At 49.2% G+C, this 57,671-nt stretch carries 51 protein-coding genes, 1 pseudogene and 2 riboswitches (2 of these 54 cut by a window edge); of the genes and pseudogenes, 9 read left to right on the top strand and 43 right to left on the bottom strand.

The window, feature by feature from the left end:
* The 4 genes from gatB to ligA form a co-directional block, all read right to left on the bottom strand.
* Window positions 1-394 carry the start of an Asp-tRNA(Asn)/Glu-tRNA(Gln) amidotransferase subunit GatB gene (gene gatB, locus BUA14_RS23650; protein ID WP_072774829.1) on the bottom strand. 1,061 nt of this gene lie to the left of the window's left edge, so only the first 394 of its 1,455 coding nucleotides appear in the window; it begins with the start codon at window positions 392-394; its stop codon lies beyond the left edge, outside the window.
* Complete coding sequence (gene gatA / locus BUA14_RS23645) at window positions 394-1,869, bottom strand: Asp-tRNA(Asn)/Glu-tRNA(Gln) amidotransferase subunit GatA (protein ID WP_072774828.1); 1,476 nt, start codon at window positions 1,867-1,869, stop codon at window positions 394-396. Before gatA ends, gatB begins: the two co-directional genes overlap by 1 nt.
* A gap of 33 nt (window positions 1,870-1,902) precedes the next feature.
* A complete protein-coding gene (gene gatC, locus BUA14_RS23640) occupies window positions 1,903-2,187 on the bottom strand; it encodes an Asp-tRNA(Asn)/Glu-tRNA(Gln) amidotransferase subunit GatC (RefSeq protein WP_072774827.1) in 285 nt (94 codons plus the stop codon).
* A 117-nt stretch (window positions 2,188-2,304) separates the two neighbouring features.
* Window positions 2,305-4,284, bottom strand: coding sequence for an NAD-dependent DNA ligase LigA (ligA, locus tag BUA14_RS23635; protein ID WP_072774826.1), 1,980 nt, complete (start codon window positions 4,282-4,284; stop codon window positions 2,305-2,307).
* A 159-nt stretch (window positions 4,285-4,443) separates the two neighbouring features.
* Here ligA and BUA14_RS28620 point away from each other — a divergent pair.
* Window positions 4,444-4,666 (top strand): annotated as a pseudogene (locus BUA14_RS28620) (hypothetical protein).
* Between the two features lie 33 nt (window positions 4,667-4,699).
* Here BUA14_RS28620 and BUA14_RS23625 read toward each other — a convergent pair.
* From BUA14_RS23625 to BUA14_RS23585, 9 genes are all read right to left on the bottom strand, one after another.
* A complete protein-coding gene (locus BUA14_RS23625; protein WP_072774825.1) occupies window positions 4,700-6,334 on the bottom strand; it encodes a putative manganese-dependent inorganic diphosphatase in 1,635 nt (544 codons plus the stop codon).
* A gap of 73 nt (window positions 6,335-6,407) precedes the next feature.
* The gene (gene pcrA, locus BUA14_RS23620) at window positions 6,408-8,675 is read right to left on the bottom strand and encodes a DNA helicase PcrA (protein WP_072774824.1); all 2,268 of its coding nucleotides are present in this window, start codon (window positions 8,673-8,675) and stop codon (window positions 6,408-6,410) included.
* 236 nt (window positions 8,676-8,911) lie between these two features.
* Entirely contained in the window at window positions 8,912-9,808 is an 897-nt protein-coding gene (locus BUA14_RS23615) for a rhodanese-like domain-containing protein (protein ID WP_072774823.1), read from the bottom strand.
* A 46-nt stretch (window positions 9,809-9,854) separates the two neighbouring features.
* Complete coding sequence (locus tag BUA14_RS23610) at window positions 9,855-10,523, bottom strand: TorD/DmsD family molecular chaperone (RefSeq protein WP_072774822.1); 669 nt, start codon at window positions 10,521-10,523, stop codon at window positions 9,855-9,857.
* A 20-nt stretch (window positions 10,524-10,543) separates the two neighbouring features.
* A complete protein-coding gene (gene nrfD / locus BUA14_RS23605) occupies window positions 10,544-11,689 on the bottom strand; it encodes an NrfD/PsrC family molybdoenzyme membrane anchor subunit (protein WP_072774821.1) in 1,146 nt (381 codons plus the stop codon).
* Between the two features lie 12 nt (window positions 11,690-11,701).
* Window positions 11,702-12,250, bottom strand: a complete 549-nt coding sequence (locus tag BUA14_RS23600) for a 4Fe-4S dicluster domain-containing protein (protein ID WP_072774820.1) — start codon at window positions 12,248-12,250, stop codon at window positions 11,702-11,704.
* The gene (gene srrA, locus BUA14_RS23595) at window positions 12,250-14,448 is read right to left on the bottom strand and encodes a respiratory selenite reductase catalytic subunit SrrA (protein ID WP_072774819.1); all 2,199 of its coding nucleotides are present in this window, start codon (window positions 14,446-14,448) and stop codon (window positions 12,250-12,252) included. The genes BUA14_RS23600 and srrA overlap by 1 nt, the downstream gene beginning before the upstream one ends.
* 26 nt (window positions 14,449-14,474) lie before the next feature.
* The gene (locus BUA14_RS23590) at window positions 14,475-15,533 is read right to left on the bottom strand and encodes a rhodanese-like domain-containing protein (protein ID WP_072774818.1); all 1,059 of its coding nucleotides are present in this window, start codon (window positions 15,531-15,533) and stop codon (window positions 14,475-14,477) included.
* 365 nt (window positions 15,534-15,898) lie between these two features.
* Entirely contained in the window at window positions 15,899-16,582 is a 684-nt protein-coding gene (locus BUA14_RS23585; RefSeq protein ID WP_072774817.1) for a Crp/Fnr family transcriptional regulator, read from the bottom strand.
* A gap of 215 nt (window positions 16,583-16,797) precedes the next feature.
* Between BUA14_RS23585 and BUA14_RS23580 the strand changes: the two genes are divergently transcribed.
* A complete protein-coding gene (locus tag BUA14_RS23580; protein WP_072774816.1) occupies window positions 16,798-17,082 on the top strand; it encodes an ArsR/SmtB family transcription factor in 285 nt (94 codons plus the stop codon).
* A gap of 18 nt (window positions 17,083-17,100) precedes the next feature.
* Window positions 17,101-18,846: an FAD-dependent oxidoreductase gene (locus BUA14_RS23575; protein WP_072774815.1), complete on the top strand. Its 1,746-nt coding sequence runs from the start codon at window positions 17,101-17,103 to the stop codon at window positions 18,844-18,846.
* A 147-nt stretch (window positions 18,847-18,993) separates the two neighbouring features.
* Here the strand turns inward: BUA14_RS23575 and BUA14_RS23570 are convergent, their stop codons facing one another.
* The 17 genes from BUA14_RS23570 to BUA14_RS23485 form a co-directional block, all read right to left on the bottom strand.
* The gene (locus tag BUA14_RS23570; protein WP_242954746.1) at window positions 18,994-20,016 is read right to left on the bottom strand and encodes an FAD:protein FMN transferase; all 1,023 of its coding nucleotides are present in this window, start codon (window positions 20,014-20,016) and stop codon (window positions 18,994-18,996) included.
* A 224-nt stretch (window positions 20,017-20,240) separates the two neighbouring features.
* A complete protein-coding gene (locus BUA14_RS23565) occupies window positions 20,241-21,488 on the bottom strand; it encodes a hypothetical protein (RefSeq protein ID WP_072774813.1) in 1,248 nt (415 codons plus the stop codon).
* Between the two features lie 427 nt (window positions 21,489-21,915).
* On the bottom strand, window positions 21,916-22,722 hold the full coding sequence (locus tag BUA14_RS23560) for an energy-coupling factor transporter transmembrane component T (RefSeq protein WP_072774812.1): 807 nt from the start codon (window positions 22,720-22,722) through the stop codon (window positions 21,916-21,918).
* Window positions 22,723-22,799: 77 nt separating this feature from the next.
* Window positions 22,800-23,435: a Gx transporter family protein gene (locus tag BUA14_RS23555; RefSeq protein ID WP_072774811.1), complete on the bottom strand. Its 636-nt coding sequence runs from the start codon at window positions 23,433-23,435 to the stop codon at window positions 22,800-22,802.
* Window positions 23,422-23,811 carry a NusG domain II-containing protein gene (locus BUA14_RS23550; RefSeq protein WP_011461457.1) on the bottom strand — a complete coding sequence of 130 codons (390 nt, stop codon included), beginning with the start codon at window positions 23,809-23,811 and terminating at the stop codon, window positions 23,422-23,424. The genes BUA14_RS23555 and BUA14_RS23550 overlap by 14 nt, the downstream gene beginning before the upstream one ends.
* 38 nt (window positions 23,812-23,849) lie before the next feature.
* Complete coding sequence (locus BUA14_RS23545; protein WP_178371792.1) at window positions 23,850-24,992, bottom strand: FAD:protein FMN transferase; 1,143 nt, start codon at window positions 24,990-24,992, stop codon at window positions 23,850-23,852.
* 281 nt (window positions 24,993-25,273) lie between these two features.
* Window positions 25,274-25,954, bottom strand: a complete 681-nt coding sequence (gene hisIE / locus BUA14_RS23540; protein ID WP_072774810.1) for a bifunctional phosphoribosyl-AMP cyclohydrolase/phosphoribosyl-ATP diphosphatase HisIE — start codon at window positions 25,952-25,954, stop codon at window positions 25,274-25,276.
* A 737-nt stretch (window positions 25,955-26,691) separates the two neighbouring features.
* A complete protein-coding gene (gene hisF / locus BUA14_RS23530; protein WP_072774808.1) occupies window positions 26,692-27,453 on the bottom strand; it encodes an imidazole glycerol phosphate synthase subunit HisF in 762 nt (253 codons plus the stop codon).
* A gap of 21 nt (window positions 27,454-27,474) precedes the next feature.
* A complete protein-coding gene (gene hisA, locus BUA14_RS23525) occupies window positions 27,475-28,221 on the bottom strand; it encodes a 1-(5-phosphoribosyl)-5-[(5-phosphoribosylamino)methylideneamino]imidazole-4-carboxamide isomerase (protein ID WP_072774807.1) in 747 nt (248 codons plus the stop codon).
* Window positions 28,193-28,828: an imidazole glycerol phosphate synthase subunit HisH gene (gene hisH / locus BUA14_RS23520; RefSeq protein WP_072774806.1), complete on the bottom strand. Its 636-nt coding sequence runs from the start codon at window positions 28,826-28,828 to the stop codon at window positions 28,193-28,195. Before hisH ends, hisA begins: the two co-directional genes overlap by 29 nt.
* 16 nt (window positions 28,829-28,844) lie before the next feature.
* Window positions 28,845-29,435 (bottom strand): imidazoleglycerol-phosphate dehydratase HisB, encoded by a 591-nt coding sequence (gene hisB, locus BUA14_RS23515; protein WP_282433392.1) that lies wholly within the window; start codon window positions 29,433-29,435, stop codon window positions 28,845-28,847.
* A gap of 49 nt (window positions 29,436-29,484) precedes the next feature.
* Window positions 29,485-30,567 carry a histidinol-phosphate transaminase gene (gene hisC / locus BUA14_RS23510; RefSeq protein ID WP_072774804.1) on the bottom strand — a complete coding sequence of 361 codons (1,083 nt, stop codon included), beginning with the start codon at window positions 30,565-30,567 and terminating at the stop codon, window positions 29,485-29,487.
* On the bottom strand, window positions 30,561-31,841 hold the full coding sequence (hisD, locus tag BUA14_RS23505) for a histidinol dehydrogenase (RefSeq protein ID WP_072774803.1): 1,281 nt from the start codon (window positions 31,839-31,841) through the stop codon (window positions 30,561-30,563). The genes hisC and hisD overlap by 7 nt, the downstream gene beginning before the upstream one ends.
* Before the next feature lie 35 nt (window positions 31,842-31,876).
* Window positions 31,877-32,548 (bottom strand): ATP phosphoribosyltransferase, encoded by a 672-nt coding sequence (gene hisG, locus BUA14_RS23500; protein WP_072774802.1) that lies wholly within the window; start codon window positions 32,546-32,548, stop codon window positions 31,877-31,879.
* 226 nt (window positions 32,549-32,774) lie between these two features.
* On the bottom strand, window positions 32,775-32,939 hold the full coding sequence (locus BUA14_RS28190; RefSeq protein WP_178371791.1) for a hypothetical protein: 165 nt from the start codon (window positions 32,937-32,939) through the stop codon (window positions 32,775-32,777).
* A 557-nt stretch (window positions 32,940-33,496) separates the two neighbouring features.
* Window positions 33,497-34,648: an ATP phosphoribosyltransferase regulatory subunit gene (gene hisZ, locus BUA14_RS23490; protein WP_072774801.1), complete on the bottom strand. Its 1,152-nt coding sequence runs from the start codon at window positions 34,646-34,648 to the stop codon at window positions 33,497-33,499.
* 1 nt (window position 34,649) lies between these two features.
* Window positions 34,650-34,991: a YerC/YecD family TrpR-related protein gene (locus tag BUA14_RS23485; RefSeq protein WP_072774800.1), complete on the bottom strand. Its 342-nt coding sequence runs from the start codon at window positions 34,989-34,991 to the stop codon at window positions 34,650-34,652.
* Between the two features lie 253 nt (window positions 34,992-35,244).
* A riboswitch (SAM riboswitch) is annotated at window positions 35,245-35,345 on the top strand.
* A 92-nt stretch (window positions 35,346-35,437) separates the two neighbouring features.
* Here BUA14_RS23485 and BUA14_RS23480 point away from each other — a divergent pair.
* From BUA14_RS23480 to BUA14_RS23470, 3 genes are all read left to right on the top strand, one after another.
* Window positions 35,438-36,460 carry a methionine ABC transporter ATP-binding protein gene (locus BUA14_RS23480; RefSeq protein ID WP_072774799.1) on the top strand — a complete coding sequence of 341 codons (1,023 nt, stop codon included), beginning with the start codon at window positions 35,438-35,440 and terminating at the stop codon, window positions 36,458-36,460.
* On the top strand, window positions 36,453-37,130 hold the full coding sequence (locus BUA14_RS23475) for a methionine ABC transporter permease (protein WP_072774798.1): 678 nt from the start codon (window positions 36,453-36,455) through the stop codon (window positions 37,128-37,130). The genes BUA14_RS23480 and BUA14_RS23475 overlap by 8 nt, the downstream gene beginning before the upstream one ends.
* A 166-nt stretch (window positions 37,131-37,296) precedes the next feature.
* Complete coding sequence (locus tag BUA14_RS23470) at window positions 37,297-38,142, top strand: MetQ/NlpA family ABC transporter substrate-binding protein (protein WP_072774797.1); 846 nt, start codon at window positions 37,297-37,299, stop codon at window positions 38,140-38,142.
* Window positions 38,143-38,343: 201 nt separating this feature from the next.
* Here the strand turns inward: BUA14_RS23470 and BUA14_RS23465 are convergent, their stop codons facing one another.
* The gene (locus BUA14_RS23465) at window positions 38,344-38,760 is read right to left on the bottom strand and encodes a kinetochore Spc7 family protein (RefSeq protein ID WP_242954744.1); all 417 of its coding nucleotides are present in this window, start codon (window positions 38,758-38,760) and stop codon (window positions 38,344-38,346) included.
* 279 nt (window positions 38,761-39,039) lie between these two features.
* Between BUA14_RS23465 and BUA14_RS23460 the strand changes: the two genes are divergently transcribed.
* Window positions 39,040-39,741, top strand: coding sequence for a hypothetical protein (locus BUA14_RS23460; RefSeq protein WP_072774796.1), 702 nt, complete (start codon window positions 39,040-39,042; stop codon window positions 39,739-39,741).
* Here the strand turns inward: BUA14_RS23460 and BUA14_RS23455 are convergent.
* The 11 genes from BUA14_RS23455 to BUA14_RS23395 form a co-directional block, all read right to left on the bottom strand.
* Entirely contained in the window at window positions 39,736-41,091 is a 1,356-nt protein-coding gene (locus BUA14_RS23455; protein ID WP_072774795.1) for an MFS transporter, read from the bottom strand. The two genes, BUA14_RS23460 and BUA14_RS23455, sit on opposite strands and share 6 nt — an antisense overlap.
* A 147-nt stretch (window positions 41,092-41,238) precedes the next feature.
* On the bottom strand, window positions 41,239-41,793 hold the full coding sequence (locus BUA14_RS23450) for a manganese catalase family protein (RefSeq protein WP_072774794.1): 555 nt from the start codon (window positions 41,791-41,793) through the stop codon (window positions 41,239-41,241).
* A 79-nt stretch (window positions 41,794-41,872) separates the two neighbouring features.
* Window positions 41,873-43,132, bottom strand: coding sequence for a phosphoribosylamine--glycine ligase (purD, locus tag BUA14_RS23445; RefSeq protein ID WP_072774793.1), 1,260 nt, complete (start codon window positions 43,130-43,132; stop codon window positions 41,873-41,875).
* A 676-nt stretch (window positions 43,133-43,808) separates the two neighbouring features.
* The gene (purH, locus tag BUA14_RS23430) at window positions 43,809-45,365 is read right to left on the bottom strand and encodes a bifunctional phosphoribosylaminoimidazolecarboxamide formyltransferase/IMP cyclohydrolase (protein WP_072774792.1); all 1,557 of its coding nucleotides are present in this window, start codon (window positions 45,363-45,365) and stop codon (window positions 43,809-43,811) included.
* A gap of 52 nt (window positions 45,366-45,417) precedes the next feature.
* Entirely contained in the window at window positions 45,418-46,017 is a 600-nt protein-coding gene (gene purN / locus BUA14_RS23425) for a phosphoribosylglycinamide formyltransferase (RefSeq protein ID WP_072774791.1), read from the bottom strand.
* On the bottom strand, window positions 46,017-47,036 hold the full coding sequence (gene purM, locus BUA14_RS23420; RefSeq protein WP_072774790.1) for a phosphoribosylformylglycinamidine cyclo-ligase: 1,020 nt from the start codon (window positions 47,034-47,036) through the stop codon (window positions 46,017-46,019). Before purM ends, purN begins: the two co-directional genes overlap by 1 nt.
* Window positions 47,037-47,077: 41 nt before the next feature.
* The gene (gene purF / locus BUA14_RS23415; RefSeq protein ID WP_072774789.1) at window positions 47,078-48,496 is read right to left on the bottom strand and encodes an amidophosphoribosyltransferase; all 1,419 of its coding nucleotides are present in this window, start codon (window positions 48,494-48,496) and stop codon (window positions 47,078-47,080) included.
* 18 nt (window positions 48,497-48,514) lie between these two features.
* Window positions 48,515-49,231: a phosphoribosylaminoimidazolesuccinocarboxamide synthase gene (gene purC, locus BUA14_RS23410; protein ID WP_072774788.1), complete on the bottom strand. Its 717-nt coding sequence runs from the start codon at window positions 49,229-49,231 to the stop codon at window positions 48,515-48,517.
* Window positions 49,232-49,330: 99 nt separating this feature from the next.
* Window positions 49,331-50,626 (bottom strand): adenylosuccinate lyase, encoded by a 1,296-nt coding sequence (purB, locus tag BUA14_RS23405; RefSeq protein ID WP_072774787.1) that lies wholly within the window; start codon window positions 50,624-50,626, stop codon window positions 49,331-49,333.
* Between the two features lie 43 nt (window positions 50,627-50,669).
* Entirely contained in the window at window positions 50,670-51,164 is a 495-nt protein-coding gene (gene purE / locus BUA14_RS23400; protein ID WP_072774786.1) for a 5-(carboxyamino)imidazole ribonucleotide mutase, read from the bottom strand.
* A 50-nt stretch (window positions 51,165-51,214) separates the two neighbouring features.
* The gene (locus BUA14_RS23395; RefSeq protein WP_072774785.1) at window positions 51,215-55,069 is read right to left on the bottom strand and encodes a phosphoribosylformylglycinamidine synthase subunit PurQ; all 3,855 of its coding nucleotides are present in this window, start codon (window positions 55,067-55,069) and stop codon (window positions 51,215-51,217) included.
* Between the two features lie 88 nt (window positions 55,070-55,157).
* On the opposite strand from BUA14_RS23395, the gene BUA14_RS28805 reads away from it, so the two are divergent.
* Both BUA14_RS28805 and BUA14_RS23390 read left to right on the top strand, forming a co-directional pair.
* Window positions 55,158-55,292, top strand: a complete 135-nt coding sequence (locus BUA14_RS28805) for a hypothetical protein (RefSeq protein WP_282433391.1) — start codon at window positions 55,158-55,160, stop codon at window positions 55,290-55,292.
* 80 nt (window positions 55,293-55,372) lie between these two features.
* Window positions 55,373-55,474: riboswitch (purine riboswitch) on the bottom strand.
* A gap of 303 nt (window positions 55,475-55,777) precedes the next feature.
* Entirely contained in the window at window positions 55,778-57,217 is a 1,440-nt protein-coding gene (locus BUA14_RS23390) for a YncE family protein (RefSeq protein WP_242954743.1), read from the top strand.
* Between the two features lie 50 nt (window positions 57,218-57,267).
* Here the strand turns inward: BUA14_RS23390 and BUA14_RS23385 are convergent, their stop codons facing one another.
* On the bottom strand, window positions 57,268-57,671 hold the 3' portion of the coding sequence (locus BUA14_RS23385; protein WP_072774784.1) for a glycosyltransferase family 2 protein. Its footprint extends 400 nt past the window's final position; only the last 404 of its 804 coding nucleotides appear in the window; its start codon lies beyond the right edge, outside the window; the stop codon is at window positions 57,268-57,270.

The following is a 57,671-nucleotide window of genomic DNA, read 5'->3' as shown; positions in this document are numbered from 1 at the left end:
CTGCATCATCTTCCATATGAGCCCGGGTTATGCCGACCCGCTTCTTTTCCCCGTCCACCGCAAATTCCAACCAGCCGTTTTTGCAGATGGGCAGATCATACTGGGATGTCTGAAAGTTCTTAGGGGCATCCGGATAAAAATAATTCTTGCGATCAAATTTAGAGAAGTCGGCAATGTCGCAATTTAATGCCAGGCCCGCTTTGATGGCCAGATTGACCACTTCACGGTTGAGAACCGGCAATACTCCGGGCAGTCCCAGGCAAACCGGGCAGACATGGGTATTCTGCTCTCCCCCAAACTCAGTGGAGCAATTGCAGAAAATCTTGGTCTTGGTGGCCAATTCCACATGGACTTCCACACCGCAGACCATTTCATAATGTTCAAAAACGCTCATTACCGCGCACCTCCTTTGCCTAGACCCGGTTTCATAGTATGGAAGGCGGTATTTTTCTCAAAGGCGTAGGCCGCTTTATAGAGGGTTCCTTCAGCAAAATGTTTCCCCATCAGCTGCATGCCCACGGGCAGTCCGTCCGCAAAGCCGGCCGGAATGGATATGGCAGGGATACCGGCCAGGTTAATGGGAACCGTGCAGACATCAGACAGATACATGGTCAGGGGATCTCCGGATTTCTCCCCGATGCGGAAAGCGGTGGTGGGGGTTGTCGGGGAAAGGAGCACATCAAATTTTGCCAAAGCCTCTTCAAAGTCCCGAACGATTAAGGTCCTCACCTTTTGGGCTTTCAAATAATAGGCATCATAATAGCCGGCACTTAAGGCATAGGTGCCCAGCATGATCCGGCGTTTAACCTCTGGGCCGAAACCTTCCGCCCGGGTTTGGCAGAACATCCCGATCACATCTTCAGCCCCTTCGGCCCGCTGGCCATAGCGAACCCCATCATAACGGGCCAGGTTGGAGCTGGCTTCTGCCGTGGCAATCAAATAATAAGCTGGCATAGCATATTCCGTGTGGGGCAGGGAGCATTCTTCAACGATCGCTCCCAGACTTTCATAAGTACGCAGGGCTTCTTGAATAACCCCTTCCACCTGGGGAGCCAGCCCTTGTCCAAAGTACTCCTTGGGTACGCCGATGCGTAAGCCCCGGATATCCTCGCTTAAGAATTGAGTATAATCCGGTTTCTCAAAGACGGCCGAAGTGGAATCCTTCCCATCATGTCCGGCGATAGCGTTAAGGATCAGCGCATTATCTCTTACAGTTTTCGTCACCGGCCCGATTTGATCCAGGGAAGAGGCATAGGCGATCAGCCCATAACGGGACACGGCACCATAGGTAGGCTTTAGACCCACCACACCGCAGAAAGCTGCCGGCTGGCGAATCGAGCCCCCTGTATCGGAACCTAAGGCATACACCGCTTGGTCGGCGGCCACCGCAGCTACAGAACCTCCGGAAGATCCTCCCGGTACCCGTTCCGGATCCCAGGGATTGCGAGTGTTGAAAAATCCTGAGTTCTCCGTAGAAGAGCCCATGGCGAATTCATCCATATTGAGCTTGCCTAACAGAACGGCGCCTGAGTCATGCAACTTCTCCGCCACTGTAGCTTGATAAGGGGGAATGAAATTCTCGAGAATTTTAGAGGAACAGGTTGTGCGAATTCCTTCTGTGCAAAGATTATCTTTCAGGGCCATGGGAATCCCCTCTAAAATCCCCAGCTTCTCTCCCCGCCCTAATTTTTCATCCACAGCCTTGGCCTGGGCAAGGGCTTCTTGCTTGGTAACTGTAATAAAGGCTCTGATATCGGGATCTACGGCTTCAATTCTATCCAAAAACCCTTGGGTGAGCTCTGTAGCACTGAGCTTCTTGCTCTCCAATAACTCATGCAGCTCACCAATGGTCAGCGCAGTCATCTCCATGAAGTTCTTTTCTCCTTTCAGATATAAACAACCTTAAACAATCCGCGGTACTTTAAAGAAACCATCCTGGGCATCAGGTGCATTAGCCAGCACCTTTTCCCGGGCCATGGAGGGCTTAACCTGATCTTCCCGCAGCACATTATGTAAGGGCACTGCATGGGCTGTGGGTTTTATATCGTCCGTATTCAGCTTTTCCAGCATGGCGGCATAGTCCAGAATGGAGTTTAACTGTTCTGTATTGGTCACCAATTCTTCTTCCGTCAATGCCAAGCGGGCCAGAAAGGCCACATGTTCTACTTCTTCGCGAGAGATTTTCACTTCATTCACCATCCCCTGTACAAAATAACGGTTAGAGTTTAATACTATAGCCTCAGAATGTATATTACAACAATTTTATGGGTAAATATACATTTTTCTGGAACAAAAATCAAGTTTTTAGGGCAACAGCTCAGCAAATTCCTCTTCGCTTAAAACCGGGATCCCCAGTTCTCTGGCCTTGACCAGCTTGGAACCGGCCTTCTCCCCGGCGACCACAAAGGCGGTTTTCTTGCTGACACCGCTGGCAGCCTTGCCTCCGAACTCTTCGATCATGGTCTCTACATAGTGGCGATCCCAGCGCTCTAAAGATCCCGTCACCACAATGCTTTTCCCCGCAAAAATCTGAGGCTTGGCAGAATGCTGCGCCCTCATCGCTACTCCTGCCTGGCGCAGTTTATTCAGGAAGTGGTGAGTGCTTTCCTGCTGGAAGAACTGAGCGATACTTTGGGCCATAGCGGGACCAACATCCGGAATCTCCTGCAATTCCTCTACCTGAGCTTTCTCCAGGTCTTCCATGGTTCCGTATTTTTGGGCTAAGATCTTACCGGCCTTTTCTCCCACATGCCGAATTCCCAGACCGAAGATGAGGGAAGCCAATCCCCGTTCTTTGCTGTCTTCGATGGCTTTGAGCAGATTCTCGGCAGACTTTTTGCCCAGCCGTTCTAATGGAACCAGAGCATCATATTCCAAAGAATAAAGATCGGCGGCATCCTTAATCAGTCCGGCTTCCAAAAGCTGATAAATAACCGCCGGTCCCAGTCCATCAATATTCATGGCATTCCGGGACACAAAATGAATAATGGCTTCCCGCTGCCGGGCCGGACAGGTGATGCTTGTACAGCGGTGGGCTGCTTCCCCTTCTTCCCGGATGACCGGACTTTGGCACTCAGGACAGAGCTCGGGCATCTCAAAGATCCGCTCCCCACCTGTCCGCTTCTCCGGCAGGGTTTTCACCACTTCAGGGATGACATCTCCAGCCTTTTGGATCAAAACATGATCCCCGATGCGAACATCCTTGGTGCGGATATTATCCAGGTTATGAAGAGTAGCCCGGCCCACTGTGGAGCCGGCCACAAAGACCGGAGTCAAATAGGCCGTAGGAGTCAGCACTCCTGTCCGCCCTACCCGAATCACAATGTCCTCCACAACAGTTTCCACCTGCTCCGCAGGAAATTTATAAGCGATGGCCCAACGAGGACTTTTGGCTGTAAAGCCCAGTTCCCGCTGCTGAGCGATATCATTGACCTTGATCACCAGTCCGTCAATATCATAAGGATAGTTATGGCGTTTCTCCACCATTTCCCCGCAATAAGCAATAACCTCTTCAATGGCGGAAAAGACCCTATATTCAGGGTTAACCGAGAACCCCTGCTCCTTAAGATAATCCAATACGGCAGTCTGGGAAGCCAGCTCTCCCCCTTCAGGAGTCAGGACTTGATAAGCAAAATACCCTAATTTGCGCTGGGCCGTGATCTTGGAGTCAAGCTGGCGCAAAGAACCGGCCGCCGCATTTCGGGGGTTGGCAAAGAGAGGCTGTCCAGCCTCCTCCCGTTCCTGATTCAGGCGCAAAAAGGAACCCTTAGGCATATAACCCTCTCCCCGCACATCCAGGCGGGCGGCCTGCTTACGCAGCCGCAAGGGAATAGCGGATATGGTCTTCAGATTAGCTGTAATTTCTTCACCCACTTCACCGTCGCCGCGAGTAGCGCCGCGAACCAGAGCACCATCTTCATAAGTTAAAGCAACGGTTAAGCCATCGATCTTAAGCTCCACCACATACTCCACTTCAGCAACCAAAGCGCGGACCCGGCGGTCAAACTCCAGAAGTTCCCCGGCATCAAAAGCATTATCCAAACTAAGGAGGGCTTCAGCATGACGAACTTTAGGGAATTCCTTGGCGATATAGCCGCCGACCCGTTGGGACGGGGAATCGGGAGTCAGGAATTCCGGGTGTTCTTTCTCCAGGCGAATCAACTCCTGAAGAAGTGCGTCATACTCTGCATCACTTAAGGTCGGCTGGTCCAAGCCATAATATTGATAATTGGCTTCCTCGATTTGTTCACGTAAGGCCTCGATTCTTTGTGACACATCGGACATAAATATATTCCCTCCTTGCATTGACTAAAAATATCCAGGTCGGGGCAAAGCCCCGCCCGCTTAGACCCATAAAGCAGCCCAAGGATTTTGCTTTACAATAGGGAGCGGATTTAAGCGAGCGGAAACAAAACTTCGCGAAAAGCACGCAGCGGAGTCGGGTTGGAAACAGGACGTTTCCAACCGCCCATTGAGCAGGAGCGATTTGGGCGGCGTCCCGACGGAGCGGAGGGCTTTGAGCGTTAGTTTTGTCCGCGCAGCTTATGGAGCGACCGGTGTAAAGCAAAATCCTGGAGAATTAGCTTGCGGCCCTTTTAAGCATTCAGCTTTGTATTGTACAGGAGAGGCGCTGCGGGTTACCCTCACAACGCCATCTATAGTCTAACCCGTTAAGGGAACTCAATTCTCCGGGAGCTATTTATTGAAGAAAATATCTCGACAAGGGGGGAACCACTTGCTTCTTCCGGGACAGCACCCCAGGGAGGAAGATGCTTTCCTTGTCCAGAGGTTTATCAAAAGCCTTGGCTATTTCTTCAGGCTTAGCGCCGCTGATGAACAATTCCGTGTTTTCCTCCAAGAGGTCGGTCACCATCAGCATCAGGTAATTCATAGCCCGCTGACCGCGAATCTCTTCCAGCCTTTGAGATAATTCGACCCGCAATTGATCCAGACCTTCCAGCCCCATGACACTGAATTGACCGATGCCAACCCGGAGCTCTCCCATCGTAAATTCTTTGAGATCTTCTTCGATCAACTCATCCACTTGCCGCTCCCCAAGATTGGAAGCCGCCTTGAACATTTGCACTCCAAATTCCTTGGGATCTACTCCGGCGATGCTGGCCAGGTAAGTAGCATTCTCTCTATCGATCTCGGTGCAAGTGGGAGATTTAAAAATTACAGTATCTGACAAAATAGCTCCCAGCATGATTCCCGCTATAGCTTTTTCTGGAACAACATCCCAATCCCGATAGCATTTGGCCACGATGGTGCAGGTGGAGCCCACAGGCTCATTGCGGAAGAGAATCGGTTCTCCGGTTTGGATTCCTCCTACCCGATGGTGATCGACCACCTCAAGAATCTGGGCTTGATCCGTCCCCACAACGGCTTGGCCAAATTCATTGTGATCCACGAGAATCACTTGTTTCCGGCTCAGGCTCAGAAGATGATAGCGGCTGATCAAGCCGACGACCTTGCCTTGCTCATCCAAGACAGGATAATTGCGGAAACGGGTTTCCAACATCTTCTCTTTGACTTCGGAGATCAGATCATCTTCATTAAAAGAGACGATGCCCTCTGTCTTCATGGCATTTTGCACCGGGGCGGTCATGGGCAGCAGCCGGGCCGCCGTAAAAGTATCATAGGGTACGGAGATGACCACACAATTCTGCTGATGGGCTAAGTCTTCCAGCTCCGGCGCTAAGGTCGCACCGCCCGTAAGAATCAAGGCCGATACCCCTTGGCGGAGAACGCTTTCCTGGGCGGTCTGCCGATCTCCCATCAAGACAATATTGCCATTGCCTACATAAGCTTCCAGAGTCTCATGGCGCATGGCTCCCACATAGACATTCCCTTTAAGATCCTGCTCGGCACTGCCTACCAATAAGCGTCCGTTCAGTGTTCTGATCACGTTTTCCACCGGGATATGCAGGGATTCCAACTCATGATCCGCCATGCTCTCAATATAAGAACCGGATAAATCACCTACTGTGATCATCCCGATCATTTGCTCGGTATGATCCACCACAGGAAGTGTCTTTTGTTTACTCTCCTTCATAATCTTCCAGGCTTCCAGAAGAGAGGTTCTTGGTTTAACCGTGGGAATAGGACCATTGAGCATATCCTTGACGCGAAGATGAAGATCCTTTAAGAGCTCCGGAGCTTCTACTCCGAAAGCATTTAAGACGAATTCTGTCTCACGGTTGATTTTTCCGGCCCGGTAAGGGATAACATGGTCCATGCCCAGACGCTGTTTTAAGCGGGCATAGGCAATGGCTGCACAAATAGAATCGGTATCCGGGTTTCTATGACCTACGACATGGATTTTTTTTGACACGTTGTTCTGTCCTTTCCCATAACGACATGAATATATCAGACTAAGGGTTCTCAATCAAACCAAGCATTCCCAATCAAAGTTTAACAAGCCTGGCATATTCCGCCATAAGCTTCTTGATCTCGCCCCCAAAGACCACGGAAAGTTCAGCCGAACTCCCCTCGCCTTTGATAGCCACAATCACACCTTTGCCAAATTTGGCATGTTCCACTTTTTCTCCCACTTTATAGTCCACCCCAGGGGCATCCTGTATGGGATTGCCAATGGTTCGCTCCCCGGTTCTCCAGGGTGATGGGCCTCCTGATGGAGTCGTTGCCGGCCTTGCCGCAGCTGAATGGGGCTTCTGAGCCCGGGTAGGTGGGGGATCAATAGGGTCCCGGTCCACCAGGACATGGGTGGGAATTTCCTGAAAGAACTCGGAAGGGCGGTTGTATTGGGTTCTTCCGTAAAGCATCCGCTGCTGGGCATAGGCCAGATAGAGACGCTCCCGGGCACGGGTTATGGCCACGTAGCAAAGTCTCCGCTCTTCCGCCAAAAGCACCGGATCAAGCATGGAGCGGCTGCTGGGGAAGATTCCTTCCTCCATCCCGCCCAGGAAAACCACCGGGAATTCCAGCCCTTTGGCACTGTGGATGGTCATCATCACCACAGCATCATCTGCCTGATCCAAGGAGTCGATCTGAGCTACTAAAGACACTTGCTCCAAAAAACCTGCCAGTCCTGGAACCAGGGCATCTTCAATCCCCTCCTGGATCACCGCAGTTTCGTAGTTATCCGCTTTTTCATCGTATTCGGCGGTCACGGATAAGAACTCGCGCAGGTTTTCCAGCCGGGCTTCCGCTTCCGGTGATTTATCACTAACCAGATTATCCCAATATCCGGTCCGTTTTAATACTTCTTCAACCAATTTGGTTACTGAGCTCTCCGCGGCGGCTAAGGCTCTAAGCTCTTGCATCAGGTGGGCGAAAGCCAGCAAAGGCTTCTTGGCCCGTGACTGCAGCTCAGGTATATAGTCGGCCTCCATGATCGCATCCAGAACAGGCATCTCCTGTTCATTGGCATAGTCGAGAATCTTTTCTAAAGTGCTCTCTCCCAAGCCCCGCTTGGGAACATTCAAAACACGGGAAAAGCTCACTTGATCCGCCGGGTTATGAAGGATGCGCAGATAAGCCAGAATATCCTTGATTTCCATCCGTTCATAGAACTTAAGTCCCGAAAAAATCCGGTAAGGGATTCCTTCCTTCATAAAGCGTTCTTCAATGACCCGGGATTGAGCATTGGTGCGGTAGAGTACGGCAAACTCATTGAATTTGCGACCTTCCACATTGAGCAGACGTTGAATGCGCTCACCCATATAACGGGCTTCATCATGCTCATTGTCCGCCACGTAATAGACAATAGGCTGCCCGTCCTCATTTTCCGTCCACAGGGATTTTTCTTTGCGCTCCGTATTGTTCTGAACCACTGAATTGGCGGCCTGCAGAATAGATTTGGTTGAACGGTAATTCTGCTCCAGCTTCAAAGTTTTGGCTTCGGGATAATCCCGTTCAAAATCCAGGATATTCTGCACATCGGCTCCACGAAACATGTAGATGGATTGGTCATCATCCCCTACCACACAGAGGTTGCGGTATTTCTTAGCCAGGAGATTGACCAAAGCGTATTGGGCATGGTTGGTATCCTGATACTCATCCACAAGAATGTAGCGGAATTTATCTTGATACTGGGACAATACCTCAGGATTCTCCCGGAACAGCCGGACCGTCAGCATGATGATGTCATCAAAATCCAGCGCATTATTGGCCAGGAGTTTCTTCTGATACAGTTCGTAGACCCGTTCTGCCTTTTGCTCAAAATAATCCTTGGCTCGGTGGGAAAAGTCCTCCGGTGTCAGCAGCTTATTCTTGGCATCACTGATCACCGATTCGATTGCCCGGGGTGCAAATTTTTTCTCATCCAGGTTCAGTTCCTTCATGCAGGATTTGATCAATGCCAGCTGATCCCCACTATCATAGATGACAAAACTCCGCGAATATCCGGGCAAATAGCCGATCTCGCTTCTTAAAATCCGCACACAAGCAGAGTGAAAGGTCGCTACCCAAAGCCCTCTCCCTTCACTGCCCACCAGGCTATAGACCCGGTCACGCATTTCCTGAGCTGCTTTATTGGTAAAGGTAATGGCCAGAATGTGCCAAGGCTCAATGCCTTGGGCGATTAAATGGGCTATACGATAGGTTAAAACCCGTGTTTTCCCGGATCCTGCCCCTGCTAATATTAATAGGGGACCCTCCCGATGCTCTACCGCTTGGCGCTGAACTGGGTTCAAATCCTCTAAACGATACATCTCACTCCACCTCACTATTCGACTTATTATTATATCATAGGATGGGGAGCTTGTTTAAGACTTTCCTTGAGATTTCCTTTCAGCTTACATGAAACAGGCCGCCGTAGTTGAACGGCGGCCTGTTTAAGCCATAAATGTTACATCGTCATCGTCCAGAGGGATGATAAAAATGATATCCCCATGAGCAACGCTGGCAAAATTATAATTTTCACCATGATAATTTTTATTTAGGTTAGTTATTCAAACTTATAGTTGCCGCTGGCATCAATCGTAATCTTATTGTCGAGGATTATTACATTAGTATAGCCTTCAGCCTTCAGATGAGCCTGAGCTACTTTCGCACGGGCACCTACTGCGCAATGAACCAGGACTAAAGCATCTTTATTAGGAATGGCTTCCTTCACTTTGGCGATGGTGGCGGCATGATCCACAGTGAATTGATCTCTGACACCGAAATTCAAAGCGCCTTCAATATGGCCGGCATCATATTCACTCTTGTCACGGGCATCGAGGACATAATAGTCTTTACCAATCGTTCCTTGCATTTTCGCTACCCAGGCATCAGGCTTAAGCTGCTCGGAGCTGGCAGTGATTTTCGCTGCACCAAAGTAGCCTTTGGCATCAAAGGCAGTCCATCCGTCAAGGGCAAAAGCATTGACATAGCCTTTGTCTAAGAAAGCTTGAAGATTCTTTTTTGCTCTTCCCCCGGATTTGCAATGGACGAGGACGACGGCGTCTTTAGCTACACCTTGCAGTTTTTCGTCGATAACATCAGTATTGCCGGTGCCAAGGGTGGTATTGGCATCGATGTTGATGGAGCCTTCCAAGGCTTTCTCCAGCTTGATTTCATCGGGAGTTCTTAAGTCTACGATGTAGTAATCCTTGTTAATGGTCCCTTTCATTTTGGCTGACCAATCATCCCAGCCTAAGGTGTTGGACTCTACGGTAGGAGCAGTTGCAGCCGGTTGTTCAGGTTGCGCCGGGGTTTCCGATTTAACAGGTTCCTGACTTGCCGGCGGTTGGGCAGGTGTAGTGGATGCGGGTGCAGAGCCGCAGCCGGTAACGAGACTGAGAACAAGCAGCAGAGAAATGACCAGTGTTAAGGCTTTTGATTGTTTTAGATGTTTTAACATTCTTTTTCCCCCTTTTTTTATTTAAACTGACTCGTAATGAGCCAATTTAATTCAGAAACTTGGCCGGCGCAATCATCTCCTGCAAAGGTACATGATTCTGATCCTGACTCAGGAAAGCTTGGAGAAGGCCTTCTAATTCAGCAAGAGCCGCCATGAAAAGGCGTCCATTGACGGGAAGAGCTTCAACAGCTCTATGCAAATCCGGCAGCCAGTCAAAATGGTCCCGGCAAAACTGCTTAGCCTCTTTTTCAAAACCTCCCCCCACCAAAAAGGCCAGCAATTCCAAAAGGATGATCAGGTGATCCGGCATCATCGTGTATTCAAGTGGGATTTCCAGACCAAAAGATTTAAGAATATGCTGAACATGGTGTGCGGAATCCCCCATCAGATACCCCTTTTGAGCTTTAAAGGACACCTGAAAGCTTTCATCCCCGGTCCAGGGCTTGTAGATCGATTCAATGGGAGGGGCAAAGGGCTTCTGGACTCCTAAAAAGCAGTGATTGTAAGCAGTCACCCACTCTCCATAGGTCAGAGCATCCTTCTTAAATTCGCTTTCTCGGGGTAACCCTGCTCCTTGACTTAGTTCTTTTACCTGCAGATCGACAAGCCCCGTGCGGACCGCTGCACAGAACTCCTCATCAGGGAAGGCAAAAAACTCTGCCAAAAGCTGCAGCAAATTCTGTAAGGCCTGCCGGGAGGCACAGGTGTTATTCATAGTTACACCTTCATTCCCGTTTAATAATGAGAATCCAGAGAAAGTTTGCTTTCGGCATAATCGAACACCAGGATAATCAAGCCTACAGCCCCCATAATTAGCGACCATTCACTCCAGGTCGGTGCATAAGCATTGAACACATGCACAGCCTTGGCCGCTGCATCGGTAATTTGCAAGGGCACCACTTGACCGGCGTAGACAAAGTCCAGTCTGGAAAAGAGCAGGCCAAGCATGGTCAGGATTCCGGCCCAGAAGGATAGCCCCGGTGATGAGAATTTAGATCGATAGAGAATCAGCAAGGGAGCCACAATTCCCACCAAGACTTCCATCAGCCAGAAAGGTACTGCCATTGGACCGGATATCAAGGCTTGAGCGGCCTGAGCCACTGCCTGGTTGCCGCTGCCCAGTGATGTCCCTACCTTGATGGCCTGGAAGAGTGCAAAGACAAGCAACCCACCGGCTAAGATCTGACTAAGTGTGCGGGCAAGGTCTTTTCCCTGAGCGTTTTGTGAGGAACCCAGGGATTCTTTCCCGGACAGATAATGAATGATGGTGAGCACGGCTGCACCGGAGACCACCGCCGAGACGACCATATACGCCGGATAATAATACCCGTCCCAAAAGCTGCGGGTGGTAGTGAAACCAAACACTCTGCCTAAATTGATGATGGCGGATAATTTAACAACCAAGGACACATAGGCAATCCCTGTAGCGGCCTTGTGATTGTCTTTCATGGTAAAAAAGAACTCACCGAACAGCAGCACCAGGTAGAACCCATAAAAGACTCCCATCCAAAGAATTGGGCTGGACAAATTAGGGGAAAGCAGGAGGTAAACCATCTTAAAGGGATTGGACAGCTCCACGGCCAGCACGATGAAAGCAGCAAGCAGCAGGAGTATGGAGGCCAGCAGAGCGCGCTTGGATAGAACTTCGAATTTCCTGATGCGGAAGACATGGCCTAAGGAACCCACCAGCCCTGTCCCGGTAGCAGCCACGGCAAAGAAGACATAGCCGGAAATCAAGGCTCCCCAGGGAACGTCCGGGCTGACGCCAAAGGCATGTTCCCCGCTGATCAGGTACTTATTGATGGATCCCGCCACGGCAAAGGCCAACAAAAGAAGAGACACATAGGTCCAAATACTTCGCCGATACTTTCTTTTTTCCATGGGCTCACCTCCTTAAATACGTTTACTCTTGGCATAGTAGATTCTCGGCTTGGTATGGAGATCAGCCCGAAGCTGGATAAGGTCTTGGTTCTTAAGCAGTTCATGAAGGGGGCTGCTGGGATCATCCAAATCACCAAAAACGCGCACATCATTCATACAAGTGGATACGCAGGCCGGTGTTCCCCCATTGACCACATACTCGGCACAAAAGCGGCATTTCTCCGGCACTCCGTGCTCATTGATGACCCGGGCATTATAAGGGCAGGCCACCATACAATATTTACAGCCAATGCACTTTTGGGCATCGATTAGAACAATTCCATCTTCTCTCTTATAGGTCGCTCCTGTTGGGCAAACCGTTTGACAAGGAGCGTCGTCGCAATGCTGACATTGAACGGGAGTAATCAGCCGCTGCACCTTGGGATATTTCCCTGTCTCCTGTTCGATAAGGCTGTTAAAATTCATGGTCGGCGCTAACCCCCACTGGGTCTGGCAGGCGATTCGGCACGCATTGCAGCCTGTGCATCGGTTGGGGTCAATGAACATTACATAGTCAGCCATCATTTCCCCCCCTTTGTAATGGTTACGATGCATTCCTGCCCCATGACATGACCTGTCTTCTTATCGATTCGGGCAGGAATAAAATCGTTATAATTCACACCTTGGCCGTAGCCAAGTTCCAGTTTTTCAGAGAACGTTCCATAGGTTGAGGGCAGCCAAACACATTCGGGATGAAGGCCTTCCGTTATATGGGCCTGTACCTGTTTGGAGGTTATGTCACTGGACACCGTAACCCAATCCCCCTCCTGGATACCTAACTCACCGGCTCGGGAACTGTTTATCCACATATAAGTGCCCTTTTTCTCTTCGGTAATGGCCATTAAATATGGGTTATTGGTGGTCATGATGTGGGAATGCCAGGGCTGCTTGCCATGAATCAAACGAAACTCGTTGACTCCCGCCGGCTCCACTAAAGGAGGCACCCAAGTGGGTACGCCCAGATAGCCTTCCTTTCTCCAGGCTCCTATGGAGAATTCTATTTTTCCGGTAAAGGTGCCAAAGGTTAGCCCTTTCTCTTTAGGCAGTACTGAGGGCATAAGCTCTATGCAGCCCTTTTCCCGCAGTTCATCCACACTGACTCCGATGGGGCCCAGAGCCACTTCCAATTCTTCCTCCACGGTATAGCCGTAGAGGTTTTCGATTCCATAAGCCTTGGTCAAGCCTTTCATAATATCCAACAGGTCAAGGCTTGAAGTGGTGCTCTCCAGAGCTTTAAACCGGGTAGCCACTTGAGTCGCCGGCCAATAGATATTGCCATTAATGACCTTGGGATGTTCCGTCCGTTCCAAATAGTGGTTCTCAGGCAAAATATAATGGGCGGCGTAGAGAGAAGTTTCATTCCAGTCATAGGGAATGCTCACCACTAAATCCGCATTTTTAATCTTCTTTTGGTATTCCGGTTCAGGAGCTGAGCGCAAAGGATTGTAGGAATAAAAGAACACCATTCTGGCTCTGCCTTTTTCAATCATGTCGGGAATTCTTTGCGGAATCCCCCGGGAAGGTTCCACTAAGGGGTATTCTCCTACCTCACCGGCTCCGTCGGCGCGGATTCCTTTAGCGGCGACAGGTCCGTAATAGGTGGCTTCGGGATGGCCAAAGGTTGTGCTGGCGGCTGGAAACAGTCCGCCGGCTTTCCAGAAGTTGCCCAGCAGAGCATTGATAATAATATTGAGCATCATGGTCTCATTGGAGTTCTGGTAATGGGCGGCTAATCCGTGATAGCCGGGATCCAGGAAGGCCTGGGGAGCACTTCCGGCCAATTCTCTGGCCACTTCACGAATCTTATCGGCGGCGATACCGCAGATCGTGGCTGCCTGATCGGCGTTGAAGTCCTTATTATGCATCCAGAATTCGTCAAAGCCATAAACATATTGCTCCATAAAGCTCTGATCATAGAGTTTTTCGGTAATTAATGTGTGGGCGATTCCTAAAAAGAAAGCTAAGTCTGTCCCAGGCCGAATAGGAATCCATTCGTCGGCGATAGTCGCCAATTCACAGAAGCGGGGATCCACAACGATGATTTTCGCCCCTTGGGCTTTGGCTTCCGTGATCCGTTTCATAGCGGCGGGAATAATTCCCCCGGCATAGTTTCTTCCTGCAAAGAGCATGGTTTTGGCTTGATCAAAGTCCGGATTAAACATACCGCCCACCATGTTCTGCCAGATGTTGGTTTTTGCTGAAAAGCAGGTAGCATAATGAGTTATATAGGTAGAAGAACCAATGATATCCATGAATTGCTGGGCATAGCTCTCCTTACCCCCATGGCAGGCCCAGACCATTTTATCGCCGCCATGCTCTTCGACGATGGCTTTCATCTTGGCCCCCACCTCTTGGAAAGCCTCCTCCCAGGTCATGGGTTGGAAATTGTTTTTGTCATCCACACGCTTCATAGGCTGAGTCACCCGTCCAGGGTTATACACATTCTGAGCAATTCCATGCCCCCGCGCACAGATATGGCCTCTGGATTTCATATGAATATCATTGCCTTCAATCTTCCACAACCTGCCGTTTTTCACATAAGCCCATACTCCACAGTAGCTGGAACAGCCATTGCAAAGGGATGGAACCCGTGTGACCTCTGCATGCTTAGCCTCTTCGGCAAAAGCTTGGAAATCCATCTTTAATGCTTGGGGCAGAGCAACGGCTGTCGTGGTCGCAGCAGCAAGTTTTAAGAACGACCGACGTGATATTGGCTGCATAACCTTCCCTCCTTGTCCGTAATTCATCAACCACAACCTGCCGCACCTGTACTCGGTGGGAGATAGTTCAACGGAGTTAATTGGTAATATTCCTTAACAAGGCTGTGCACCGGAACCGCTCCCGTGGCGGCCTCCTGAGCACTCCAATAGCTCATTCCATACTTCAGAGCCACACAATCATATCCCAAGGTGACCAGGCTCCGGGCCCCCTGGCTGGCATCCATACCGTCATAGCCGATCAAAACAATCCGTTGATCCGGTGAGTAGCTCTTAACCTTATCCGAATCGGCCAATTGGCCCAGCGGAATATTGACGGCTCCTTCAAGATGCCCCTGCTGGTAATGCTTCGGTTCACGAATGTCCACCAAAAGATAGTGGTCTGCAGACCCTTGCTGCAGCTCGCTGTCAAGTTCTTCCGCAGTAATGACTCCTTTATAATTCCGATCCAGATAGGTTCTGGTGGTGTGAGCGATATACTCCTGGGTTTTCCCCTCAGGGTACTTAATTTCCGGAAGGGTATTCTCTGCAAGGGTTACTGTTGTCATGTCTGTAACCAAGGTGTTATTGAGAGGTTGGGTAGGAAATGCCTCATAACCGGTAGGTGATGCTTCTTGTGTCCAGCTTTGCATGCCATAGAGAAGCGGTACCGTCTGATATCCCAATTGATTCCAGGTGGCTGCCGTTTGGGCCGCCAGATGGCCGTTATAGTCAATAACCACCATGGTTTTGTCTTTAGGCAAGCTCTCCAGCCTTTCCGGGCTAGAGGTTTGAGCGTAAGGTATGCTGACTGAACCTGGGATATTGCTGCTGACGAAATCCTGATTAGCTCTTATATCCACTAACAAGTAATGACCATTACCCTCCCGGACAATCTGATAAAGCTCCTCAGGCGTCATGGCGGCGACTTTATCCCCGGCAAGAAATTCATCCACAACTTGCCTGACGGATTCAAACTGCTCCACCAAGGGTGCTTCACTAGTGCCCGGTCCAACCACAGTCGCCGGACTTGTATTGGCACATCCTGCCAAAGCAAACGCAAGCAACGACACTCCCAGCAGAGTCTTGAATCGAATCCGATGTTTCATTGGCTCCCCCTCCTTTTTAATGTCTCGATAATTGTGATAATGTTCACATTCATAAAACGAGCAGTGCCTTGGTTCATTTTCTGCCGGGATACAGAGCAGCTGAGATACAGATTGTGCTCTATACTGGTCCATCCCTCTGCCCTTTGCTCAGATTATGTAACATTTATCACAACTCTCATCCTTATCCTAACATAACTTCCTTTACTTCATCTGTGACTAAAGTACACTTGTGAAGAAAATGTGAAAAGCATCCTTCCACAGGCTTATTGACAAGGCCACCTGGCAGCTGATCAAAAAAAGCGAAGAGCAAGCTATGCTATGCTTGCCTTCACTTTTTCTAAGCTTTATTAAAACTATGCCAGCTGCTATTGAATGAGCTTTTCTAATTCTTTAGGCTCCTTAATATCCAGGCGCCCCCGTGATAAGGTTAAAATACCCAGCCGCTCAAACCCTTTCAGTTCCCGGCTAATAACTTCCCGTGCTGTACCCAGCTCCCGGGCAAAGCCCTCATGGGTCATATAAACGGGAGAGCGGCCACTATTACTGCTGGAGAACAGGAGCTGAGCCAGCCGTTTTCTTACCGGCACAAAGGCAATACTGTCCACCACCTCGGTCGCCTCGAAAAGCCGATTGGATATATCGTTGATCACAAACCGATAAAAGGGTTCCGATTCGGCAAAAGACCGTGCGAAAAACCTGCGGGATACCCAAACGACCTTAACATCAGTCTCAGCTGTAACTGTGACCGTGTTGCCTTTAAAATCTCCTAACACACAGGCCGCCGACAGAGGACAAATCCGGCCCTTAAAGATATGATAAATGGTTACTTCCCGCCCGTCCTCCGAATTCATAGCCACCCTCAGCTCTCCGGATAAAAGTAAAGCCAAGCCGTGGCAATAGGAACCCTTTTCCGCAATGATGGTACCGGCAGGGACTTCTTGAATAGTTGAATGTTCCACCAAGGCCTCAATCTGCTTATAGGATAACTCTTGAGCAAAGCTGAAGGTTTCGATTAATTCCTCAACGATACCTTTAGTTTTACCTCCCATTTATCACCCTCCTCAATTTACTTGCACTTGCTGTTGCCTATTTCGACACTGAGCAAGGATTTCCTTTTCTATTTAGACCAGATCAATAGGAATGCGGGAAAACAACGCTCCAAAAAGCAATTGACAATGACTTGCTTTCATTATATCGTATTATATGAATATAATGATACTACAAAATTAAAAAAAGTCTTAGCATACAGAAGGGCGGTATCTCTTTGGATCATGGTTACGCAAAATACAATGAGGTCGCTGAATTGCTTAAAGTTTTAGCTCATCCGGTAAGACTTTGTATTGTGAGCAGGTTGCTGGAAATGGAGGAGTGCAATGTAACCACCATGCATACTTGTCTCAATACTCCTCAGTCCACCATATCCCAGCATTTACAGAAATTGCGTTCCGCCGGCATCGTGGAATACCGCAGAAATGGTCTGGAAATCTATTACAAAATAAAGAACAGAAGAATCACCCAACTTGTCAGCGATGTCCTTCAAGAAGTGTGAAAGAAAGGGTTGGCCAACATGAAGAAAAAGGTACTTATTGTCGGCGGAGTGGCCGGAGGAGCCTCTGCAGCGGCGCGGCTAAGACGTCTGGATGAAGATGCGGAAATCATCCTCTTTGAACGTGATGACTACATATCTTTTGCCAATTGCGGATTACCCTACTATATCGGTGGAGCGATTACGAAACGGGAGCGATTAATGGTTCAGACCCCGGAAGATATGCAGGCCCGCTTTAACATTGATGTGCGGATTCGCAGTGAAGTCATCCAGCTCGATGCCGATAACAAGAAAGTTCTCGTCAAAAGTCAGTCCAGAGGAACCTATGAAGAGAGTTACGATGCCATCATTCTTTCCCCCGGCGCTAAGGCTTTGTGGCCTAATATTCCCGGCATCGACAGCAAAAATATCCTCACTCTCCGCAATATCCCCGATACGGATGCTATCAAAGGCCTGGTGGATCAGAAAGGCGTGCAGAGCGCCATTATCATTGGCGGTGGTTTTGTAGGAGTTGAAATGGCTGAAAACCTCAGGGAACGGGGATTGAATGTAACTCTTGTCGAAGCCGCTCCCCATATCCTCGCCCCCTTTGATACAGATATGGTGGTTCTTGCCGAGAAAAAACTGGTGGCCAACGGAATTCGCCTTATCTTGAACGATGGCGTGAAGTCTTTTCAAGATCTGGATAACCAGGTTGAAGTGACTCTGGCCAGCAATACGAAGCTCCAGGGAGATCTGATCATCTTGGCCATCGGCGTCATCCCTGATACAGGATTCCTCAAAGAAAGCGGTTTAGAGCTGGGGCCCAAAGGTCATCTGATCGTTAATGAACATATGGAAACGAATCTTCCCCATGTCTATGCTGCAGGAGATGCTGTGGAGGTTCTGGACTATATAACCAAGACGAAAACGGCCATTCCTCTGGCCGGCCCGGCCAACAAGCAAGGCCGCATTGCAGCAGATAACATCGCCGGCTTAAATTCAACCTACAAGGGCACCCAGGGAACTTCCATCATCAAGATTTTTGAACTCACTGCCGCCAGTACCGGTGCTAATGAGAGAACACTGCAACGGGCAAATCTGCCTTATCATGTCATCCATATTCATCCTGTTTCTCATGCTTCCTATTATCCCAACGCTTATCCGCTGACCCTGAAGCTCATCTTCGGTGCCGATGGGAGGATTTTCGGTGCCCAGGGCATCGGCAGGGATGGCGTCGATAAGCGCATTGATGTTATCGCCACAGTCATCCGTCTTGGGGGTACCGTCGAGGACCTGACCGAGCTGGAGTTGGCCTATGCACCGCCCTTCTCCTCAGCCAAAGACCCTGTGAATATGGCCGGGTATGTGGCTCAGAATGTCTTAACCGGCCAAGCTCATATGCTGGTATGGGATGATCTGAACAAGATCGAGGAGGAGTATATCTTTGTTGATGTCCGGACTAAAATTGAATTTGCCAAGGGTCATGTGGAAGGAGCTATAAATATTCCCGTGGATGATCTTCGCCAACGTCTCCAGGAACTGGACCCCGCAAAGCTTATTGTTGTCTACTGCGAAGTGGGGTTAAGAGGCTACTTTGCCGAGCGGATTCTTACCCCAAGGGGCTATCGGGTCTTAAATCTTACCGGCGGCTATACCACTTACTCTGTCCAGGGCTTTGATCCCAATCAGGCCTTGGATGATTACAAAAAAGGACTCAACCCCTACCCCTGCTGCGCCGACGAAGACATAATCGACCCAGATACCCAAACGATCAAACATCAATAGTTCTATAGATCAAACACCAATAGTTCCATACAGTCAGACTTCCTTTAAAGAACAAGAGGGCTCTCCAATTATTGAGATGCCCTCTTGTTGTCATTTGATTCTTTATGACTAAACAACTTCATGACTGAACGATAGGAAATCAACCACCTATTTGGCCTCTGGGGAAGGTGTCGTCTGCAGATGATAATCAGGGTTGGTGATTTCAAAGTTGGAGCTGTTGATGCCTGACGTTACATATACCTTTTTATCGGCGGTGACGAATATCGCTTCCGTGTCAGGAATCTTTTCAATCATTTTCATCCCTTCCTCAAGGCCGAGCAGGAAGGTCCCGGTGGATAAGCCATCGGCATTCACAGATTCTTTCGTAATGATGGAAACACTGATCAACCCATTTTCGCCAGGATAGCCTGTGTCCGGATCAATCAGGTGATGATATACTTTGCCATCTTCTTCGAAGTACCGTTCATAGGTCCCGGATGAGACCAAGGTCTGGTCATTGAGCAGAACCACGCCCATGGATTTACCCCTGATTTCATAAGGATCCTGCAAGCCAAGCCGCCAAAGGGAGCCATCGGGTTTAGTATTCATCGCCACAATATTGCCGCCAAGATTAACAATAGCATGCTCGATCCCAGCCTCTTTGAGGATCTTTACCGCCTCATCGGCAGCATACCCTTTGGCGATAGCTCCTAAATCCACCACCATACCCTCTTGGTTCAGCTTAGCACTGGAATTGTCTTTATCGAGAATAAGATCATGATAATCCACCAAGGGCAATTTCTCATTTATTTCATCAATACCAGGAACCCGGGCATTATCCGAGCCGATATTCCAAAGCTTGACAATGGGACCGATAGTGATATCGAATTTTCCTTGAGAAAGCTCAGCGAAATATTTCGCTTTCTCTAAAACAAAAAATGTATCGGGGTTTATTTTCACAAACTCCTTGCCGGAAACTTTATTCAAGTGGATTATCTCACTATTCGGATAGTCATCATTAATCGTCATTCTTTGCTCAATATCGGTGAGACGATCAAAAACCCTCTGAAAGATCTCCTTATCTTTTATCTCATCGTAGATGGTAATCTTGGCCACTGTCCCCATCAAAAAAGTTGTTTCGACGACAGGTTCAAATTCTTTCACCTTGGTCTCTGCAGACAAGCATCCCACCAGGGAAAAGCTTAAACATACACAAATTAACATCACAAGCAACCGAGATTTGAAGGATGACGGTCTTAGATTTTGCATAGTAGAAGAAAACCTCCATCTTGGCGAGTAATCATCTTGTCCCAAGCTTTATTATAGTATGAAACAGTATTATTTTATAGAAGAAAGAAATGAAGAAGCAGCCGAAACCGCTTCTTCATGGTATTAGTATTCTTGCCTAAACCCTATTATTTGGCACCTTCGAGGGCCTTTTGAGCCAGTTTGAAGAACTCACCAACTGTTACGGATACTCCAGCGATATCATCGGAATGACCGGCATCATCCTTATAGTTGATCTTGGTCGGATCTTGGGTCTTTAAGAGATACTCTTCGGCTTTTTGAGCTTGCACAGCCCATTCACCTTGGTTTCCAGGAGCGAGTTTGTAATCGCCGCTAGTGGATTGAACGTCTTTATTCGGCTTGGTAGCATCTTCGGGGATACCATTCCAATCAACACCGACGATGGCTCCGTTTTTAACGACGATGCTGGTCATATACTTCCAGCCGCCTTTGAAAGCTTCTTCGGCAGCATAGTAGATGCCGTCTTTATAAGAACCTTGGGCAATGGGTCCTTTGTCTAAAGCAGCTTTAGCCAGATCAAAGAACTCAACAACATGAATGGATACACCGGCGATATCGTCGGTATGACCGGCATCATCTTTATAGGTGATCTTGGTAGGATCCTGGGTTTTTAAGAGATAAGCTTCAGCTTTTTTAGCTTGCTCATGCCATTCTGCCTGAGCCTTACCTTTTTCTACCAGACCATATTCTCCGTCAGCAGATAATGTATCCTTATCTTTGCCGCCTTTAACGTTTAAGCCGTTCCAATCAGCAGCCACGATGTTGCCGTTGATAACCGTCAGGCTAGCGAAATATTTCCAACCATCTTTACCATACATAGGAGTCTCGGCATAGTATGCGCCATCTTGATATTTACCTTTGCCTACAGGGCCGGCATCCAGAGCTTGCTTGGCTAAATCAAAAAACTCATTGACATGAATGGATACACCGGCTATATCATCCGTGTGCCCTTCATTATCTTTATAGGTAATCTTAGTCGGATCTTGGGTTTCAATCAGATAAGCCTCAGCTTTTTGAGCTTGCTCATGCCACTCAGCCTGAGCTTTTCCTTTGGCTACCAGACCGTATTGACCGGATGCCGAGAATGTATCCTTATCAGGTCCACCTTTTTCATTGGCACCATTCCAGTCGGCGGTAACAATTTTACCATCTTTCACTTCGATGGTGGCGGTATATTTCCAACCGCCATCAAAGTCGGATTGTGCAAAATAAATGCCATCTTTATACTTTGCCTCTTGTGCAGGAGCCGGATCTTTAACCGCAGTAGCCGGTGTGGTTTGACCACCTGAGCACCCACTTAAAACAAGAACAGTCCCTAAGGCAATAACTAACGCTAATGATTTAATCTTTTTCATTTCCTTCCTCCTCCTTGTGAAACTACCTTTATACACTTTTCAATAAAGAATTAAGTTATTTAGAACAGCCCCTCTCCCTGTCCTCCTTCCCTTAGTCTCTATGAAACAATTCTGAGAAAGCTCTTGTGGAGAAAATGAAGATTACCACAAGCTTGCACATTCAATAGATGCACTCGCAATAGATGTATCGACAACATATGTAATTGCAATATTTGTCATAACAAGCTTTTCTCAAGTAGACTTTATCAAAAAGAGGTTTTGCTGTCAATACATAAATTCCGAACTCTTTTAAATAATTATTAGATAAACAATTATCTGAAACATCAGCCGTCAGGAAACAATGAAAAACAGCGGGCCGGAATCCCTTGGGGACCCTTACCCACTGTTTTTCAATTACTTTTTAATTGTTTTTCAAGCTTTCACAGCTCTATAGTATTATGCCGTTTTCTATCAGCCAAATCATCACTGCCAACACCAGGAAGCTGGCCAAAGCTCCCCCATCCTTCAGCGAAAACTTAAAGCGATAATGATACAACTCTTCAGGGCTTACTTTGTCCACATACTCCTGAATCTTATCAATTTTATCGAAGGAATCAACGATAAGATTGACGATAACCTGGGAAATCCCTTTTACATTAATTTTAAACTTACGCTTTCCTTCTCCAACCACCGTACGCATCTTATCCCCCAGGCTCTTTTTCACTTCAGAGCCTGTATCTTTCAACTGGGCTACGATACACATGATGACTTTCAAATAGTCTTGAACCGGCAGCCCCAGCTTTTTTAACGGCAGGAAAAACTTATCCAGCATTCCTATAAAAGTCCTCATTGGGGTGGTATGAAAATACAGGATGCTGATATACCAAATCACAAAAATCTTGAAAAGCCTTAGAAAAACCGCTCCAAATCCTTGGAAAGCAAACATTGGGTTCTGGGAAAAGTGGAAAAAGACAGCATTCATCATCAGGCCAAAAAAATAGGGAATGAGTACGATAATCCCAAAGGAGGCTCCGCTGATCATTAAGGTTCGCAAATTAATCTTAAACATCCAGGCAACCATGATTAAATAAGCACTTAAAAGGCCAAAGCTTAACGAGCTTTGGAACCAAAAGGGCATAACCATCAGCAGAATCGCCAGGATTAACTTAATAAGTCCATCCATCCTGAAGCATTCTGCCTTATTTAACTCCTTATTTTCCTCATCAGAATTCATTATCGTTAAATCCTTCGCCATAAATCACTCAATCTCTTCTATATTTCAACTTGCTTCCCTTTGCCATAAAGCTCTATTCTATTCTTTTCTATTGTTTCCTATTCTTCCCCCTGCTCTATCATCCCGGTTTTATTCTCAGCACAGGGAAGGTCCTCGCCCTCATCCTTTTCACTCTTTAAAGCAATCTGTTCTTCCCCATTCACATCAGGTTCGGCAGCCTTGGCAAAAATGTCCTTTTTGCTCACTTCATTAATGGCCAATTCGCCTATGCTCCCGGTGATCAAGCCTGTAACCACCGCGGATATAAGAAGGATCGGCAAATAATAGAACACTACCACTTGACCAAGGATGAAGGATGCTACAGTGATCTGGGTCGTATTGTGAACGATCGCTCCGACAATGCTGACTCCCTTAATGCTGAAAAATCTGGAAAGTTTTTTGTAAAGCAGCCACATGACCAAGGCGCTTAAAAGACCTCCCGTCAAACTGAAGGCCAGCATCATCACGCCCCGGGTCAGTATAGCCACCACGAAGCACCGGACTACCACGATAAATAAGACATCCTTCAACCCTAAAAAAGCAATGGCAATCATGGTGATAATATTGCCCAGGCCCAGCTTAATCCCCGGCACGGGAATGGGCACAGGAATAAACGATTCCAGAAAAGATATGATAATCGCATTGGTAACTAAGATGATAATTATGGCAAAGCGCTTATTTCTATTCATATTCATCACCCTCAATGGTCACGATAGTTCCCGCAGGCAAGCAGGCCGCGAAATCACCGGGCTTGCTCAAAGATCCGGTTTTTACACAGATTTGATCGGGGCATTGGGATTCTAAAAATCTAATCTTGCCATTCTCTGCAACTATCGTCAAGGCAATGCCGCCTTCATAATGGAAATGCTGAGGCTCAGTGACTTTATCCAGATTGATCCTGGCCACTTCCTTGCCGTCCCGGGTAATCACAGCAATGCGTTCGTGTTCCCCATTCCCCCCACCTGGATTAAGCTGATTCCAGAGCCAAGGCACCGCCGCTCCAACTCCGATGATGAGCACAACCAGAATAATGAGCAAATCACCTTTTTTTCTTTTACCTTCTGCTTGCATAGTTCTCTCCAGTCCCCTATATCCGGCAATTAGTAGGTTCAATCTTTGACGAACTCGTACTCTTTGCTTTCGTCATAAAATTCAAAGCTGTCCTTTAACCCATCTGTGACATAGATCTTTTTATCTCTGGTGATAAAAACCGCTTCCACCCCGCCATAGTTTTCGAGCATCTCCCGGCCTTTTTCTAAACCGAGAATATATACTGCCGTATCCAGAGCATCAGCCAGCAAAGAGGAATCCGTCACCAAGGTGACGCTCATCAAATCCGATTGGGCCGGATAGCCTGTGTGAGGATTAAGAATATGGTGATAGCGCACCCCGTCTACTTCAAAATAACGCTGATCATCACCGGCCGTCACAACCGCTTTATCCGCTACAGAAATCATACCCACGATCTGATCCTCTTCACCGGCAGGGCGAGGGTTACGCACTCCTACCGTCCAGGAGCTGCCATCCGGCTTAGTCCCCAAGGTCACCACATTACCGCCGAGGTTGATAAAAGCTGAGGTGATGCCTTGCTGTTTATAGACTTCAAGTGCCGCATCTCCGGCGTACCCCTTGGCAATACCACCCAGGTCCACCATCTGGCCTGCTTGTTTAAGATAGGCTGTGTTGCCCTCAATAAGCAGATTTTTATAATTAACAAGAGGCAGCAGCTCTTTCAATTCTGTCTCAGAAGGAATCCGGGCATTGTCCGTACCAATCCCCCAGCTTTTCACGATGGGACCCACAGTCACGTCAAAGGCTCCGCCGCTGAGTTCGGCTACCTCCTGAGCTTCTTTCAAAACCAGCAAGGTCTCCGGTTGGAGTTCTACACTTTGCTTCCCAGCATAATCATTGAGTTTATTGACATCTCCCCCTGGAGCATTGAAGGTCAAAAGTGCTTCCAAACTCTTTATCTTCTCCAGTGCCGCATCAATCGCCGCCTGTCCATTATCGCCAAAGACTCTTTGCGATATTACCGTACCCATGGCAATATCCGTGCTTTCAAACTTCTTAACTTCTTCTTGTTGTACAGGTTTCCCATTGCATGCAGTTAGTAATCCCAGTGTTATCAAGGCAACTGCTACAAACGAAAGTTTTTTTCTTCCGCGCTTTTTCTTGTCAAACAACAACTCCAGCTCCTTTATCTCTAAACCCTCTTCATTGCTTATAGTGACCAGCCTAGTACTCTGTAACACCTAATTCCTCATTCCTCCGCCTTGTCCTGCGCAAATTTCCCTCGCCGGGCACGGCGAATTTTTAAGTGTTAGAGAGTACTAGAATTATCTTAACCCGATTTAGCTTAATTCTCTACAAATAATACCATACGAATCTTGAGATTAAAATAGCTTATCCTTTAATCACAGATCTTACACAACTGCTTTCTGATTACTCTATATCACGATGGTACGACACTACAAAAAAATCCCCGCAAGGGTACCTTCACGCTCCCCTTGACAAGGATTCTTTGTATGTCTGACTATTTTCTTCGTGATTGCAACTCCTGGGCAATAGCCTTTAAGCTTACCCCCCGTTCTTCCAACAGGACCAGAACATGATAAATGAGGTCTGAGACTTCGTAGCGAATTTCCTCAGCGGAGCTGTTTTTGGCGGCAATGATGGTCTCCGCGCATTCCTCTCCAACCTTTTTGAGGATCTTATCAAGCCCTTTGTCAAACAGATAGGCTGTATAAGCTCCTTCCGGACGTTCCATATTTCGTGAATGAATGACTTCCGCCAGCAGCTCCATGGTCCTGCCCAAGGGCATTGCCGGGACTTCTTCAGGTGCTCCCAAAGTTACATAGCCTTCTCCTTGGACTCCATAATGGAAGCAGGAGTAAAACCCTTCATGACAAGCCACACCCTTTTGCCTGACCGTCAACAGAATCGTGTCCCGATCACAATCAAAGCGGAGCTCCACAACTTCCTGGGTATGGCCTGAAGTTTCTCCTTTCAGCCACAGAGATTGACGGCTGCGGCTGTAATACCAGGCCCTTCCCTCCTGAAGAGTAAGCCTGAGCGCTTCTTCATTCATATAAGCCAGCATCAGAACCTCTCTCGTATCCACATCCTGCACGATGGCAGGTATTAAACCATCGGCATTCCAGCGTATCCCTTGGGGGAGCTGGGTCTGTAAGTCTTTAGGATTAGGTGTATTCATTAAATCTTCGCCTCTTTGCCTATGATTTAGTTTGATTTTGCTGTATGCATGGCGTTGTTGCAATTCCAGCAAGGGGAAAAGCTGTTTGGGTCGCGTAACTTTACGCACAACGGTCACTCCGTAGCTCCAGGGCTGGTTCACTCGCTTTCTTAACAGTCGAGCCAAACCCCGCTGCTTTCTGCATGTAAACCAGTGGCTCGCCTAAGTTAAGAAAGCCTCGTTCACCCCTGCCGCCCCTCCGCTAAAGCCGTTCCCTTTTGTACGTAAAGCTACGCCTTGCGGGTCCTTTTTTCTGCTACTTCTTGAGGTCCCAGGGCCTTTTATGAAGACTTTCCGGAGTTATCTTCAAGACCTTTCTTAGCCCTCGTAGCCTTTCTAAGAGCAGCCGACCATGCCGCTTAAGCGGCGTCGGTAAAGACGGAAAAAATAGCTCAGGTCAGGCGTTTACCCCATATTTCCTACAACGCTCCGCTGCTCAGACAAAAGCAGCCCAAGGATTTTGCTTTACAACAGGGAAGCGACTTTAAGCGAGCGGAAACAAAACTTCGCGAAAAGCACGCAGCGGAGCCGGGTTGGAAACAGGACGCTTCCAACCGCCTATTGAGCAGGAGCGATTTGGGCGGGAACCCGACGGAGCGGAGTGCTTTTTGCGTTAGTTTTGTCCGCGCAGCTTTTGGAGCGACCGGTGTAAAGCAAAATCCTGGAGACTCTCGCTTCCGAGCAGCCCAAGCACCCATCTAAGCCTTCCTCACCGGAATGCCCCGCTCCTCCAGATAAGCCTTGGCCTCCCCAATGCTGTATTCCCGGTAATGGAAAATCGAAGCGGCCAACACCGCATCCGCCTCTCCCAAGGTCAGCCCTTCCGCCAGATGTTCCAGGGTCCCTACCCCGCCGCTGGCAATGACCGGCAAAGAGACAGCTCTGCTTACAGCCCTGGTCAGCTCCAAATCATAGCCATTTTTCGTCCCGTCCCGATTCATGGATGTCAGCAGGATCTCACCGGCGCCTAAACGCTCCACTTCCTCGGCCCACTGCAAAACATCCTTCCCGGTGGGAGTCCGCCCGCCATGGATATAGACTTCCCAGGCTCCCGGACGGGTTTGCCGGGCATCGATAGCCATGACGATACATTGGCTGCCAAAAGCGTGAGCCCCTTCCTCGATCAGCCCGGGAGTCTGGACAGCCGACGTATTCAAAGATACTTTATCCGCCCCGGCCCTGAGCACCTTGCGAATATCTTCCACCGTTCGCAGTCCCCCGCCAATGGTAAAAGGAATAAACACTTGTTCCGCCGTTCTGCGCACCACATCGACCATGGTCTCCCGTCCTTCAGCTGATGCCGATATATCAAGAAAAACCAATTCGTCTGCCCCTTCTCGATCGTAGAGAGCCGCCAATTCCACCGGGTCTCCGGCATCGCGGAGATTGACGAAATTGGTTCCTTTGACCACACGTCCCTCATGAACATCCAGACAAGGTATAATCCGTTTTGCTAGCATCAATCTTCCTCCTTGCCGTCCTTATTTACCTTCCCCATGCTGACCAACAGCCCTAAGGGCCTCCGCCAGAGAGAAGGCACCGGTGTAAAGGGCCTTGCCCACGATAGCCCCCTCAATGGACACACCCCTATTCCCTTCATCCTGGAGCAGCCTGAGATCTTCCAGCCGGGAAACCCCGCCTGAGGCCACTACCTGCAGACCGCTTAGGCGGGCCAATTCAACGGTGCTTTGAATATTGGGACCTTGAAGCATACCGTCACGGGAAATATCCGTAAAGACCAGGTGCTTAACACCGGCCTCCTTCATACGCAAAGCCAAATCCAGAGCCTTGATCTCGGTCTTCTCCGCCCAGCCCTGCACCGCTACCAGGCCATCCTTAGCATCAATTCCTACCACAACGGCTTCCCCGAAACGCTGCACTGCCTTTGCCACCAGCTCAGGGTCGCGCACAGCCACTGTACCGAGGATAACCCTTTCGACCCCTAATTTCAGAAGCTCCTCTATTCTCTCCAGAGTTCGAATCCCTCCGCCAACCTGTACCCGCAGGCCGGAGGATTGAATAAGTTGAAGGATCACGGCATCATTAACCGGCTTGCCGGCAAAGGCACCGTCCAAATCCACCACATGGAGAGAATCCGCTCCTTGCTCCTTAAAATTCCGGGCTACTTCTACCGGCTGCTCCCCATATACAGTAGCATCTTCCATTCTTCCCTGAAGCAGGCGGACGGCTTTCCCCTCTTTAAGATCGATGGCTGGAAACAGTCGCATCCTCATTCACCCACTTTCCAAAGTTCTCCAATAGCTTAAGACCCCAAGGACTGGACTTCTCAGGGTGGAATTGCGCTCCCCAAACCGTATCTCTTCCAACCAAAGCGGGAAAAGGCACCCCATAGTCGCTCATTCCAACCAGAATCTCCTGTTCCTCACTGGCCACATAGTAGGAATGAACAAAATAAAAATAAGCTTCATCGGGAATCCCCTCAAGAAGCCGGCAAGGCTTTTCCTGGTGAAGGGTATTCCAGCCCATATGAGGAATCTTGCGGCCGGCCGGGAATCTGACCACTCTCCCGGGGAGCAATCCCAATCCCTTATGCTCACCATGCTCTTCCCCAACCTCAAAAAGCACTTGCATGCCGAGGCAAATCCCTAAGAAGGGTTTTCCTGAATGGGCGTAGTGGATTAAGGGCTGAATCCATCCTTTTTCTTCAAGAGCTGCCATAGCATCGGCGAATGCTCCCACTCCCGGTAAAATGATGCCCTTCACAGTCATCAGTTCATCGGGAGATTCCAGAACCTTCGCCGGATATCCCAATTTCCAGAGGGCTTTTTCCACACTGCGCAAATTTCCGCGGCCATAATCGACAATTCCTATCATAGCGAAAAAGACCTCCTTAAAGTACTCCCTTTGTCGACAAAACTCCCTGAAAACGAGGATTCTCGCGGAGCGCCAAGCCCAGGGCCCGGCCAAAACCTTTGAAGATTGCCTCCAGGATATGGTGGCGGTTCTTGCCGGACAATAATCGTATATGCAGGGTTATACCTGCCTGAACGGACACCGCCCGGAAAAACTCCTCCGCCATTTCCACAGGGAATCCTCCTACCATCCCCTCGGGACACTCCACATCCCAAACCAGATAGGGACGGTTGGAGAGATCCAAGGCAACCTGCACCAAGGCTTCATCCATGGGCAGTAGGGTATCGCCAACCCGCTCAATACCACGACGCTCCCCCAAGGCCTCCCTGATGGCCTGCCCGAAAACAAGACCACAGTCTTCGATGGTGTGATGAGGGTCCACCTGCAAATCCCCTTCAGCGGCTACTTCCAGGTCGAGATAACCAAACCGGGCCAAGGCCTCCAGCATATGATCAAAGAAGCCGATACCCGTATCGACCTGAGCTGTACCGGCTCCGTCAAGATTCAGCTTAACCCGAATCCTGGTCTCTTTGGTTTGACGTTCAATGTATGCTTCACGCATTTCCAAAACCTCACTTACAAGGTGTTATCCTATATTACTGGGATGACTGAATCATCTATTTCAGAATCTCTCCAAGTGCTTTGAGCAGTCTGTCATTATCTTCAGGCAAACCGGCGCTAAGCCGCAGAGCCTTGCCCACCAGCGGCAGATTCCCCATATTGCGGATCAGAAACCCCTTCCCCATCAATTCCTGATAGACACGGTCCGGGTCCTCAGGCTGAAAAAGAACAAAGTTAGCCCGGGTTGCAAAAACCTTTACCGAAGCAAAAGCGGTCAGAGCCTCAACGATCTTGGCCAGCTCAGCAATCAGAATCCGGCCTTGTTCAGCATACTCCTCCCCATAATTCAGAGCGATCGCTCCCGCCTTTTGGCTGAAGCTGTTCACATTGAAAGGCTGCCGGGCCCGGTTCAAGGCCCTGATGATGGAAGGCTGTCCCAGAAGGTAGCCCAGCCGGAGAGCAGCCATGGCAAACAGCTTGGAAAAGGTCTTCATCACTAAGAGATTGGGGCAGTAGGGAATCTGATCCACGACACTCTCCCCGGAAAATTCTCCGTAGGCTTCATCCACAATGACGATCTTGCCCGATTCGGCCACGATTCGCAGCATCTCTTCCCGAGGGAACAGGGTTCCCGTGGGATTATTGGGATTGCAGAGGACAATCATATGAACCTGAGGCTGAGCCGCCGCCTCAAGTATCCCTGCCACATCCAGGCGGAAGTCCCTGCCGGTTTCGGTAGGGAGAAGCGGAACTTCCAGAACCTTCGTGCCGGTCACCCTGGCCGCAGCTTCATACATACTGAAGGTGGGCGAGTGAATAACCACGGCCCCCCCCTCTCCGCCAAAAGTCGTCATGAGCAGCTGGATCAGCTCATCAGAGCCGTTTCCTGTTAAAATTCCCTCAGCGGGCACTCCTGTATAGCAGGAAAGGGCTTCCTTGAGTTCCTGAGCCCCTCCGTCAGGATAACGGTTAAAGGCAATGTCTGAACCCAATAATTGCTCAATCATTCCTGGGGGCCAAGGCAGAGGATTTTCATTGGCATCCAAGCGTACACAGTCCGGGATGGACTTGCTTTCATAGGCCTTTAGGGTTCGTATGGATGGACGCATCCACCCTTCAAGATTCATTTTATCTACCATAACTTTCTTGCCTCCACAGCCCGGGCATGGGCTTCGAGTCCCTCTTTCCTGGCTAAATGAGCGATATGCCTGCCGTCCCGCTGCAAGGCTTTTTCCGAATAGCTGATCACACTAACTTTCTTCATAAAGGTATCCACATTTAAAGGAGAATAAAAGCGGGCGGTCCCTCCCGTAGGCAACACATGATTGGGGCCGGCAAAATAATCTCCTACAGGTTCCGGTGAGAAACGGCCCAGAAAGACAGCTCCGGCATTCCTTACCCGGCCCAGCCAGCTATAGGGTTCCTTAACCACCAGCTCAAAATGCTCGGGAGCTATCTGGTTGGCTAAATCCATTCCCTCAGCCAAATCCTTAACCAAAATCGCCGCCCCATAGGTCTCCCATGAAGCTCGGGCAATATCCTGCCGTGGCAGCAGCTTTAATTGCCGCTCCACTTCCGCCACCGTCTCCTCCAGCACCTTCCGATCAGGAGAGACTAGAATGGAGGAAGCTAAGGGATCATGCTCAGCCTGAGAAAGCAGATCGGCGGCAAGCTCTTCCGGTTGGGCGGACTCATCGGCTAAAATGAGTATCTCACTGGGGCCGGCCAGCATATCAATATCCACGGTGCCAAAGACCTGTTTTTTGGCCAGGGTGACGTAAATGTTCCCCGGTCCGGTGATTTTATCCACAGGAGAGATTTCCCCTGTACCAAAGGCTAAGGCGGCAATAGCCTGAGCCCCTCCTACTTTATAGATTTCCGTGACTCCGGCTTCCGCGGCAGCTACCAGAACTTCCGGCAGCAAGCTGCCATCCTTGCCTGGAGGACTGACCATCACGATCTCTTCGACCCCTGCTACCACGGCGGGGACTGCATTCATCAGCACTGAAGAAGGATAAGCGGCGGTTCCTCCCGGCACATAAATACCAACCCGTTTAAGGGGCAGCAGCAGCTGCCCCAGGATACTGCCGTCTTCTTTGGCATCCAGCCATGAGGTGCGCTTTTGCTTTTCATGATAGGAGGTGATCTTCTCCTTAGCAAGCCGCAGGGCTTCCAGAAATTCTTCATCCACCTGGGAGTAAGCCTTTGCCACTTCTTCTTCCTTGACGCGCAGCCCGGATGTACGGAGATCTACTCCGTCAAATTTTTCTGTCAGGGCATAGAGGGCCTCATCCCCTTCTTTCTTAATTTCAGAAAGAATCTCTGCTACTTTATGCTCCAGCAACTGATCATCACCATAGGATTTGCGCGTAAGCGTGGTCAAATCCAATTCCTCTAAGGTCTTTATCTCCATAGCTGTTCCCTCCATCTTAACGAACTCTCCCGAGCTTAAGGGGCTTTGCCAAGAAGCTGACGCAGCTTCTCAGTCAGCTCATTAATGCGTTCATGCTTCATCCGATAAGCAACCCGATTGGCAATCAATCTTGTCGTCGCTTCAAGAATGGGAGCAATCTCCACCAGCCTATTTTGCCGCAGTGTGGTTCCAGTGGACACGATATCCACGATCATTTCCGCCAGCCCCACCCGGGGAGCCAGCTCGATATTGCCGTGAAGCTTAATGGGCAGAACCTGCATCCCCTGCTCACGGAAAAAGTCTTCAGCTACCCGGGGAAACTTGGTCGCCACCCGTTGGTGATTTAAACCGCTCAGATCAAACTTGCCGTCCGGCAAGCGGGGCGGAACCTTTTCTTCCGGCATGGCCACGACAAAGCGGCAATAGCCGAACCCCAGATCCAAAAGCTCTACCACGTCTTTATTTTCTTCCAGCAGGGTATCCTTACCGACAAAACCGATATCCGCCGCCCCATATTCCACAAAGGTGGGAATATCCGTAGGGCGGCAGATAATGATCTGAGCTTGGGCCTTTTCCAGGGGAAAGACCAATTTCCTCGACTCTTCACTGACCTCTTGGCATTCAATTCCTATCTTTGTCAGAGCTTCCAGGGAGTCCGTCAATAGTTTTCCTTTAGGAAGAGCGATGGTTAAGAAATTCCGAGCCAATCTCTCTCAACTCCTCTTCATGTATTTTATCACTTTAATTAGTTAAAGTACTAGCGTGTTATGGTTATTATAACAACCTCATTTTTCCCTGGCAATAGTTTTTTAATATTTAATAACTGATTTCCGATGAATTTCCTGCCGCTCTACCCATAGCTTAAGGACTGCCTGTAGGAGTAACAACATGTCCCGGAGCCCGACAACGTTGTCAGGTTCCGGGACATGTTGATCATTCAGAATCACGATTTTCTTCTTGAGTGGCAATGACTTTAAGCTCTGGAAAGGGTTCTCCATTCATAAATGCGACTTCTCCCTCCTCCTGTGCCTTCGAAAGGATATCCATGGCATCGGCAACTTTAGCCGCCAGCTGAAAATACATCTTCCGGTAATCCATCTCGTTTATACCCCCTATATCAAGCAGCGGCAAGGCTCCGAGTCATAACCCGGCCCCGGCGGCTGCTTTTATAGGGGAAATTAAAAAGGCGCATGCGAGGTTTTTTTTACCCTACACATGCGCCCTGCTTCGTTATCTGCTGAATCCTAACCCAACCCCAGTCAACCGGAAGCAAACCAGTTGTGAATAAAAAAGCGGTCCGCATAACCGGGTACACGAACAGACCTCTTCCATTGCCTAAGTCAGGAATAGGCTGAATCTCCTGCTGCGTGAAGCCGCACAGCCTGCTTCCCGCCGACGCTCCATTACACACACTTCACCCGCGGCACAGGCGCCTTGCTTGTGCAGAAAGGGGCGGCATTGTATAATAAGACTGTCGTCGTGGACAGCTGGACTGTTACGTGTAGGTGCCAGTACACCTGCTCGTGCCTGGAAGTGCTCCAACACTTTCAGGTCACGGCGACTTTTTAATTTCCACCTATTACTAATTATAGCTTGTTTGAAGTGAATTGCAAGGTATATGAGGGGTAATCTTCATGTACGCTTTTTGTCTTTAATCACTTTGCGCAAACGACTGCCTTAATTCCTTTGCACTCAGCTGATTCCATGGCTTGTTCCTGAGTCAGGGACTCCAGACACATCTCCACCCGTTTCCCCGTTTGACGGAGTTTCCGGGCCTCTGCGATCACTTTGGAAACATCACTGCCGTAGACCAAAACCTCCGGCCTTTCAGCATTGGAGCAGACCATCTGCTCAATGATCGCCTTGAGATTGATCGCAAAACCGGTGGCCGGGGTATCCTCCCCAAAATCACCGTACAGAGCGTCATAGCGCCCCCCCTCGACAACGGGGAAACCCACTCCGGGAACATAGCCCTCAAAGACCGCCCCCGTATAATAGCTGAAGCCGCGCAAAATCCCCAGATCCAAAGACACATAGTCCTGGACTCCGAAATCTTTCAAGTATCGATAGACCTGTCTCAGGGCATTCACCGCTTCCAGCAAGGAAGGCCGCCGGCTCCACTCCAGAACCTGATCCAGCATATCTTCTTTACCATGGAGATGGGGAAGCTTTAAAAGAACGTCCTGGACCCTTGCTTCAAAGCCATAATCCTTAACCAACCGCTCAATCCCTACAAAATCCTTGCGGGCCAGCTTCTCCTGATAATGGAGCTGGAATTCCTGAGGAACCCCTAACTCGGCCATAATGCCGGTAAAGATCCCCATATGTCCCAAATTGATTTGAAAGTCCATTCCGCCAATTTTGCGGAGAGCTTCAATGGCTAAGGCGACCACTTCGGCATCCGCCGCAGAGGAGGCCGACCCAATCAGCTCCACTCCCACTTGCCTGAATTCTTGTTTATGAGATTTAGAATAGCGGAAAACATCCGCCGCATAACATAAACGCAAAGGAAAGGCGGTCCCCCGCATCCGGGTGCTGACCATCCGGGCGATGGACGTGGTTAACTCCGGACGCAGCACCAGAACATGGCCCTGACGATCAAAGAGCTTAAAGAAACTATCTCCTTCTTCTTCAATCGGCTGGATGCATGCCCCATACTCCAAGGTCGGAGTGGCAACCTTCTGATAAGCCCATGCTTTGAATAAGTCCAGTGCAGAAGTCTCAGCCTGCTCTTGTAGGGCTAACTCATCAGGAAGAAGATCATGCATCCCTTCCGGGATTCTTAATCCCAAAGAACTTCGCGGCATATTAATCCTCCCCCTTTTCCTTCTCTTCCAGACGCTTCAGGACCATCTGATAACCGTCGGCCCCAAAGTACAGGCACCGCTTAACCCGGCTAATGGTCGCCGTACTGGCACCAGTGGATTGGGCGATGGTGGTATAGGTCACATTCTTCTCCAGAAGCTTGGCCACTTCCAGACGCTGCGCCAAAGACTTAATCTCCGCCACCGTAGCGATATCCTGAAAAAACCGATAGCACTCTTCCCGATCCTTTAATAATAAAATAGCATCAAAAAGCGCATCTGTTGAAGAATCACGCAGGCGCTGATCAATCCCCTTGAATTCATCGTCTTTGTAGTCATCCATCATCGATCATCTCCTTATACTTCTATACTTTAATTTATTAAAGTATAGGGCCCTTGTCAATATTCATAACCTCTCTTCAGAAAAATTTGTTTAGTCCCTCATTTGTTTAACCTTCCATAATACTCTGTTTGAAGCATTAAATAACTCTCAAGGAAACCCTTCAGGCTGAAAAAATTACTTGCCAAGACGCTATACACTATGTTAAGATAATGTCTATCAAGATTTCAACTGAAGCTTGACTCTAAGTTAATAAACACTCTTATCCAGAGTAGGTGGAGGGACTGGCCCGATGAAACCCGGCAACCGGCATGAAAATGCACGGTGCTAAATCCTGCAGGAAATACTGGGAGATGAGAGGAAACCCGACTATAACTCCGCGGATTTCCTCGTGGAGTTTTTTGCTATTTTTTTGCTATATTGAATTAGAACCCTAACGAGGAGGAACAGCGTTGATTAGAATTGAGAACTTAACAAAGGTTTACACCTCCCGCAAAGAGCAAGTAGTAGCCATTGAAAATATCTCCCTGGATATTCCCAAAGGAGCCATTTACGGCATCATCGGTTTAAGCGGTGCCGGTAAAAGCACCCTTGTCCGTTGCATCAACCGTTTGGAAGAGCCCACCGGGGGTAAAATCATCATCGATGGTCAGGATTTAACAGCCATGTCCGCAGTAGAACTCCGGCAAGCCCGGCAAAAGATCGGCATGATCTTTCAGCACTTCCATCTGCTCCAGTCCCGCACCGTTTTTGATAATATTGCTTTTCCTTTAGAAATTGCCGGTTTTAAAAAACCAGAGATAGAAGCGAGGGTTAAAGAGCTGCTCCCCTTAGTAGGCTTGGAGGATAAGGCCCATGTCTATCCTTCCCAGCTCAGCGGCGGTCAAAAGCAAAGAGTGGGAATTGCCCGCGCCCTGGCCACCAACCCCAAAGTACTCCTTTGCGACGAGGCCACTTCTGCCCTTGACCCCCAAACCACTTTATCCATCTTGAATCTCTTAAAGGATATCAATCAACGCTTCGGCTTAACCATTATTATGATTACTCACGAAATGAAAGTGGTTAAAGAGATCTGCTCCGATGTGGCCGTCATCCATGAATCAAAAATCGCTGAACAAGGACCTGTGGAATCCGTCTTTATCCAGCCTCAGTCCAGCGTTGCCAAGGAATTTATCTCCACTGTATTTCCCAATGAACTCCCTGAAGATTTGCTTCGTGAACTGGCCACTCATCCCAATTCTCAGATTGTGCGCATCCAATTCCTGGGTTCACGGGCATCAGACCCCATCATTGCCGACCTGATGAAAGAATGCGAGGTTCGGGCCAATATCCTCTACGGAAGCATCGACCACCTCCGCTCCACGCTCTTTGGCACCTTAACCTTAGAGCTGCAGGGAGATCCTGAACAACTGGCTTTAGCTCATCAATATCTCTCCCAGCGTGAACTCAAAGTGGAGGTGATCCAAAATGTTTGATTTTACCAACCCTCAATACTGGGATACCATCTACCAACTTCTGGTCCCTGCCACGGGAGAGACTTTGTACATGGTTATCGTCTCCACTCTGCTGGCTTATCTTCTTGGTGTTCCTCTGGGGGTCATTCTGGTCATCTCTTCACCCGATCACATCTCACCGAATCCTTGGATAGAACGCACCCTCGGGACAGTGATCAATATCTTTCGCTCGGCACCTTTTATCGTTTTGCTTCTCGCTTTGATTCCTGTCACTCAGGCCATCATGGGCACATACATCGGTACGAATGCGGCAATAATCCCTCTGGTCTTTGCCACGGCACCCTTCGTAGCCCGTATGGTGGAGAGTTCGCTTAAAGAAATTCCTTACGGGGTCATTGAAGCGGCCCTATCTATGGGCTCCTCACCCTGGCAGATTATCCGTAAAGTTCTTTTACCTGAAGCTAAGGCCTCTCTTATCTTAGGCGCCGCCATCACCACCATCAGCGTTGTCGGTTATACCGCCATGGCGGGGACCATCGGAGCCGGCGGCTTAGGAGATGTGGCTATCCGCTACGGGCATCAACGTTTTCGGACCGACGTGATGATTATGACCGTCATCATTCTCGTGATAATCGTCCAATTAGTTCAACTCTTTGGCACCAAACTGGCTCGCCGGATTAATCACCACTAAGCATGTTCCAAGCGCTCACTCAAATTCATGGCGGGCGATACCGGTACTCCTGTCATGTTCTTTGGAGAGAAGGCTTGAGCATATATCTTCTCAAGAGTATCTCACAGAAATGTCTTCATGTGTATCTTCAGAGGAAAAGAAAGAAGAATTTAAGGAGGAAATAAGAATGAAACGTAAACTCTCGACTTTAATTATCGGCTCCGTAGTAGCCCTGTCCTTGGTACTTACCGGGTGCGGAAGCACCCCTCAGAAAACCGACACTCCGCCCGCCTCAGGTAATGCTAATCAGCCCGTGACGATCAAAGTAGGAGCTACCCCCGTTCCCCATGCCGAAGTACTTGAATTCGTCAAACCCAAATTAGCGGAACAAGGTATCAATCTGGAAATCGTTGATTTTACGGATTACGCTCTTCCCAACCCAGCCGTTAACGACGGATTACTCGACGCCAACTACTTCCAACACACTCCTTACTTGGATACCTACCTTGCTCAAGGCATGAAGTTGGCGATCATCGGCACCGTGCATATTGAGCCCATGGGCTTCTACTCTGAAAAAGTAACCAAAATCGATGAACTCAAAGACGGTGATGCTATTGCCATCCCTAACGATCCCTCCAATGGCGGCCGCGCTTTGGCCGTCTTAGAACAAGCCGGATTGATTAAACTCAAAGACGGTGCCGGTGTTACCGCAACAGAATTGGATATCGCTGAAAATCCTAAAAAGCTAAAAATTCAAGCCATTGAGGCTGCTCAACTTCCCCACGCTCTTACTGACCCCAAAATTGCCGGAGCTGTCATCAACACCAACTACGCTTTAGAAGCCGGCCTCAATCCCACTGAGGATGCTATTGTCCTTGAAGGCAAAGATTCTCCTTATGCCAACATCGTGGTCGCCAAAGAAGATCGCAAAGACGATCCCAACCTCAAAAAATTAGTGGATGCTTTGAACACTCCAGAAGTTAAGAAGTTTATTGAAGATACCTACAAAGGTGCCGTCGTTCCTGCTTTCTAAGAGTTAACGCTTCACCCCATATAAATATAAATAAAAGCCGTTCCTCAGTTGAGGGCGGCTTTTCTCATTGCCATACACTCTATGATTTTAATCTTAACAATTAATCCTTACTCTTACCCTTCGCCAGGTTCACTAAGTATAAGTCCTTAATTTTTCGATCATGCTTACTGGATTCCATTTGTAAAGCCTCAACCTTAGTACCTAAAATCTTAATTTTTCTTTTGACTTCCTCATAAACTGTTTCTGTGTCTCCCGCCAATCATAAAAAAGAATATCCAACTTCTTACCAAAGTCTTGTTCCATCCTGACCTGAGATTGCCTAAGGACAACCAGATCCGTCTCCATCCGTCCCTGGGATTCCTTCAACCCTGCTACATCTTGCTTTACTTCGGTCAGCTCTATCTTTATCCCTGCTACATCTTGCTTTACCTCGGTCAACTCCGTCTTTATCCCTGCTACATCTTGCTTTACCTCGGTCAGCTCTGTCTTTATCCCTGCTACATCTTGCTTTACCTCGGTCAGCTCTGTCTTTATCTCTGCTACATCTTGCTTTACCTCGGTCAGCTCTGTCTTTATCTCTGCTACATCTTGCTTTACCTCAGTCAGCTCCGTCTTCATGCCAGTGAATTCATTAAGTAACTTTTCCCAAATGCTCCAGCATCAAATCCTGAAATTTCTCATTATCCATGAATCCACTTCCCTATTCCTAGGAATGGAATAATTATATCATATCCCCTAAATTAACCCAAAGATAAGTTTCTTTAATGCCTGTACTTACCCCTTCCATGATTACCATATTTTTGATGGCATAGAACGGGTCACTCCTCACACACTATAGACAAATTACCCAGGATGAAGAACTCAATCAGCATCCTGGAACATGAGGAGAACATCTCTATGAATTCCTTCGATAAAAAAATTCAGACCCGTTTGCGCATGCATCCTGAGATGCTGCGCCACATTCTAACCGAGCCCAATGAAGAGACTCTCACGACCTTGACCCGCTATAAAATATTTGAATCCAAGGGGGCCTATCTCAGCCAGCTCCTGCTTTCCCTGCTTCCCCAATGGGAATACCTGGCCTGCGAAGGCAATACCCATTTAGGGCAAATAATTCGCAACCTGGAAAAGACACCCATCAGTCCGGTTTCTCAAGAATCGGATTTTCTGCGAGCCAATCTGCTGCGCATCCGCATTCTTGCTGAAACTCCGGGAGTATTTCCTTTCTCTCCCTTCATCATTCAGGAACATCTCCTTAACTTTTTAGAGGGTGCGGATCTGATCGCGGATTTGCCTCAACTGATGGTCATTCATTTCAGCAGGGATGAGCTGAGACCCTTAGCCTCCGAACTGGCGCAATACCGGCTAAGCCCTTTAAGCCGCCGCTATGTGCAGAACCTTTTCCACCAGGAACGTCAGGAAGCCATTCTCACCAACCTTGCTTATCTATGCAAAAATTATCCTTTACTGGGCACCTGCCGGCAAGCCTATGCTTTGCTGCTCTCCCTGGACAACATTGAAAACTGGAGCAAACATCCCTTCTGCCTCCGCCTGGTATCCAACCGCTTCTGGGATTACCGCACCAAGGAGATTCTATAGTTCATCCATGGGTCGGCCTTTCGTCTCTTCGCCAAGAATGAGGACATTAAACACAACGAGGATGAGCACTCCGGCGAACATCAGGAAAACCGTTTCTGTAGGCATTTCCGCTCCCAGCATACGGCCTACCACCATAGGGGCTAAGATACCGCCGATGCGGCCAAACCCGGCGGCCCAGCCGGCACCGGTTCCCCGGGCTCTGGTAGGATAAAGCTCAGGAGTATAGGTGTAGAGAATTCCCCAGGCGCCAAGATTAAAGAAAGACATGAGGGAACCAAAGACAAGAATCATCGCCACGCTGTTGCCCAGTCCAAAGAAATAAGCGCTGATCGCTGTACCTAAAACAAAAGCTGTCAAGGTAGGCTTGCGCCCAATGCGATCGACCAGAAATGCCGCGCTGAAATAGCCGGGGATCTGAGCCAAGGTCATAATGATGACATAGCTGAAGCTCTTGGTCAGGGAAAAACCCTTTAAGGCAAGAATAGAGGGCAGCCATGTAAAAATTCCGTAGTAAGAATACACGATTCCAAACCAAAGCAGCCAGAGGAATACCGTTCTGCGCAGGAACTTCCGGGAAAACAATTCCGCTACTGTGACTCGCTTCAGCACTTTAGCCTTGGCTGCACTCTTCTGGGGTTGCCTGTTTTCACGTTTTGCCTCCTCAGCAGTTCTGCCCTCCTTTACATCAGAGCCTGTCTCCCCAGCGACCAGGCGATACACTGCCTCAGCCTCCTGTATTCTTCCCTGTTCCTCAAGAAACCGAGGTGACTCCGGAATGTACTTCCAGAGATAAAAAACGTAAAGAGCCGGAATAGCACCAATGAAAAAAGCAATATGCCAACCATAATTGGGAATGATCAGGTAGGAAATAACAGAGGCCAGGAGCCATCCTATGGCCCAGAAGCTCTCCAAGAGGACCAGAAATTTCCCTCGGTGCTTAGCGGGGGTGAACTCACTAACCAAAGTTACCGCAACTGGCAATTGCCCCCCCAAACCAAACCCCACCAGAAAGCGAAAGAACAAAAGAGAGCCATAGCTCCAAGCCAGACCGCATAATCCGGTAGCCAAAGAATACACCACCAAGGTAAAGGCAAAGACCTTTTTTCTGCCGATTCGATCCGCCACACTTCCGGACAAAATAGCTCCCAGAGCCATTCCTAACAGGCCGACACTCCCGATATTTCCCGCCTGTTCCGGGGTTAATCCCCAAGTCTTCATCAGCACCGGCAGGACAAAGGAAATAATGCCCGTATCCATGGAATCAAACATCCATCCTAAACCTGCAGAGATAAGGAGTATATAGTGAAATCTCTTAACCGGCAGTTTTTCTATTCGCTGTGATATACTCATCTTTATCCTCCTGTAAAAATTACTGATAATTTTATATAGTTTAGCAAAATTTAGTAAAAAAATAAAGAAGCTTGTGGATAAGCTTCTTTTTGCATTTTCAATTGCCTGCTTCCTCTATCACTTATTAGATGATCTGAACCAGCTGTCTCACTCTAATACCTGGAGGCTCATTTTATACTCATAGATAATCTCCATATACTGCTCTGAAGTTCCCCCTTCAGTCAGAACCTTATAACATCGATAGAGAAGCCTCTGGTGAACTCCTTCACGCCGGGCTAAAAAAGTAAGCAGACGTTTCACCCCAGGATCCTGGGTCATAGCTGCATGCTTCTCATACAAAAGGCGTGCTCTCTTTTCCAAGGCAGCATTCGCTTTTAAAAGTTTATCCGGTTCAGAGTACTGATTTACATAGGAAAGAGACCAGGGAATATCCTCATGATCACTTAAGCGAGCGACCTCCCCGCCCAGCTTGGTAATCATTGCCGATAAAGTCTCTAAATGAGCAAGTTCTTCCGCCATGATGAGTCCCAAAAGTTCACGCAAAAAACGATTGTCTATATTAACCTGATGATTTAAGTACTGAACTGCCTGGGTGAGTTCTCCATCCCTTCCACCATAATGCTCCAGCAATTCTTTAGCCAGGACCGGATCGGGCCTTTCCACATGGATTGGATAAAAGAACCTTTTTCGATAGATGTACACACCCTTCCCCCCTTGAACGTCGTCCTGCCTTCATTATATGAAGATAGGACAACCTAAGGTCACAAGAGGAAAAGCCAAACTAAAGACCTTTTACCCCAATATCTTTCCGATAATGAGCGCCGGGGAAATTTATTTTTTCGACTAAAGCATATCCCAATTGACGGGCCTGGTTAAGATCATCTCCCCAAGCCGTTACGCCCAAGACCCTTCCTCCGGAGCTTTGCAGTTCTCCTCCCGAAAAAAGGGCAGTCCCGGCATGAAAAATCACGCTCTCTTGAGCAAGGACTTCAGGCAAAGTGATCGAAATACCTTTTTCATAGGCCATAGGATAGCCCGGTGCGGCCATAACGATACAAAGTGCCGTTTCTTTTTTCCAAGCCAGCTTTAGATCCTCGCTCTGTCCTTCCGTACAGGCCCAAAGAACCTTGAATAAATCCGATTCCATACGGGCCATCACCACTTGGGTTTCCGGATCGCCGAAGCGGACATTAAATTCCAAAGTTTTCGGACCGTCTTTAGTCAGCATCAGCCCGGCAAAAAGAACCCCTTGAAAGGGCATCCCCTTATCCTTCATGACTTGTAAAGTGGGCTGCACGATGGTTCTTAGTGCCTCCTCTTCCAGCTCCTGATTCCAGAAAGGCGGGGGGCTATAGGTCCCCATGCCGCCGGTGTTCAAACCCTGATCCCCATCCAAAGCCCGTTTATGGTCCTGAACAGGGACTAAAGCAACCGCATGCTCACCATCACAGAGGCAGAGCAAGCTGACTTCCTGACCTTCCAGATATTCTTCAACCAGAAGCAATTTTCCCGATTCGCCTAAAGAGCCGTCCATTAACTCATCCACAGCCGTCAAAGCTGTGTCCAAATCCATGGCCACAATCACACCTTTGCCGGCTGCTAAGCCATCGGCTTTTAAGACGATCGGTGCTCCCATCTGTTTGATATATTCCTTGGCCTGCTCCGGTTCAGGGAATACCCGGCTTTGAGCCGTGGGAACCCCTGCCGCCTCCATGATTTCCTTGGCAAAAGATTTGCTGCCCTCCAGTCGGGCGGCTCCTTGAGTGGGTCCGAAAATCCTCAATCCTTCTTTTTGGAAAGCGTCTACAATCCCTAAAGTCAAAGGTGCCTCAGGGCCCACAATTGTCAAATCAATGCCTTCCTTTTGGGCAAATTCAAGCAACCCGGGGATATCTGTAGCCGAAATCGCCACATTCCATTCCTGAGTTCCGGCGTTTCCCGGAGCAACGTACAATTTCCCGACCTCCGGGCTTTGGGCTATTTTCCAGGCAAGGGCATGTTCCCTGCCGCCATTGCCTACTATTAAGACTTTCTTAGCCATGGGGCACCTTCTTTACTATTTGATTTAGACTGACTGAAAGCAGTTCTCCAGGATTTTGCTTTACACCGGTCGCTCCATAAGCTGCGCGGCCAAAACTAACACTCAAGCCCTCCGCTCCGAAAGGTGCCCGGCTAAATCGGCTCCTGCCTCATAGCCGGTTGGAAACGTCCTGTTTCCAACCTTTCTCCGCTGCGTGCTTTTCGCGAAGTTTTGTTTCCGCTCGCTTAAATTCGCTTCCTACCGTAAAGCAAAATCCTTGGGCTGTTTTTTGAGTTTGAGCAAGCAGAGCGTTGCGGGAAAGGTGGAGTAAGTCTCCTGACTCAAGCCGCTTTTTCCGTCTTTACCGACGCCGCTTGAGGCGGCAAGGTCGGCTACCTCCCGGGAAAAGCTCAATAGATGGCCGCGAAAAAGACTGTGCTAAAGTCCCGTAAGACGTAGCTTTACGCACAAAAGGGAACGGATTTAGCGGAGGGGCGGTCAGGTTAACGAGGCTTTCTTAACGAAGCGAAGCCACGGTTAACATGCAGAAAGCCGGGGGGTTTGGCGTAGCTGTTAAGAAAGCGAGTGAACCAACCCTGGAGCTATGGAGAGACCGTTGTGCGTAAAGCTACGCGACCCGAACAAAACCCTTTTCACTCTCCGCTGATAGCCACAACACCAGCATATAGGGCCATCCTTAATGCTTAAAATGCCGGCGGTGTGTAAACACCATAATCAAATTCAAACGGTCAGCCGCTTCGATAACTTCTGCATCTCTGACGGATCCCCCCGGTTGAACCACAGCCCGCACGCCTACCTTCGCCGCCTCCTCCAGGGAATCGGGGAATGGGAAAAAGGCATCGGAAGCCAGATAAGCCCCTTGGGCTTTATCGCCCGCCTGTTCTAAAGCAATCTTAACTGAGCCAACCCGATTCATCTGTCCTGCTCCCACGCCGAGGGTTTGGCCGGCTTTGGCCAGTACAATGGCATTGGATTTGACATGCTTTACTACCCGCCAAGCAAAGTCCAGTTCACGAAGATCTTCAGGTTCAGGCTGGCGCTTGCTGACGACCTCCCATGCGGAGATCGGCGTAGTCCCCCCATCCTCTTCCTGAATTAAAAATCCCCCTTGAATGGAACGAACTTTCCAGGGCGTATGCGTTGGCTTCCCGTCCTGTGCCACTTTGACGAGACGAAGGTTTTTCTTTTCCTGTAGTATTGCCCTGGCTTCAGAGCTGAACCCATGGGCGACGATAACTTCATAGAAGTGAGCCTTAAGTGAGGCGGCACATTCAGCATCGACGGTCCGGTTAAAGGCGATAATTCCGCCAAAGGCCGAGACCGGGTCCGCTGCCAGGGCCTTTTCATAAGCTTCCAAAGCAGTTTTCCCCAATGCTGTACCGCAGGGATTGGTGTGCTTAATAATAGCACAGGCCGGATCACAGAAATCCTGAACAATCCCCCAGGCTGCGTCCATATCCATCCAATTGTTATAGGATAATTCTTTACCCTGAATCTGTTCACCATAGGCCAAGGTGCCTGCTGCATCCGCCCCCCGGTAAAAGGCCGCCTTCTGAGCAGGGTTTTCCCCATAGCGAAGCTCCTGAGCCTTTTGGCCCCCAAGTATTATGGTTGCAGGGAAAGGGGAAGGGGAAAAGGACGGGGATTCCCCAGCAAGCTCCGCCGTCAAATACCCGGCAATGCACTGATCATATTCGGCTGTATGGGCAAAAGCCTCTGCCGCCAAACGCTTACGCATATCATACGGAATTTCCCCTTGCTCACGCAGGGCCTGAAGCACCTCCGGGTACCGCTCCGGATTGACGACGATACTCACCCGCTCTTGATTCTTTGCCGCAGCACGAACCATGGAAGGACCGCCAATATCGATATTTTCAATAGCTTCCTGGAAGGAAACCCCCGGCTTGGCAATGGTCTCCTTAAAGGGATAGAGATTGACCACCACAAGCTCAATCAACCCGATGTCGTTGTCCTCCAGCTGCTGCAAATGTTCTTCCGTAGCTCTGGCCAAAATACCGCCATGAATCTTAGGATGAAGGGTCTTGACCCGCCCATCCAGAATCTCCGGAAATCCCGTGACCTCGGTAACATAGCGAACAGGCAGCCCCGCTTCGGTCAACGTTTTAAAGGTGCCGCCGGTAGAAATCAAGTCAAAACCCAATTCCACAAGTCCTCGGGCAAGCTCCACAAGACCTGTCTTATTGGAGACACTGAGCACAGCTCGACGATTCATCAAAAAACCCCCATCCAATTCCTTTACAACCGCTCATTTTATTTTACTATACCTATATCTTAACTACGATGCGTCCATTTCTTTTGATCCGTCCACCGGCCACCCATCCTACTACTTCCGGATAAAGACGATGCTCAGCTTCCAGGATACGGGCAGACAAGGAATCTTCCGTATCCCCCGGCAAAACCAGCACCGCTTCTTGGGCAATAATGGGACCGCTGTCCAGACCTTCATCCACAAAATGAACTGTGCATCCGGAGATCTTGACCCCGTAGTCAAGGGCTTGCCTTTGGGCATGCAACCCTTGGAAAGAGGGCAAAAGGGAGGGGTGGATATTGAGCACAGGAATCTGAATATCCTGGAGAAACTCCTTGCTTAAAACCCTCATAAATCCGGCTAAGGCCAAAAGCTCCACCTTTTGTTCCCGCAGCCAGGTCAGGATCGCTTTCTCCTGCTCCTGGCGGGAAGAAAACCGGCTCAAAGGAAAGGCACCATGGGGTATTCCAGCCTCTACCGCTCTTTTGAGAGCCTGGGCCTCTTCATGGTCCGAACCCACAGCCACCAGTTCCCCGTTTAATTCGCCAAGCTTCCAGGCTTCAATTAAGGCTTGCAAATTGCTCCCGCGCCCTGACGCAAGCACTCCAATCCGCATCAAAGATAACTCACTCCTTCGCTTTGCCCGCTTACCTCTCCTAAGACAAAGCACTTTTCACCGGCTGCCTGGAGCTGAGTCTGAATAAAGTCGACATCCTGAGGATGAGCGATCAGCACAAAGCCAATACCCATATTGAAGGTGCGCAGCATTTCTGCTTCCTCCACCTCACCCAGCTTTTGCAAAAGGGTGAAGAGGGCCGGGACCTGCCAAGCGGAGCGATCGATCGTTATTCCCAATCCTTCAGGGAGAATCCGGGGAATATTTTCCGTAAGACCTCCCCCGGTAATATGGGCCATACCAAGAACTTTGCGGCTTTCTATGAGGGGAAGGACACTTTTGACATAGATTCGGGTGGGCCTAATTAAAGCTTCACCTAAACTTTCCCCCAGCTCCGGATAGTCTTTCTCCCATAGATCGGGGGTAAAAATTTTACGTACTAAAGAATAGCCATTGCTATGAAATCCTGAAGAAGGAAGTCCGATCAGAACATCCCCTTCCTGGATTTGTGAACCGTCGATCAGGTCAGGCCGATTCACTGCTCCCACGGCAAAACCGGCAATGTCGTATTCCCCTTCGGCATAAAAGCCCGGCATCTCTGCTGTCTCTCCTCCAATCAGGGCACAGCCTGCCAATTCACAGCCTTTGGCGATGCCGCCGACCACCTCGGCTACCCGCTCCGGAACCAGTTTTCCTACGGCGAGATAATCGAGAAAGAATAAAGGCTCCGCACCTTGAACTAATATATCATTGACACACATGGCCACCGCATCCTGGCCAATGGTATCATGACGGTTCATCTGAAACGCCAGCTTAAGCTTCGTTCCCACCCCATCCGTCCCCGAGACCAGAACCGGTTCCGGATATTTTTTAAGATCCAGGGCAAACAGCCCGCCAAATCCGCCCAGCCCTCCCATAACCTCCGGACGAACGGTCCGTTTTACTGCAGGCTTCATCAGTTCCACCGCCTGGTTTCCCGCATCAATGTCCACACCGGCCTGCCGATAAGAATATCCCATTACAGAACCACCTTTCTATGCAACCCACTCAGCGTTATCTCTTAGCACTTGCCTTTAAATTCTGCCCATTTCTCTCTGGTGCCCGCAGGTATCCCTGCAGGGTAATCCCCATTAAAGCAGGCCAAACAGACCGACAGCTCGCCTAAAGCCCGCTGAACGCCTGCTTCCGATAGATAATGCAGAGAATCCGCTCCTACATAGTCACGTATTCCCTCCCGATCCAGCTGAGTAGCAATCAGCTTCTCCCGTTCTGCCGTATCGATGCCATAGTAACAGGGATAAAGAACCGGCGGCGAGCAGATGAGCAGATGGACCTCCTTGGCTCCCACCTTTCTCAGCAATTCGACGATACGGGAACTGGTGGTCCCTCTCACGATGGAGTCATCGATCATAATGACCCGCTTTCCTTTAATCACTTGGGCATTGGCATTGAGCTTCAGGCGCACAGCTACTTCCCGCATTTCCTGGGTGGGTTGAATAAAGGTTCTTCCCACATATCTGTTCTTCAGCAATCCCTGGGCAAAGGGGATGCCGGATTCCTCAGCATAGCCAAGAGCGGCAGTCATCCCCGAATCAGGTACCGGTATGACAATATCGGCATCGACAGGATATTCCCGGGCCAGCTCAACGCCCATTCTCCGCCGGCTCTCGGTCACATTCAATTGATCCATGGTACTGTCGGGACGGGCAAAATAAATGTATTCGAAGGCACAGACTGTGGTCTTCTGGGCGGGAAACCCCTGCCGGGAATGAAGCCCTTCCTCATCGATGGTAACAATCTCCCCGGGCTGGACATCGCGCACGAATTCCGCTCCGATGGTATCCAGGCCACAGCTTTCCGAAGCCAGAACATACCGTCCTTCCAGCTGGCCAATACATAAAGGGCGGATGCCATGGGGGTCACGCATCCCCAGAATCTTGTCTTCTGCGGCCACTACCAAAGCATAGGCTCCCTGTAAATCCAGCATGGTTTTGACAAGGGCATCCTCTAAGCTCCCCCGGCCGTAGCGGGCAATCAGTTGGACGATCACTTCCGAGTCCACAGTAGTCTGAAAGACTGCCCCCTCTTTAGCCAATTCCTCCCGCAATTCTCCCGCATTGGTTAAATTGCCATTATGAGCCAAAGCCATCATACCCTTTTGGTAATGAACCACTAAGGGTTGGGCATTGGTCAGGAGGCTAGAACCTGTGGTTGAATAACGGACATGGCCAATGGCCATTTTTCCGTCCTGTTCAAGTTCCTTAAGAATTCTTTCCGAAAAGACTTCCGCCACCAGTCCCATTCCTTTATGAACTTGGATATCCCGGCCATTGGATACAGCAATCCCCGCACTTTCCTGTCCCCGGTGCTGTAAGGCATAGAGCCCGAAATAGGTGAGACGGGCAACCTCCTGCTCAGGCGCATAAATACCGAATACTCCGCATTCTTCATGGGGTTTATCATCCCAGGGTTCTCTCAAAGCGATGCCCTCCTAATTTTAATCGTTAAGGACTTCTTTAACACGTCTATACACTTCCGCATAGGCTTCTTCAACCTTGCCCAGATCACGGCGAAAACGATCCTTATCCAGTTTTTCCTGAGTTTCTTTATCCCAAAAGCGGCAGGTATCGGGTGAAATCTCATCTCCCAAATAGACTTTGCCCTCCGCTTTGCCGAATTCCAGCTTAAAGTCTACCAGGATGATGCCGGCCTGGTCCAAAATCTTTTGCAGCTCCCCATTGATTTTCAGTCCCAGCTCCTGAATCTCTTTAAGGTCTGATTGTTCAGCCCAACCCATCGCTAAGGAATGAGACTCATTGACAAAAGGATCACCCAGAGCATCATCTTTGTAGTACAGTTCCACCACAGGCCGTGATAAATTCAGCCCCTCTGCCACTCCCAAGCGCTTGGCCAAGCTGCCGGCGGCGATATTGCGCACCACCACTTCCAAGGGGATCATCTCCAGCTTACGGACCAGCATTTCCCGATCGTTGAGCAGCTCTATAAAATGAGTGGGGATCCCGGTCTTTTCTAAAACTTCGAAAAGAAGGGCTGAAAGGCGATTGTTGACTATTCCCTTATCTCCAATGGTCCCTTTCTTCTCCCCATTAAACGCAGTGGCATCATCCTTGTACTCTACCCAATAGATCCCTTCCTGATCGGTTGTATAAACCTTCTTGGCTTTTCCTTCATAGAGCATTTTGCCTTTTTCCATAGCACACTCTCCTCATATAAATTGTTTCATGTAAGCCGTTTCATGTAAATCACTTCATGTAAATAGCTTCAACTATTTCCACCGGCTGTAAAAAGATGATTAAAGAAGCCCGACTCTCTTGAAAATGGTATCCACATGCTTCGTATGGTAGCTATAATCGAAAAGTTCGGCAATTTCCTCTTCGCGTAAATACTTCCGAATATCCTGATCCTTAAGCACCAAGGATTGGAAAGCCTCCTTAGTCTCCCAAGCCTGCATAGCATTCCTTTGGGTCCAGGCATAAGCGTCTTCCCTGCTCAGTCCTTTTTCCACCAGGGTCAGCATGACCCTTTGAGAGAAGATCAGGCCAACTACTTTATTGATATTTTCCTGCATGGTTTCCGGATAAACCCGCAATCCTTGGATCAGTTTAATCATTTTATCCAGCATATAATCCAAGGCAATGGTGCTGTCAGGCAGAATAATCCGCTCAGCCGAGGAATGGGAGATATCCCGCTCATGCCAAAGAGCCACATTCTCTAAAGCAGTCTGGGCATTGCTGCGGATTACCCTGGCCATACCGCAGATTCTTTCTCCGGTGATGGGGTTTTTCTTATGGGGCATTGCCGAAGAGCCCTTTTGTCCTTTGGCAAAAGGTTCCTCCACCTCATGAACATCGGTGCGCTGAAGGTTGCGCAGTTCTGTGGCTATTCTGTCCAAACTGCTGGCCACCCCAGCCAGAGCGGTCACGTAGAAGGCGTGGCGGTCACGCTGCACTACCTGGGTAGAGATGGGATCCGCCTTTAATCCCAGGGACTCACAGACCCATTCTTCCACAAAAGGCTCAACATTAGCAAAAGTACCCACTGCCCCGGAGATTTTTCCCACCCGAATCTCCTCCCGGGCAAACTGCAGGCGGCTGATTTGGCGTTTAATCTCCTCATACCACAAGGCAAACTTCAGCCCCATGGTGATGGGTTCAGCATGAATACCATGGGTTCTCCCCATCATCAAGGTATCTTTATGCTCAAGGGCTCTTTCCTTCAGCACTTCTTCCAGCCGTACCAGCTTCGCCAGCAAGATGTCCGCGGCTTCCACCATCTGCAGGGATAAAGCCGTATCCAGAACATCTGAAGAAGTGAGACCCAGGTGAATGTATTTAGCTTCCTCACCTACATATTCCGCCACATTGGTGGTAAAAGCCAGAACATCATGGTGGGTGATCTCTTCAATTTCCTTGACTCTTTCCCAGGAAAACGCCGCCCGCTCACGGATCACCTTAACTGCATCTTCCGGAATCCTGCCCAACTTTGCCCAGCCTTCACAGGCTGCTATCTCAATCTTGAGCCAAAGCTCCAGCCGATGTTCATCCGTCCAGATCCTCCCCATCTCAGGAAGGGTATACCGTTCAATCATCTGCAAACTCCTTTATTGATTATTTAGGGAAATAAAAACCGGGTTACTTCTGAAGTTTCTCCTGCAGAGCTTTATCCTTCTCTTCCACCCCTTGCGCCATCTTGACCCGGTAGTTATGCAAAGCTTCTTTCAACTGATCATCAGCATTGGCCAGCATCTGAACCCCTAAGAGTCCGGCATTCTTAGCCGCGTTAATCCCTACAGTTGCCACAGGAATGCCGGGAGGCATCTGGACGATGGCATAGAGGGCGTCCACACCCTCCAAGGCGCCGCTGCGGATAGGCACCCCGATCACCGGCAGAGTCGTCGCTCCGGCCACGACACCGGGCAAGTGAGCAGCCATTCCTGCCCCCGCAATAATCACCTTGCCCCCCTGTCCTTCAAATTCCTTAACCCAATTCAAGGTTCTTTCCAGCGTTCGATGAGCAGAGGACACTTTGACCTCAAAATTCACCCCGAATTCCTTCAGGACTTTGATAGCATCCTCCATCACGTTAAAATCCGAATCACTGCCCATGACGATACCAACCAAGTTCATATTGCTTCCTCCCTTTGCTTTGTCCCTTGTTTCATTAATGGGTGATACGATTATCCTCTAAAATAATTCACGCCGCCTGCGAAGATCGGCTGATATTTATTCCCACTAATATTGATGGCCACACCTTCACCCACACGCTCGGAATGCCCCATCTTGCCCAGGACACGGCCATCCGGACTGGTGATCCCCTCAATGGCTTCATAGGAGCCGTTGGGATTGTAAAGAACTTCGTTGCTGGGACATCCTTGGTGATCCACATATTGGGTGGCCACTTGTCCCCTCTCCATCAGCTTCCTGACCACATCCGGGCCGGCCACAAACCGGCCTTCCCCATGGGATACAGGGATAGTATGAATAGCTCCCAACTCCATCCCACTGAACCAGGGAGATAAGGTGGAGACCACTTTGGTCTGCACCATACAGGAAACATGGCGTCCGATTTTATTATAGGTTAAAGTTGGCGCCTCTTCATCCAGATCCACGATTTCCCCATAGGGCACTAAACCTAATTTGATCAAAGCCTGGAACCCGTTGCAGATTCCCAGCATTAAGCCGTCTCTTTGCTTAAGCAGTTTCATGACCGCTTCTTTGATGCGGGGATTGCGGAACATCGTGGCGATAAATTTACCGGAACCGTCCGGCTCATCCCCGGCACTGAAACCACCGGGGAGCATGACCATTTGTGCTCTTTCTATCCCTTTGACAATCCCGGCAATAGACTCTTCCACCTGGTCAGGGGTCAGATTGCGAATCACTAAGGTCTCCACCACAGCCCCGGCTTTGGTGAAAGCCCGTTCTGAATCATACTCACAATTCGTCCCCGGAAAAACAGGGATAAACACCCGGGGCTTGGCCAGTTTAATGGCTGGCCGTTGTGAATTTCGTTCCTCAAAAGAAATCTTTTGCGGCTGATCTACGGTTGCAGTTTTGGTGGGGAAGATTCTCTCCAAGGGTTTTTCCCAAATTGCCAAGGCTTTATCCAGGAAGATTTCCGCTCCATTCAGTTCAATGGCAGGCTTTTCCTGAGTACTGCCCAGAACCATGTACCTGACTTCGCCAAAGGCATCCCCAAGCTCGACTGTTGCCGGAACCTCCAAAATGATGGAACCGTAATCCGTCCGGAACAAATCCGCCACAGCCATCGGTGAGCTGAACTTCATGCCGATCCGGTTGCCCAAGGCCATCTTCGTGAGAGCGGCAGCCATCCCCCCCATTTTTACTGTATGGGAAGACAGGACTTTACCCCCATGAATGAGCTCATGAACTTTATCATAATTCCCGGCGAGATGTTCAAAATCTATCACTTCATCCTGATCCCGCCTTGCCGGAACCAGAACCACCTGGCTGCCTGCCTGTTTAAACTCCTGAGAAATGACTCTATCTGTATTTAATACCCCTACTGCAAAAGCCACTAAAGTGGGAGGGACATGCAGATCCATAAAGGTCCCTGACATGCTGTCCTTACCACCAATAGCCGGAATTCCCAGCTTCTTTTGGGCATAGAAGGCTCCTAAGAGAGCAGAGAAAGGTTTGCCCCATTTCTGAGGATCCTTGCCCAGCTTTTCAAAATACTCCTGCAGAGTTAAGCGAATGCTTCGATAATCGGCTCCCAGGGCGACCATTTTCGTAACCGCCTCCACCACGGCATAGAGGGCACCGTGGAAAGGACTCCATTGGGCGCACTGGGGATTATATCCGTAGGTCATCGCTGTCGCCGTGCGGGTATCTCCGGACTCTACAGGAATCTTGGCCACCATTCCTTCGGCCGGGGTGGTTTGATATTTTCCGCCAAAGGGCATCAGCACTGTGTTCGCGCCAATGGTACTGTCAAAGCGTTCCACCAGGCCTTTTTGACTGCAGACATTCAGATCCTGCAGATTAGCTAACCAGGCATCCTCTAAGGCCATTCCTGCTAAACTCATATCACCTGCCGATGCCCCTGATGAGCCAGCGGCGGCAGCACCCGAAGCGGCCTGTCCGCTTCTGACCCCTTGAGGAAGCTGTCGGAAATAATTCTCGCTGCTTTCCGGAAGCAGCACAGACACATCCGCCTTTTGCTTCACGCCGTTCGTGTTCAAAAACTCCCGGCTGATATCCACAATGGTTTGACCCCGCCAGGTCATATTCAGCCGGGGATGCTCACTGACCTTAGCCACTAAAGTGGCCTCCAGATTTTCCTCATCCGCATAGCCGACGAAAGCTTCCAGGTTTTCCGCGGCGATGACCACCGCCATCCGCTCCTGGGATTCGGAAATAGCCAGCTCCGTACCATCCAGGCCCTCATATTTCTTAGGAACTGCGTCCAGATTGATCTCCAAACCATCGGTTAATTCGCCAATGGCTACCGATACTCCACCTGCGCCAAAGTCATTGCATTTCTTAATCATCCTGCTGACTTTAGAGTTACGGAAGAGGCGTTGTATTTTTCTCTCTGTGGGGGGATTTCCCTTTTGCACTTCTGCCCCACAACTGGCCAGGGATTCCGTGGTATGCTCTTTGGACGAGCCTGTAGCCCCTCCGCAACCGTCCCGGCCGGTACGCCCGCCCACTAAAACCACCACATCCCCGGGTTTAGGCGCTTCCCGCACCACATTTTCCCTGGGTGCCGCAGCGATAACCGCGCCGATCTCCATCCGTTTGGCGATAAAACCTTCGTCATACACTTCGGCAACTTGTCCGGTGGCCAGCCCGATTTGGTTGCCGTAAGAACTATAGCCGGCTGCAGCAACTGTAGTGATCTTTCTTTGCGGCAGTTTTCCAGGTAAGGTTTCCTCTACTTTGGCCCGGGGATCGCCGCTTCCGGTAACCCGCATCGCCTGATAGACATAAGTCCGCCCGGACAAAGGATCCCGGATGGCCCCGCCCAGACAGGTGGCCGCGCCTCCAAAAGGCTCGATTTCCGTAGGATGGTTATGGGTTTCATTTTTAAACATGACAAGCCATTCTTCATTCCGGCCATCTACATCCACATTGACAACAATACTGCAAGCATTGATTTCATCAGACTCATCAAGATCCTGAAGAAGTCCCTTCTTTTTCAGCTCCTTCATGCCGATCACAGCCAAGTCCATCAGACAGACATCCCGGCTCTCAGCCTTTTCCCCATAAACCAACTCCCGGGACTCCTGATACTCCTCATAGGCTTTGCGAATAGGCTCCGCAAACTTCCCTTCCGCGATGACGATGTTTTGCAATTGGGTAAAAAAGGTGGTATGGCGGCAATGATCCGACCAATAGGTATCGATAACCCGAATCTCCGTAATGGTGGGCTCCCGTCTCTCTTCATCCCGGAAATACCCCTGACAGAAAGCCAAATCCTCCAGGCTCATGGCCAGGCCTGCTCCTTGATAGAACTGTTCCAGCTCTGTTTGCGCCATCCCTGTGAAGCCCTCAATGATTTCCACATCCTCAGGCAGTTCAGGAACAAAGGCGAGGTTTTCAGGTTTGTCCAAGCCAGCCTCCCGGGATTCCACCGGATTAATGCAATACTGCTTGATGCGTTCCAGTTCAGCCTCTGTGATCTGCCCCTTAAGAACCATCACTTTCGCGGCAGCAATCTCCGGACGCTCCTTTTGAGTAAGAATCTGAATGCATTGCGCTGCTGAGTCCGCCCGTTGATCATATTGACCGGGAAGGTACTCCATGGCAAATACACGGTCTTGGGGAGAAAGCTTAAGTTCTTCATCATAAACCCAATCCACGGTCGGTTCGGAAAAAATGATCCTTCTGGCCTGAGCGTATTCTGCAGATGTAATGCCTGCCACATCATAGCGGTTGACGATCCTTAAATCTTCCAGGTTTTTGATGCCCAGATTTTCCTGAATATCCTGCAGCAGCCCCTGAGCTTCGATATTAAAACCAGGCTTCTTCTCCACATAAATACGCTTTACGCTTTGCAGTTCCATGATACCCTCCCTGTTCAATGTCTTCTTAACTATTACCCACTAACCACTGAAACAATCATTAGTGAAAAAAAGACAGGTAGATTCCACCTTGATTAAAAGAGTGAAACCTACCCGCCTGGGCTTTCTCCACGACTATCCGCCACCAGGCTCCACTCTTGAGCGGGTGCAAATGACGAAACGTCCTGAACATAGGAAATATGCTTCCATTGTCCCATCGGTGTGATCCGACAGCAGACTAAGGTCCATTCCTTAAAGAATCCACCTTAGCAGGCAACCGTCAGACCTGTGCCCTTCGGGCAATACCCTGGGCACAGTTTCGCTCATAGTCAGGCCATTTACGGCAGCCCGGTAGAAACTTGCGGACCTTATCTCCGCGATTATATGAACGTCCTATTTAAATTTTTTGTTTGCTTTGCAGTAGCTATCTTCTGGAATAATTGTACCGTTTCTTAATTCAGCGGTCAACACTTTTTCGAACATTTTATTGTTTTTAAAGAAAATCGTTCGACTTTTTTACAATAACTCCCTGCCCTTTCCGCCTGCAAATATCCTCTTCGATCTGTAGCTTCTTTAAATCTTAAGAATAGAATACTACAGGATCAACCGGAGCCTTATTGAAATCCTGAGGAAAAGAGCCTTGAGAAAAGGAATCCTTAAAAAGTTAGAATGCCTAAAGTTGAACCACAGTGTTAAAGGAGGCCGATAAGATTGGCTCACAGTTTGCTCGCTTGGGTGAGTATGCCGGCAATTGACTCCTCGTTGCCGGGTGATATTGCTGTCTATCATATGGGATCAGAAAAGCTCCTCGGGATGATTCCCGTGGGGATCGGCCCCGGATACTTAGCCAGCTTTCCGGAAGGTAAAAAGCTCTATGTCCCCAATCGCGGAAGTGATACCCTTTCTGTGATTGATTGTGACTCCTTCATTGTAAAAAGGACCATCCCCGTCGGGAAAAGCCCTCAAGCTCTGACAATCGATTCTACAGGTGCCAAGGGGTATGTCGCCGTCCCTGAAGAACAGATCATTTCGGTTATCGATCTGCATAAAGATGAAGTCATAAATACTATTCCCTTAAACTTATATCCCAGCGGCCTTGCTCTATCCAGCGATGGCCAAAAACTTTATGTATCCCACCAGGCAGGCCGTTCCATTTCCATCGTCGACACAGAGCATCATCAAGTCGTCGACACTTTTCATCCCAAAGATTGCTCAGAGAGTTCCCCTTTAACTTCCCCAGACCTAACTTTATCCCCTGTAAGCCTGGCCTTATCCCCTGACAATACCCTCCTCTACCTCATTCAATCCCTTGAAAATAGGATTTCCGTAGTCGACCTTGGCCTACGGAGGGAAGTCGCCTCAATCCCGGTAGGCCGGAATCCCCAGCGAATTGCTCTCCACCCTGAGCGGCCCCTCGCCTATGTTACGAACCATGACTCCGACTCCATCAGCATTATCTCCACCCGCGAACATCAGGTACTTGCAACCATACCGTCACTATCTGCTCCTCGCGAGCTTACCCTGACTCCGGAGGGTTCCCAACTCTGGGTAACCAATGGTTGCCAGCTTACTCTGATCGATATTGAAACCAAGGCAATCATCAGTACCCTCTATGCCCCGCTTTCAGCCCAAATCCGTCAAGGGCTTGCCATAAGTGAGAGCCATCATCAATTGCTTCTATCTGAGGTCCTCCCCTGCAACACCCAAAGGCCCTATTCCTTTGTCACGGAAAAGATCTATTTTAAACCGCCTAAGCCCTTTGACCTTACTCTTCATCACCAGTTTCCCATACCTACAGCTATTGCCGAAGGATTAATCTTTGAGGAGGCCGAAGTCAAACACCATTCCATCAGTATCCTACCCATTCCACTTCGGCCTAATTATCATCATCTCACCTTTTCCCTGCGAATTCCTTATAAAATTATTTATCGAGATGAGCAAAATCAGCTTCACGAGCTAAAAGATGCTATCCACCATGTCCTCTCTGCCGTAGAAACCCATCTTACCCCATCTCGAATCAATCAGAGTTTCAACTTAAGGATTTTCACCCAATCCGAAGTCATTGGCAAGTCCGTTCCCACCCCCAACTCCCTGGACCTCATGATCCGGACCCAGCTTGTGGCCATGCAGCAGATCCACCCCACAGAATAACAAAAAGGCTCCTTACACAATCCGTGTTAAGGAGCCTAAAATTCCCTCGTTCATACTGTAATCATCGGTAGAAAATCTCCCCCCTGCTGTAAAATATGAGCCTGCCGGTAAACAAAGTCAGAGTTTACACTCCAGGTATGATCCATGCGATCCCCATGACGCATGTAAACATAGTTATAGCGATCCGCTCCATAGATCAAGATATTCCGCCTCGTGCACTCCTGAAGAAATTTCACATCCTCCCCTAAGTTGACTGAAGGAAACCTCACCTTCCCGAAAACCTCTCTCTTGATCATAAAGGTCCCCCCCGACAAGGATGGTCCCCTTGTATAACGGTTTTCAAAAAATACCCCTTCCTCAAGGGAGTAGGGAACGGCGATAGGCAAACGGAGCCCTAAGGCAAAATTGGACTCAAAATAAACAAAATGGACCCCTTTACCCACAATTTGTGCAT

The sequence above is a fragment of the Desulfitobacterium chlororespirans DSM 11544 genome (assembly GCF_900143285.1).
Lineage (GTDB): Bacteria > Bacillota > Desulfitobacteriia > Desulfitobacteriales > Desulfitobacteriaceae > Desulfitobacterium > Desulfitobacterium chlororespirans.
Note: the sequence above shows the minus strand (reverse complement) of the source record. Positions and strands in the feature narration are given on the sequence as shown.

Bases quoted from the DNA above. Each gene is read 5' to 3' on its own strand.
- gatA (WP_072774828.1), bottom strand. From the start codon at position 1,869: ATGGAGATGACTGCGCTGACCATTGGTGAGCTGCATGAGTTATTGGAG.
- ligA (WP_072774826.1), bottom strand. From the start codon at position 4,284: ATGTCCGATGTGTCACAAAGAATCGAGGCCTTACGTGAACAAATCGAG.
- pcrA (WP_072774824.1), bottom strand. From the start codon at position 8,675: ATGTATCGTTTAGAGGATTTGAACCCAGTTCAGCGCCAAGCGGTAGAG.
- BUA14_RS23615 (WP_072774823.1), bottom strand. From the start codon at position 9,808: ATGTTAAAACATCTAAAACAATCAAAAGCCTTAACACTGGTCATTTCT.
- BUA14_RS23610 (WP_072774822.1), bottom strand. From the start codon at position 10,523: ATGAATAACACCTGTGCCTCCCGGCAGGCCTTACAGAATTTGCTGCAG.
- nrfD (WP_072774821.1), bottom strand. From the start codon at position 11,689: ATGGAAAAAAGAAAGTATCGGCGAAGTATTTGGACCTATGTGTCTCTT.
- BUA14_RS23600 (WP_072774820.1), bottom strand. From the start codon at position 12,250: ATGGCTGACTATGTAATGTTCATTGACCCCAACCGATGCACAGGCTGC.
- srrA (WP_072774819.1), bottom strand. From the start codon at position 14,448: ATGCAGCCAATATCACGTCGGTCGTTCTTAAAACTTGCTGCTGCGACC.
- BUA14_RS23590 (WP_072774818.1), bottom strand. From the start codon at position 15,533: ATGAAACATCGGATTCGATTCAAGACTCTGCTGGGAGTGTCGTTGCTT.
- BUA14_RS23585 (WP_072774817.1), bottom strand. From the start codon at position 16,582: ATGGGAGGTAAAACTAAAGGTATCGTTGAGGAATTAATCGAAACCTTC.
- BUA14_RS23575 (WP_072774815.1), top strand. From the start codon at position 17,101: ATGAAGAAAAAGGTACTTATTGTCGGCGGAGTGGCCGGAGGAGCCTCT.
- BUA14_RS23565 (WP_072774813.1), bottom strand. From the start codon at position 21,488: ATGAAAAAGATTAAATCATTAGCGTTAGTTATTGCCTTAGGGACTGTT.
- BUA14_RS23560 (WP_072774812.1), bottom strand. From the start codon at position 22,722: ATGGCGAAGGATTTAACGATAATGAATTCTGATGAGGAAAATAAGGAG.
- BUA14_RS23555 (WP_072774811.1), bottom strand. From the start codon at position 23,435: ATGAATATGAATAGAAATAAGCGCTTTGCCATAATTATCATCTTAGTT.
- BUA14_RS23550 (WP_011461457.1), bottom strand. From the start codon at position 23,811: ATGCAAGCAGAAGGTAAAAGAAAAAAAGGTGATTTGCTCATTATTCTG.
- hisIE (WP_072774810.1), bottom strand. From the start codon at position 25,954: ATGAATACACCTAATCCTAAAGACTTACAGACCCAGCTCCCCCAAGGG.
- hisF (WP_072774808.1), bottom strand. From the start codon at position 27,453: ATGCTAGCAAAACGGATTATACCTTGTCTGGATGTTCATGAGGGACGT.
- hisA (WP_072774807.1), bottom strand. From the start codon at position 28,221: ATGCGACTGTTTCCAGCCATCGATCTTAAAGAGGGGAAAGCCGTCCGC.
- hisH (WP_072774806.1), bottom strand. From the start codon at position 28,828: ATGATAGGAATTGTCGATTATGGCCGCGGAAATTTGCGCAGTGTGGAA.
- hisC (WP_072774804.1), bottom strand. From the start codon at position 30,567: ATGGTAGATAAAATGAATCTTGAAGGGTGGATGCGTCCATCCATACGA.
- hisD (WP_072774803.1), bottom strand. From the start codon at position 31,841: ATGGAGATAAAGACCTTAGAGGAATTGGATTTGACCACGCTTACGCGC.
- BUA14_RS28190 (WP_178371791.1), bottom strand. From the start codon at position 32,939: ATGGATTACCGGAAGATGTATTTTCAGCTGGCGGCTAAAGTTGCCGAT.
- hisZ (WP_072774801.1), bottom strand. From the start codon at position 34,648: ATGCCGCGAAGTTCTTTGGGATTAAGAATCCCGGAAGGGATGCATGAT.
- BUA14_RS23485 (WP_072774800.1), bottom strand. From the start codon at position 34,991: ATGATGGATGACTACAAAGACGATGAATTCAAGGGGATTGATCAGCGC.
- BUA14_RS23475 (WP_072774798.1), top strand. From the start codon at position 36,453: ATGTTTGATTTTACCAACCCTCAATACTGGGATACCATCTACCAACTT.
- BUA14_RS23470 (WP_072774797.1), top strand. From the start codon at position 37,297: ATGAAACGTAAACTCTCGACTTTAATTATCGGCTCCGTAGTAGCCCTG.
- BUA14_RS23465 (WP_242954744.1), bottom strand. From the start codon at position 38,760: ATGAAGACGGAGCTGACTGAGGTAAAGCAAGATGTAGCAGAGATAAAG.
- BUA14_RS23460 (WP_072774796.1), top strand. From the start codon at position 39,040: ATGAATTCCTTCGATAAAAAAATTCAGACCCGTTTGCGCATGCATCCT.
- BUA14_RS23455 (WP_072774795.1), bottom strand. From the start codon at position 41,091: ATGAGTATATCACAGCGAATAGAAAAACTGCCGGTTAAGAGATTTCAC.
- purD (WP_072774793.1), bottom strand. From the start codon at position 43,132: ATGGCTAAGAAAGTCTTAATAGTAGGCAATGGCGGCAGGGAACATGCC.
- purH (WP_072774792.1), bottom strand. From the start codon at position 45,365: ATGAATCGTCGAGCTGTGCTCAGTGTCTCCAATAAGACAGGTCTTGTG.
- purN (WP_072774791.1), bottom strand. From the start codon at position 46,017: ATGCGGATTGGAGTGCTTGCGTCAGGGCGCGGGAGCAATTTGCAAGCC.
- purM (WP_072774790.1), bottom strand. From the start codon at position 47,036: ATGGGATATTCTTATCGGCAGGCCGGTGTGGACATTGATGCGGGAAAC.
- purC (WP_072774788.1), bottom strand. From the start codon at position 49,231: ATGGAAAAAGGCAAAATGCTCTATGAAGGAAAAGCCAAGAAGGTTTAT.
- purB (WP_072774787.1), bottom strand. From the start codon at position 50,626: ATGATTGAACGGTATACCCTTCCTGAGATGGGGAGGATCTGGACGGAT.
- purE (WP_072774786.1), bottom strand. From the start codon at position 51,164: ATGAACTTGGTTGGTATCGTCATGGGCAGTGATTCGGATTTTAACGTG.
- BUA14_RS23395 (WP_072774785.1), bottom strand. From the start codon at position 55,069: ATGGAACTGCAAAGCGTAAAGCGTATTTATGTGGAGAAGAAGCCTGGT.